Source organism: Sphingopyxis panaciterrulae (assembly GCF_014199295.1).
In the GTDB taxonomy this organism is placed as follows: Bacteria; Pseudomonadota; Alphaproteobacteria; order Sphingomonadales; family Sphingomonadaceae; genus Sphingopyxis; species Sphingopyxis panaciterrulae.
In genome coordinates this window covers 1-57671 of the sequence record NZ_JACIJH010000017.1, presented here as the reverse complement: position 1 = coordinate 57671, position 57671 = coordinate 1, and the positions used below count along the sequence as shown (strand labels likewise).

42 protein-coding genes, 1 tRNA gene and 1 pseudogene (1 of these 44 running past the window's edge) are annotated in these 57671 nt (G+C 66.0%); 29 read left to right on the top strand and 15 right to left on the bottom strand.

The window, feature by feature from the left end:
* The 7 genes in view from FHR21_RS18560 to FHR21_RS18530 are tightly spaced (at most 2 nt apart) and all read left to right on the top strand, a layout consistent with a single transcriptional unit that may run on beyond the window.
* Positions 1 to 384, top strand: partial view of a hypothetical protein gene (locus FHR21_RS18560; protein WP_184101066.1) — the 3' portion only. It extends 2799 nt beyond the left edge of the window; the window shows 384 of its 3183 coding nt (coding positions 2800–3183); the start codon falls outside the window, past its left edge; it ends in the stop codon at positions 382 to 384.
* Positions 381 to 1205, top strand: a complete 825-nt coding sequence (locus tag FHR21_RS18555) for a phosphoadenosine phosphosulfate reductase family protein (protein WP_184101064.1) — start codon at positions 381 to 383, stop codon at positions 1203 to 1205. The genes FHR21_RS18560 and FHR21_RS18555 overlap by 4 nt, the downstream gene beginning before the upstream one ends.
* Complete coding sequence (locus FHR21_RS18550; RefSeq protein WP_184101062.1) at positions 1202 to 3010, top strand: hypothetical protein; 1809 nt, start codon at positions 1202 to 1204, stop codon at positions 3008 to 3010. The genes FHR21_RS18555 and FHR21_RS18550 overlap by 4 nt, the downstream gene beginning before the upstream one ends.
* Positions 3011 to 3012: 2 nt before the next feature.
* A complete protein-coding gene (locus FHR21_RS18545) occupies positions 3013 to 4650 on the top strand; it encodes a methylation-associated defense system protein MAD7 family protein (RefSeq protein WP_184101060.1) in 1638 nt (545 codons plus the stop codon).
* Positions 4637 to 9961 carry an FtsK/SpoIIIE domain-containing protein gene (locus FHR21_RS18540; RefSeq protein WP_184101057.1) on the top strand — a complete coding sequence of 1775 codons (5325 nt, stop codon included), beginning with the start codon at positions 4637 to 4639 and terminating at the stop codon, positions 9959 to 9961. The genes FHR21_RS18545 and FHR21_RS18540 overlap by 14 nt, the downstream gene beginning before the upstream one ends.
* Before the next feature lie 2 nt (positions 9962 to 9963).
* Positions 9964 to 10428 carry a class I SAM-dependent methyltransferase gene (locus tag FHR21_RS18535; protein ID WP_184101055.1) on the top strand — a complete coding sequence of 155 codons (465 nt, stop codon included), beginning with the start codon at positions 9964 to 9966 and terminating at the stop codon, positions 10426 to 10428.
* Positions 10425 to 11834: a DNA phosphorothioation-associated putative methyltransferase gene (locus tag FHR21_RS18530; RefSeq protein WP_184101053.1), complete on the top strand. Its 1410-nt coding sequence runs from the start codon at positions 10425 to 10427 to the stop codon at positions 11832 to 11834. Before FHR21_RS18535 ends, FHR21_RS18530 begins: the two co-directional genes overlap by 4 nt.
* Before the next feature lie 42 nt (positions 11835 to 11876).
* Here the strand turns inward: FHR21_RS18530 and FHR21_RS18525 are convergent, their stop codons facing one another.
* Positions 11877 to 12212, bottom strand: coding sequence for a hypothetical protein (locus tag FHR21_RS18525; RefSeq protein ID WP_184101051.1), 336 nt, complete (start codon positions 12210 to 12212; stop codon positions 11877 to 11879).
* Between the two features lie 94 nt (positions 12213 to 12306).
* Between FHR21_RS18525 and FHR21_RS18520 the strand changes: the two genes are divergently transcribed.
* From FHR21_RS18520 to FHR21_RS18510, 3 genes are read left to right on the top strand one after another with little or no spacing between them, the layout of a single operon-like run.
* Positions 12307 to 12744 (top strand): hypothetical protein, encoded by a 438-nt coding sequence (locus tag FHR21_RS18520; RefSeq protein WP_184101049.1) that lies wholly within the window; start codon positions 12307 to 12309, stop codon positions 12742 to 12744.
* On the top strand, positions 12741 to 13355 hold the full coding sequence (locus tag FHR21_RS18515) for a class I SAM-dependent methyltransferase (RefSeq protein ID WP_184101047.1): 615 nt from the start codon (positions 12741 to 12743) through the stop codon (positions 13353 to 13355). Before FHR21_RS18520 ends, FHR21_RS18515 begins: the two co-directional genes overlap by 4 nt.
* A 41-nt stretch (positions 13356 to 13396) precedes the next feature.
* Positions 13397 to 15559, top strand: coding sequence for a CHAT domain-containing protein (locus FHR21_RS18510; protein WP_184101045.1), 2163 nt, complete (start codon positions 13397 to 13399; stop codon positions 15557 to 15559).
* Between the two features lie 580 nt (positions 15560 to 16139).
* Here the strand turns inward: FHR21_RS18510 and FHR21_RS18505 are convergent.
* Complete coding sequence (locus tag FHR21_RS18505; protein ID WP_184101043.1) at positions 16140 to 17330, bottom strand: IS91 family transposase; 1191 nt, start codon at positions 17328 to 17330, stop codon at positions 16140 to 16142.
* Positions 17331 to 17335: 5 nt separating this feature from the next.
* The gene (locus FHR21_RS18500; RefSeq protein WP_184101042.1) at positions 17336 to 18244 is read right to left on the bottom strand and encodes a tyrosine-type recombinase/integrase; all 909 of its coding nucleotides are present in this window, start codon (positions 18242 to 18244) and stop codon (positions 17336 to 17338) included.
* Positions 18245 to 18499: 255 nt separating this feature from the next.
* Between FHR21_RS18500 and FHR21_RS18495 the strand changes: the two genes are divergently transcribed.
* The 14 genes and pseudogenes from FHR21_RS18495 to FHR21_RS18430 all read left to right on the top strand — a co-directional run bounded on the left by FHR21_RS18495 (position 18500) and on the right by FHR21_RS18430 (position 31531).
* A complete protein-coding gene (locus FHR21_RS18495; RefSeq protein WP_184101040.1) occupies positions 18500 to 20536 on the top strand; it encodes a conjugal transfer protein TraG in 2037 nt (678 codons plus the stop codon).
* The gene (locus tag FHR21_RS18490; RefSeq protein WP_184101038.1) at positions 20533 to 20940 is read left to right on the top strand and encodes a CopG family transcriptional regulator; all 408 of its coding nucleotides are present in this window, start codon (positions 20533 to 20535) and stop codon (positions 20938 to 20940) included. Before FHR21_RS18495 ends, FHR21_RS18490 begins: the two co-directional genes overlap by 4 nt.
* A 32-nt stretch (positions 20941 to 20972) precedes the next feature.
* The gene (gene trbB / locus FHR21_RS18485) at positions 20973 to 21926 is read left to right on the top strand and encodes a P-type conjugative transfer ATPase TrbB (protein WP_246427330.1); all 954 of its coding nucleotides are present in this window, start codon (positions 20973 to 20975) and stop codon (positions 21924 to 21926) included.
* A 26-nt stretch (positions 21927 to 21952) separates the two neighbouring features.
* Complete coding sequence (locus FHR21_RS18480; protein ID WP_184101081.1) at positions 21953 to 22267, top strand: TrbC/VirB2 family type IV secretion system protein; 315 nt, start codon at positions 21953 to 21955, stop codon at positions 22265 to 22267.
* The gene (locus FHR21_RS18475; protein ID WP_184101034.1) at positions 22264 to 22524 is read left to right on the top strand and encodes a VirB3 family type IV secretion system protein; all 261 of its coding nucleotides are present in this window, start codon (positions 22264 to 22266) and stop codon (positions 22522 to 22524) included. The genes FHR21_RS18480 and FHR21_RS18475 overlap by 4 nt, the downstream gene beginning before the upstream one ends.
* Complete coding sequence (gene trbE, locus FHR21_RS18470; RefSeq protein ID WP_184101032.1) at positions 22518 to 24983, top strand: conjugal transfer protein TrbE; 2466 nt, start codon at positions 22518 to 22520, stop codon at positions 24981 to 24983. Before FHR21_RS18475 ends, trbE begins: the two co-directional genes overlap by 7 nt.
* Entirely contained in the window at positions 24980 to 25696 is a 717-nt protein-coding gene (gene trbJ / locus FHR21_RS18465; RefSeq protein WP_184101029.1) for a P-type conjugative transfer protein TrbJ, read from the top strand. The genes trbE and trbJ overlap by 4 nt, the downstream gene beginning before the upstream one ends.
* A 116-nt stretch (positions 25697 to 25812) precedes the next feature.
* Positions 25813 to 27135 carry a P-type conjugative transfer protein TrbL gene (gene trbL, locus FHR21_RS18460; protein ID WP_184101027.1) on the top strand — a complete coding sequence of 441 codons (1323 nt, stop codon included), beginning with the start codon at positions 25813 to 25815 and terminating at the stop codon, positions 27133 to 27135.
* 4 nt (positions 27136 to 27139) lie between these two features.
* A complete protein-coding gene (gene trbF, locus FHR21_RS18455) occupies positions 27140 to 27925 on the top strand; it encodes a conjugal transfer protein TrbF (RefSeq protein ID WP_184101025.1) in 786 nt (261 codons plus the stop codon).
* Positions 27922 to 28740, top strand: a complete 819-nt coding sequence (trbG, locus tag FHR21_RS18450; RefSeq protein ID WP_184101023.1) for a P-type conjugative transfer protein TrbG — start codon at positions 27922 to 27924, stop codon at positions 28738 to 28740. The genes trbF and trbG overlap by 4 nt, the downstream gene beginning before the upstream one ends.
* Positions 28737 to 29951, top strand: coding sequence for a TraB/TrbI/VirB10 family type IV secretion system protein (locus FHR21_RS18445; RefSeq protein ID WP_184101021.1), 1215 nt, complete (start codon positions 28737 to 28739; stop codon positions 29949 to 29951). Before trbG ends, FHR21_RS18445 begins: the two co-directional genes overlap by 4 nt.
* 1 nt (position 29952) lies before the next feature.
* Positions 29953 to 30168: a DUF2274 domain-containing protein gene (locus tag FHR21_RS18440; protein ID WP_184101019.1), complete on the top strand. Its 216-nt coding sequence runs from the start codon at positions 29953 to 29955 to the stop codon at positions 30166 to 30168.
* Positions 30165 to 30368: pseudogene (locus FHR21_RS21360) on the top strand (helix-turn-helix domain-containing protein); the annotation flags it as partial. The gene FHR21_RS18440 and the pseudogene FHR21_RS21360, both read left to right, overlap by 4 nt.
* Positions 30369 to 30433: 65 nt before the next feature.
* Positions 30434 to 31531, top strand: coding sequence for a tyrosine-type recombinase/integrase (locus FHR21_RS18430; protein WP_246427327.1), 1098 nt, complete (start codon positions 30434 to 30436; stop codon positions 31529 to 31531).
* 17 nt (positions 31532 to 31548) lie between these two features.
* Here the strand turns inward: FHR21_RS18430 and FHR21_RS18425 are convergent.
* Together FHR21_RS18425 and FHR21_RS18420 are read right to left on the bottom strand one after the other, a co-directional pair.
* Positions 31549 to 31624, bottom strand: a tRNA-Lys gene (locus FHR21_RS18425).
* Between the two features lie 211 nt (positions 31625 to 31835).
* Complete coding sequence (locus tag FHR21_RS18420) at positions 31836 to 32687, bottom strand: hypothetical protein (protein WP_184101013.1); 852 nt, start codon at positions 32685 to 32687, stop codon at positions 31836 to 31838.
* 219 nt (positions 32688 to 32906) lie between these two features.
* Here FHR21_RS18420 and FHR21_RS18415 point away from each other — a divergent pair, with 219 nt between their 5' ends.
* Positions 32907 to 34919 carry a M3 family metallopeptidase gene (locus tag FHR21_RS18415; protein WP_184101011.1) on the top strand — a complete coding sequence of 671 codons (2013 nt, stop codon included), beginning with the start codon at positions 32907 to 32909 and terminating at the stop codon, positions 34917 to 34919.
* Between the two features lie 36 nt (positions 34920 to 34955).
* On the opposite strand, the gene rodA is transcribed toward FHR21_RS18415, so the two are convergent.
* The 5 genes from rodA to FHR21_RS18390 are packed head-to-tail and all read right to left on the bottom strand — an operon-like array spanning position 34956 to position 40458.
* Entirely contained in the window at positions 34956 to 36062 is a 1107-nt protein-coding gene (rodA, locus tag FHR21_RS18410; protein WP_184101009.1) for a rod shape-determining protein RodA, read from the bottom strand.
* Positions 36059 to 37969 carry a penicillin-binding protein 2 gene (gene mrdA / locus FHR21_RS18405; RefSeq protein WP_184101007.1) on the bottom strand — a complete coding sequence of 637 codons (1911 nt, stop codon included), beginning with the start codon at positions 37967 to 37969 and terminating at the stop codon, positions 36059 to 36061. Before mrdA ends, rodA begins: the two co-directional genes overlap by 4 nt.
* A 10-nt stretch (positions 37970 to 37979) precedes the next feature.
* Positions 37980 to 38501, bottom strand: a complete 522-nt coding sequence (locus FHR21_RS18400) for a rod shape-determining protein MreD (protein ID WP_184101005.1) — start codon at positions 38499 to 38501, stop codon at positions 37980 to 37982.
* A complete protein-coding gene (mreC, locus tag FHR21_RS18395) occupies positions 38498 to 39391 on the bottom strand; it encodes a rod shape-determining protein MreC (RefSeq protein ID WP_184101003.1) in 894 nt (297 codons plus the stop codon). The genes FHR21_RS18400 and mreC overlap by 4 nt, the downstream gene beginning before the upstream one ends.
* Positions 39392 to 39411: 20 nt before the next feature.
* A complete protein-coding gene (locus FHR21_RS18390; protein ID WP_184101001.1) occupies positions 39412 to 40458 on the bottom strand; it encodes a rod shape-determining protein in 1047 nt (348 codons plus the stop codon).
* A gap of 195 nt (positions 40459 to 40653) precedes the next feature.
* On the opposite strand from FHR21_RS18390, the gene mutL reads away from it, so the two are divergent.
* On the top strand, positions 40654 to 42471 hold the full coding sequence (gene mutL / locus FHR21_RS18385; RefSeq protein ID WP_184100999.1) for a DNA mismatch repair endonuclease MutL: 1818 nt from the start codon (positions 40654 to 40656) through the stop codon (positions 42469 to 42471).
* A 118-nt stretch (positions 42472 to 42589) separates the two neighbouring features.
* On the opposite strand, the gene FHR21_RS18380 is transcribed toward mutL, so the two are convergent.
* Positions 42590 to 45928, bottom strand: coding sequence for a TonB-dependent receptor (locus FHR21_RS18380; RefSeq protein WP_338113212.1), 3339 nt, complete (start codon positions 45926 to 45928; stop codon positions 42590 to 42592).
* Positions 45929 to 46103: 175 nt separating this feature from the next.
* On the opposite strand from FHR21_RS18380, the gene FHR21_RS18375 reads away from it, so the two are divergent.
* From FHR21_RS18375 to FHR21_RS18365, 3 genes are read left to right on the top strand one after another with little or no spacing between them, the layout of a single operon-like run.
* Positions 46104 to 47642, top strand: a complete 1539-nt coding sequence (locus FHR21_RS18375; protein ID WP_184100997.1) for a tryptophan halogenase family protein — start codon at positions 46104 to 46106, stop codon at positions 47640 to 47642.
* On the top strand, positions 47639 to 49168 hold the full coding sequence (locus FHR21_RS18370; RefSeq protein ID WP_184100996.1) for a tryptophan 7-halogenase: 1530 nt from the start codon (positions 47639 to 47641) through the stop codon (positions 49166 to 49168). Before FHR21_RS18375 ends, FHR21_RS18370 begins: the two co-directional genes overlap by 4 nt.
* Positions 49165 to 50187, top strand: a complete 1023-nt coding sequence (locus tag FHR21_RS18365) for a cupin-like domain-containing protein (protein WP_338113211.1) — start codon at positions 49165 to 49167, stop codon at positions 50185 to 50187. The genes FHR21_RS18370 and FHR21_RS18365 overlap by 4 nt, the downstream gene beginning before the upstream one ends.
* A gap of 23 nt (positions 50188 to 50210) precedes the next feature.
* Here FHR21_RS18365 and FHR21_RS18360 read toward each other — a convergent pair whose 3' ends face one another.
* The 4 genes from FHR21_RS18360 to FHR21_RS18345 form a co-directional block, all read right to left on the bottom strand.
* Positions 50211 to 51671, bottom strand: a complete 1461-nt coding sequence (locus tag FHR21_RS18360; RefSeq protein WP_184100994.1) for a tryptophan 7-halogenase — start codon at positions 51669 to 51671, stop codon at positions 50211 to 50213.
* Complete coding sequence (locus FHR21_RS18355) at positions 51668 to 53185, bottom strand: tryptophan halogenase family protein (RefSeq protein WP_184100991.1); 1518 nt, start codon at positions 53183 to 53185, stop codon at positions 51668 to 51670. The genes FHR21_RS18360 and FHR21_RS18355 overlap by 4 nt, the downstream gene beginning before the upstream one ends.
* Before the next feature lie 10 nt (positions 53186 to 53195).
* Complete coding sequence (locus FHR21_RS18350) at positions 53196 to 54623, bottom strand: sugar porter family MFS transporter (RefSeq protein WP_184100989.1); 1428 nt, start codon at positions 54621 to 54623, stop codon at positions 53196 to 53198.
* A 258-nt stretch (positions 54624 to 54881) separates the two neighbouring features.
* On the bottom strand, positions 54882 to 56900 hold the full coding sequence (locus FHR21_RS18345; RefSeq protein ID WP_184100987.1) for a TonB-dependent receptor plug domain-containing protein: 2019 nt from the start codon (positions 56898 to 56900) through the stop codon (positions 54882 to 54884).
* Positions 56901 to 57671: the final 771 nt, after the last annotated feature.

Genomic DNA, 57671 nt, shown 5'->3' with positions numbered 1-57671 from the left:
TGGGCGAATTGCTTCGACATGTCCGCGATCGAGCGGCGCGGCGACCTGCGCATCATCGACAAGGCGGTGCTTCGGAAATCGGTCGAAGCCATCAACGGCCGCTTCTCGCCCAAGTCTTTGGCCAATAATTTGAGTTCGATCCTGCTCCAGCGCAGTCTCGACAAGTGGGACGACCGCACCGCGGCCGAGTTCCGTTTTGCGCTGCGCGACGCGCGCGACCGGATCGAATCGGCCGCGCTCGATACAGATCGTCCAGACGAGGCGCTGCGGCCGATCATCGAGGCGCGCCTCGCGGGGCTCGCCGCGATGTTGCAAAGGCTGGACGAGGAGGATGACGAGGCCGACCGCGAAGCGGGCCTCAGGGTCGCGGGGGGGAATATATGACGAGCGGTGCGGTTCATGTCGACGAAGCGGTCCGCGACGCGGAGGCGCGGCATATCGTGCCGGTGTCGGGCGGCAAGGACAGTTCGGCGCTCGCCGTCTATCTGAAGCAGCGCAATCCCGACGTCCGGTTCGAATATGTCTTCTCCGACACGGGCGTCGAGCTTCCCGAGACGATCGATTATCTCGACCGCCTCGAGAATGTTCTCGGCGAGACGATTCACCGGGTGTCGGCCATGGAAATGTTCGACGTGGCGGAAAAGCCGGGCCGTACGCCGTTCGACATCGCGCTGTACGAGCATTTTGCCGGTTTCCTGCCGAGCCCGCGGGCACGCTGGTGTACGCGGATCATGAAGATCGCGCCGTTCGAGCGCTTCGTGGGCAGCGGCCGCGCCTATTCCTATATCGGGCTGCGCGCCGATGAAAACCGCGCGGGCTATCTCGGAACGGGGACTTCGGGGGCCAAGCCCGTGGTGATCTCCGAGCGTCCCAATATCACACCGGTCTATCCCTATCGCGACGATGCGATCGACATTGCGGAGGTCGGGCGCATCCTCGATAGCGCGGGCCTCGGCCTTCCCGACTATTATGAATGGCGCAGCCGCTCGGGCTGCTATTTCTGTTTCTACCAGCAGATCGGGGAATGGCAGGGGCTGAAGGAACGGCATCCGGCCCTCTACGAGCGGGCGAAGGATTATGAGCGGATGAAGGGGGGACGCAAATATACCTGGGTCGATGGCCGGTCGCTCGATGACGTCGAGCGCATGCCGCGGCGCCAGATCAAGGCAAAGGCGGACGACGGCTGCGCGGTCTGCCACCTGTGAGCGCCTGCCACTCCAATCCGCTGGTCTCCTTTCTGAAGACCTACGGTCCTTCGCCCGAAGCCGACATGCTGAGCGACGAGAATGTGCGCGATGCGCTCGACCGGTTCGACGTCGCGCCGCTCGAAATTCCCGCGCCGCGGCTGGACGAGATGGTCGAGGCGCTTTGCGGCGATACGCCGCGCAACGTCATTCTCACCGGGACGGCGGGGGATGGAAAAACTTATCATATCCGGCAATTTCTGCTCGGAAAGCTCGCGCTCCCCCCTGAGCAGTGGCCCGGCCGCGATCCGGTTCTCGAGGTCGAACTGCCCAATGGCGCGCAGCTCCGGGTGATCCGCGATCTCAGCGAGCTCGAAGAGGAGGAAAAGGACGCCGAGCTTGCCGGCCTTATCGCCTGCCTCAAGGGCGAGCGCAGCGATATCCGCTATCTGGTGGCGGCCAATGATGGCCAGCTACTGCGCTACTTCCGTTCGAGCGACCTCGCGGGCGCGCCCGAGATCCAGGCCGAACTGGCGCGAATGCTGCGCTTTGACCGCGTCGAGGGACCGCTCGATCTGGCGCTGCTCAACCTGAGCCGCACCTGGAGCCGCGACACGGTCGAACGGATTTTCGGGCAGATCCTCGATCATCCGCAATGGGACGAGGGCTGTGAGGGGTGCCCGGGCACTGGGACCGACAACCCGTGTCCGATACGGCTCAACCGCGCGCTGCTGCGCGGAGATCTTGGGGTGGGCTCGATTTTCCGCGATCGCATTGAGGATGTGCTGCGGCTCGGCGCGGCGAACGACAGTCATGTACCGATCCGCTTTCTGATCATGCTTGGGGTCAATATCCTTCTCGGGGACCGCACGACGCCCGACGATCCGATGCTCGACTGTGCGCGGGCGCGGGTCCGAGCCAGCCGCGGCCAATATGCGGTCTGCAACCCTTATGAAAATGCGCTCGGTCTCAATGTGCCTTCCGCGCGCCGATCGGGTTATGTCGTTTTCCATCAGATGGCCGCGCTTGGCCTTGGCGAGGAAACGAACAATCTCCTCGACGACGCCTTGACCCGCGGCGTTCCCGAAGAGGTCGCGCGGCATTTGTTCGAGGCAGATCTTCTCTACGGCGAACAGCTCTTTGAGCCCGCGCGCCGCGCCTATTATGTGACCGCCGATCGCGACAAGGCCGACGAATTCCGGCGCGCGATCGCAACCCAGCGCCGCCGCGCCTTCTTTCGTCTTCCCGATGCGGGGGACGGTCCGGCCTCGCCCTGGCGGCTGACCATGTTCCATCATGCCGGCCTTTATCTCAAGGTGATGGAGGGGCTCGAAGGCGATGGCGACAAGACGCTGCTCGACCAGGTGACGCGACGCCTCGTGAAAGGCTTGAACCGCGCCTATCTCGGGATGATGGCCGAGGAGAGCGACAAGCTCTGGCTCGCGGGGACGATTGGGCGGACCGACGATACGGTCGGCCGTATCGCCACCGTCGATGCGATTTCGCGCGCGGCGAAATTCGAGAATATTCGCCTCGAGATGGGGGAAGGGGCTGGCCGCCCACGCTTGCGCATCACAAGCAAGTCGGCAAGCGGCGAAATCGATCCGCTCGATCTCCGCCCGCTGTTGTTCGAATATCTTCTACGGGTGGAGGAGGGCAGTCTTCCCTCGAGTTTCTCGCGCCAGTGCCAGCAGGAAATCCGCCAGTTCGCCCTGATTGCGGCGGCAGCGTTCGGCGAGGGCGACCAGGACGAGGAACTGAACGCGGTTCATGTGCTCTCGCTCGGATCTTCGGGCCAGATCGACGCCAAGATGCTCGAGGTCTGACGATGTCCGATAGCAAAATGTCGCCGCTTGTCGTCAACCAGGCGCTGACCCCGCCCGCGCGGTTGCAGCTCAACCAGATCACCTTGTGGTGCGAATATCCGATCTGGGGCCTTCTCCTGTACGACGACCAGTCGCCCTGGCTCTCGATCCTCGAGACCATCCACATTTGCTTTGCGCGCGAGCGCGACGCGAAGACGATATTTCCCGGGCCCGAGAGTGACGGGGCGGGAAATCCCGTGCACGAGTGGCTTCAATATAATGTCCCGCTGTCCGAATCGCTGCGGCATCTGCTCTTTTCCGACCAGTATCTCGATGACATCGCCGCCTCCGGAAACGACAATGCAACGATGTGGGCGACATGGGAGCGCGAGGCGGCCGCGTCGAACCAGCTCGACATCGCCTATCTGCGCAAGGCATTTCCGCATTTTCAGGATCTGGCGAACGCGGTCGCCTTGCTGCGCAGCAGCCAGATCGACGGCAACAACAACCGCCGCCCGACCTCGCGGCACCTTCTCCCGCTCGGCGACAATATGATCTTCTCCGATGTGAGCGAGGTGAAGCTGCAGCCCGACCGGCGCTGGCTCCGCCGATCGGGCGAGATCATCTACCTGATGCTCAACCGTTCGCCCGACCGCGCGCGGATCGAGGCCATTCTGCGCGAACGGCTGCTCAAGGCGCGCAGCCCGTGGAATCGGCTCACGCGCAAACTTCAGGGGCGCGAGGCGGAGGAAAACACGACGCGCTCGCTGACCACCGGCTATCTTCCGCTCCTGACACACCGCGCCTATGACCGGATCGCCGCCGACTGGCTGGCAATCCTGTCCTTGCGGCGATTGCCGCTGGCGACCTCGCTCGCTTCGCTGGCCCGGCTCAGCGGATTCGACCTCATGATCTACGTCGTCGAGCGCGGCATCGAGACGTCCGAGAGCGACAGCGACCATGTTCCGCCTTTCGTCATGGACATGGTAGGAACGTCGAGCGCGACCGGCCTGCGCAAGCTTTCCGATTCCATGTATCGTCGTCATCGCCGCCTGCCGCAGGAAGCGATGCGCAGCTTCGTCGAAAACTACCGGGCCAGCTCCGAATGGCAGGCGATCGAGACCAGTCCGAACAACAGCCTCACCGCGCGAAACCATCTCGCGGGACGCTTCCTGTGGTCGCGCGACATCGGGACCGATCCGCACGCAATGCCCAGTGCGCGTGAACAGATGGAAGAACTTCTGAACGACGTCCAGCGTTCGCGAAGCCATTCGGTCGGCGCCATGTATGTCGCGACCGGGCGCCAGACTGGCGCGGTCACCGCCCGTGCCGGGGTCGGGACATGGTATGCGCCGAATGACGAACTCATTGAGGCGCTCGTGCTCGCCAACGTCGGCGGTCCGGTCGAGCTCGACGCCTTTCTGGCCCGGCTCTATCGGCGCTATCACATCGTCATCGGTGCGCAGGAGGCGATGCAGGCCTTCGGCGGCGAACTTCCCGAAACTGAGGCGAGCTTTCGCGAAAATGAGCGCAGCTTCGAGGAACGGCTACGCATGCTCGGCTACCTCGAACGCAAGTCCGACGATTGCGCTTTCGTGACCAATCCGTTTCACGCCGATGGTGCGGCGCTGGCCAGCGAGGTGCGCGATGCAGTCGCTTGACATCATCGGGCGCGTCGCCGCGCGGCGGATCGCCGATACGCTGCAAGCGCCCGGGACGCGCGCGCTTTTCGGAATCATGGGGCTGCGACCCGACATCACGAGCGCGATGGCGCGCCATATTGCGGCGATTTCTCATATCGGCCCGATCGAGGTGTTCGTCCACCCGCTGCTTCGCGCTGGCGATCTCGGTGCGGCGAGCGTGTCAAGCCGCACCGCCACCTGGCACCGCAACCACCCGACGCCCGGCGTGCGCGCCACGATTTTTTCGGTCCCAGCCGCGCACATCCGGTCGGTCGAGCAGAGCATCGGGCATGTCACCCGGATCGACGAAGCCTGGCTCGTCGAACGCCCTTATGACTGGAGCGAGATTGCCCTCGCGCACAGTCTCGAAGAAACCCGCGAAGGTTTCGGTCATGTGATCGCTGGCCTACTCGCCAGCGACCTGATGGTTACGCCCGCACTGCTCGCGGAATTCTGCGCGCGCGTCGCGCAAACGATGCTGGCGGGCGCGATGCTCGACAATGCTGTTCGCGATGCGCTTCCCGCGTTGCGTCTGCCGCGCAGCGCTGGCGATGCCAAGACGAAGATATCGGCCGACGCGCCTGCGGCGCGCCAGTTCTTCCAGCAACTACGCGCCGACGCGCAGCCCTTCCTTTTCCGCCGCAACAAGGAAGGCGAAACCCTCGCCGCAGGGGAGCTTCTGCGCAAGCTCGGCGAGCTGAAAGAAGCGGGAACGCTCGGCGAATTGCATGCCGACCGGATCGCGGCGCTCTGCGACGATCGCAACGTTCGCGATGGCCTGTGGAGCCAAGCCCAGGCGGCCGCCGCCGAAATACCCTGGGATGAAATGTCTGCGGTTTTCGCGCAGGCCCGCAAGACCGAAAAACCGACCTTCGGACAGGACACGCGGAGGCTTTTTGATCAGGAGTTCCGGGCGACGCTCACGGACGCCGAGAAGGAGTTTCTCGACGGTCTCAAGACCGACGTCGCAACGCCCGGGCCGAAGATCGACGATTTTTTCGAGAGCCATCGCGAGCGGCTGAAACGCAACCCCGCGCTGTACCGCCGCTGGGAAAAGCTGATTTTCAAGAAGGCGATTGAAGTCGGCGACCTCTACGAAGGCCTGCTGCGGTTGATCGACCGGGTTTCGGCGGAAAGCGACGGCGACGGCGACATGCGCGTCTATATCTGGCTTCGCGGGTCGGACCAGGCCAGCTTCTGGGCGAACGAGAAGCTTAAACGCCAACTTGTGTACCTGCGTGACCGCTATCGCGGTCTCGACCAGTTGTTGGCGCCCGAGATCATCCTCGACTTCGGCCTGTGCTGGGAACGCGATTGGGAGAAGGAAGCGGCCGACGGCCCGTCGGGCACCAACTCGATCGAATTCGAAGCCTTTCTGGTGCCTGCCAGCGAAGCGGGCTCGGCGCGCGGCGGGAAAGTCCGCGATCCGCTCGCCCGCGCGCATATGAACTGGCGGCCGATCGCCAATGCGATCGGCTATTCGCTGCCAACCGACCTGCGTTTCATCCTGGCCGACGGCGCCAGCGACGCCTTCCTCCTCACCGGATCGGTTACCGAGAACCGGCGCTCGCGGGGCGGCGCATCGGGCATCGATCTCGAAGATGCGGCGTCGATGATCGACACCTTCGGCATGACGCTCGGCGTGCTCGCGAACTCCGAACGGGAAAGCAATCTCGTCTGCAAGCGCTTCCTTGCCTCGCTCGCCGAGCTTGAGGCCGACGCGATCGTCACGCGAGACGGCGCCGTCGCCATTCGTGGGGCCTTTGCGGGTTTCCGAGCCCGCTATTCGGCCGCGATCGCGGCGATGATCGCGGGCGACGGTCTCGCATCGGCCGACCTCATCGGGCAGCTAGAGGCGTTCGGCGATGTGTTCGCCGCACTGCGGAGCCATGCCGCGACCGAGGCAGGCCTTCGCGAACTCTTCGCACCCTTGCTCGCGATCGGTTCGATCGAGGCCGACAGCCGCCGCCCTGGTGCGATCGTCACGGCCTGGAATCCGCTGCGTCTCGCCGAAATCGGAGCGAAGGCGCGGCAGTTCAGCGCCGCCAGCAAGGCGCTTACCAGCTCCACCGCCACCCAGCGAACGGGGGCGTCCGAATTTCTCGAGAGCCGGGTGCGCATTCTCGCAAACAGCTATTATGGCGATATTGGGCGAAGCGGAGGGCATCTCCTCGCCGAAACCCAGCGCGTTCTCGACTGCAGCCTGCTCGAGGAGGCGCAAGGCGAGGGCGTGCGCAACATCGGCGAGGAAGGCGCGAAAGAGGCGGTCGAGGCGCTGCGGCGCATCACCACGGAATATCTCGAGCTGCGGCCGCACGAGCGGACCAATTTCTCGATCGCGATGCTCGGTACCGAATCCGACGATATCCCGGTCCTGCTGGCCAATAATCTCGCGCGGTTCGTCGACGAAAACCCAGATGTCCGCTGCGATCTCGTCATCACCCATGACGACCAGGCGCGCCTTCGCGACCTTTACGAGAGCCAAAACCGGCGGATCGCCGCCGAGATCGCCGCGCCGGCATCGAGTGATTTCTCGCGTGGTTTCCTGTCGCGTCTCCGCATCAGTCTCGTCGGGCCGGACCGTCTGGTCGCACCCGACGGCGGGAAAGGCAGCGATCTCATTCTGCTTCAGGACGTGATCGCGCGATCCGCCCAGGTGCGCTGGAAAGAGGGAGAGCCCGTCGCCGATCCCATGGATATTGCAGCGCACATGCCGACCGACCGGTCGAAGCGGCTACCCTTCCAGAAGCGAAGCGTGGAATCCGGGCTGTTCCTGACCGCGCCCATCCAGCCCGCGCCCGTCGCGGCCTGGACGCATGCTCTTTATGATGTGCTCCACCGGCAGGTCACCGCTCCCGCGGGACCCTGGCTGCCCCTCCGATGGGTCGAGTTTGTCGACACCGAGGTCGCCGACGTCCTCGCGCGGGCGCACGGGCTCGCCAACTGGGTCGTGACCTTCGACCGCATTGCCGACAAACGGCTGATCGTGCAGGATGGCCGCCGGATCATCCGCTATTTTTCGACACCCAATTCGGCCCATAATGTCATCGTCTCCGCCGAGGTTTCGAGCAGCGATATCGGCGATCGGCTCGGGGGAGACCTCGCACAGCTGCTACCCGATATGTCCGCAGAAGACCGCGGGCGGCTGCTGACGCGCATTCATGCGTCGGCCGCCCGCCTGTCGGGCGCGGTCGTCATGCGCGCCGCGCAGTGGCGCAACTATGCGCAAGAAATGCTGGGCCTCGTTCTTACCGAACGCCGCCTTGAGGGGCTGTTCGCCGCGCATGGCGACCATGCCGCCGCCTGGTTCTTTCTCGACGACAATCGCCGCTGGCTCGATCTCAAGGGCGAGATGGCCGATATCATGGGCATATGCTTTTCGGCGGACGGCGAAGGGCCGCTCGTCCGCGTCGTGATCGCCGAGGCGAAATATTGCACGGCGTCGACCCTCGCGCAGCATCGGGTGAAGTCATTGCGCCAGCTCGAGGCCAGCTACACCGAAATGGACCGGCGACTTCTGCTTGCCGAAAGCAATCTCGATCCCGCGATCTGGCGCAACCGGATTGCTGATATGCTGCTCGAACATATGGACCCCTTCGATACGGTTGGGGGCCTGACTCAGGCGGCCTGGCTCGAGGCCCTCCGCCAGCAGACGGTGCGCGTCGAAGTCAGTGGCCATTCGATGCTGTTCAGTTTCGATCTCGAAGGTGCGGACGGCAACAAACCGATGCTGCCCGATGAGGATCTCCCGCCCGAAGAGCGTCGCCCGATCGCCCAATGGGTCCACGGTCGCGGCGACGTTGTCGCTCTTCTCCGTTCGCTCGGCGACGATCTGCCGCCGCCGCCGCTCCCTTTGCCGCCGGACTGGCCGCACGGCGGACCGCCGCCAGCGCCCGAGCGCGGTCCGCTCCCGTCTGGTGGTGGTGTTGCAGAACAAGGCGCGGATACGGAACCTCTCGCCAGCGCCTATCCGGACATGGAGAGCAACGCCGTGGCGGACATCGTTCCCGAGCCGGCAGAGAAACACGCGGCGGCCGATAGCGACGGAGAGGCTGCGCCAGCGTCCGCTACGGCCACGCCCTTTGCCGCGGGTGGTGAAGGCTGGGCGCCGCCGATCCGCGCCGCCCTCCTGAGTATGAGCCATGCCGAGGACCAGGCAATTGGCGAACTCTGGCTCCAGGAAAAAGTGCGCGACCTCCAGAATGCCCTGCAGGCGGAGGGAATGGATGCGCCCATCATCGAGAGCCGGCTGACGCCCAATAGTGCGCTTGTTTATGTGGGCGCGCGCACGCTGACCGTCGGCTGGCTCGAACGGCGCCAGACCGATCTGCTTACGAAGCATCGTATCGATATCGTGCGCATCAGCCCAATGCCCGGACATATAGCGGTCGCGATCCGTCGCCCCGAACGCGCCATCCTCCATCTCGCCGACGCCTGGCTTCGCCGCTCGCCGAGCCCCGGGGCGTCGCCCGCCGAAAGCTGCGCGCCGCTCGTCGGGGAAAAGGAAGATGACGGCGCGCTGCTCTACCTGCCTCTGGCAGGCGATTTCGGGGGGCAGGAGCGCGCTGCGCCGCATAGTCTGGTGTCGGGGAATACCGGTAGCGGCAAAGGGATTCTCGCGACCAATCTGATGCTCGATCTTTGTGCGCTCAATGCACCCGAGGATATCGAACTTCATCTGATCGACCCCAAACGTGGCGTCGATTATGCTTGGGCGCGACGTCTGCCGCATCTGCGCGGCGGGATCGTAGCGGATCAGGACGAGGCGGTGGCGCTGCTCGAGCGGCTCGTGAACCAGATGGAGGAGCGCTACGATCTTATTTCGGAGCGCGGTTACCGCAATATCGATCAATATAATCGACGCGTCGCGGCCGAGGAGAGGTTGCCCCGCGTGTTCATATTTTTCGACGAGGTGGCGAACTGGATGCAGGACGACGACTTCAAGAAAACGGTCGACAGCCTGCTCAATAAGATCGCGACCAAGGCGCGGGCCGCGGGATTGCATCTTTTCATGGTTTATCAGCGCGCCGACGTGCAGGTCATGACGATGCAATTGCGCACCAATCTTGGCAACCGGCTGATCCTGCGCCTGCCCGATGAAGGCAGCTCGAAGATCGCGCTCGGCGAAAAGGGCGCCGATCGCCTGCTCGGCAAGGGGCATCTCATCGCCAAGCTCGATAGCGACGAGAAAATTTACGCACAGGTCCCCTTCATCGGTGACGATGAGGTCGAGGATCTCGTCGATGCCATCGTTGCAGCTTGGCGCCAGCGCGGTGCACCGGCAAGCTGACCATGGGCGCGGGCGTCGGAAAACGGGTCCGCGGTGACCTCTATATCCATCGAAGCGCGCTGAAGGCTCTCGATCCTGGGCAGCGCAAGATCATCGAGGAGGCGGATGCACGCGCGGGGTGTCCCCCCTGGAACGTCGCGCGCCTTGGCAAGGAAGCGGTCGGCTTGCTCTACTATGCCGATTTCGAGCGCGATGCTTTTCCGAGGCTCGTCGCCGCGACACGCGTCGATCATGCGACATCCAAGATAGGGCGGATCGCTTATGAAGGTTCGCTCAACCCGTTCATCCTGCACCGCAAGGAGCTTCTGCTGCTGCGCGACGATCCCCGCCGGCCCGCCTGGACGGAACTGACGGAGAAGCTCGATCGGCTCGGCCTGTTCGAAGATCGCAACCGGATCGGCCGCTTGTCGGCATGGCGAGCGATTTTGGCTGCGGCAGGCCTCGACGGGCAGGGGCAGCCGCTATGACCGTCGCGGGTGCACCCGTCATGCGGCACCGCACGGCCATCGTTCGCCACAGCCTCTCGCAGCCGATGTCGCTGCTCGTTCAGCACGGGGTTCTCGCACCGGGCGTCGCGGTCTTCGATTACGGGTGCGGACAGGGCGATGATCTGCGGGCGCTCGCCGCTGCGGGTATCGAGGCGAGCGGTTGGGATCCGCATTTCGCCCCGGACATTGCCAGGCAGGAGGCTGATGTCGTCAACCTTGGGTTCGTGCTCAATGTCATCGAGGATGCCCGAGAACGCCGCGAGGCGCTTCGCGACGCCTGGCAGCTCGCGCGCGGCGTGCTCGCTGTCTCTACGATGATCGCGGGGCAGGTGTCGACCGAAGGCTTGCGGCCGTATCGCGACGGTTTTCTGACCAGCCGCGGCACGTTCCAGAAATATTTCGGACATGCCGAACTGGGCGAACTCGTCGCCGATGTCACGGGGACGCAGCCCGTGGCGGCCGCGCCCGGCATATTTTTCGCGTGCCGCCGCGCCGACGATCTCGAAGAATTTCTCCTCCGCCGCCGTATGGGGCGGCGATCGAGCACGGCGGCCTATCGCGCGCCGCGCGAACGGCGCGCGGCCTCGGCCCGACCGCTACTTGCCGACCGGATCGCGCCCGCGCTGAACGAACTCGCCGAACTTGCCCAGATGCGCGGACGAATGCCGGTGGCGGAGGAGGTTCCGCTGGCGGTGATGGCGCTTCTCTCGCAACATCATGTCGCACTCCCGCGGGCGCTCGATCTCATGGCGTCGCTCCACCTCGATCCTGCGACGATGGAGCAGGCCGCGACGGCCATGCGCGAGGATCTTCTCGTTCATTTCGCGCTGGCTCGGCTCAACCAGCGCCAGGGCGCGGACCGGCTCGGCGGTGCGATCGTGCGGGATATTCGCACACATTTCGGGAGTCAGAAGGAGCTGTTGGCCGAGTCCGGCGCCTATCTGATGGGTCTCGCCGACGTCGCCGCCGTCGATGCCGCAATCGCGCAGGCAGCGGCGGGGGGTATCGGTGCGCTCGACCCGCGTGGCCGCCTGTTTGTCGATGCGCGCCGGCGCGAGGATCTGCCCGGCGTTTTGCGTGTCTATCTCGGATGCGCGGCCTATCTGGCGGGCGAGCCGGGCGACAATTCGCTCGTACGCATCGACAGTCAGCGGAAAATCGTCGCTTACATTCCGCTCGACGATCCGAAGTCCGCCGCACCTTTTGCAACGTCGATTATCAAGATCGATCTCAAGCGGCAGGCTGCAGTGTCGCAGCCGACGAGGCGGCGGCTGATCGCTAAAAGCAGAATATCCGGTCGGGCGACACGCGGTCAGCTCCACGCCGAGGCCGCTTTGCGAAAAGAAATCGGCGTGGGAGGAGATGTACTGATCGTCCGGTTGTGAGGAGGATTGCCGATGATTTGAGCTCCGACAAAAGGCGCTCGCTCAGGGGCCGGCGAACAGGGGGAGGCGCCTTCGAATGCCGGCGTAGCAAGCCCGGCGCTTCTGGGCGCGAAGCGCGTCTATGATCGGCGGGTCAACGACATCTATATTGAGACGAAGATTACGATCAATTCGCTGGTGGCGCGCCATGCCGAGCTCGCCGCTTCGGGCGAGAAGCGCTATTTGCATTTCATTGTTCCCTCGGGCGGCGAGCACCGCGAAGCGCGCATTCTGCGAGATGCCCTGGGGATGGACGACATATTTTAGCGGATCATCGAACAGGACAAGCGGTCCGGGGAGGGGCTTTGGATGGATATTGTACCGGGCGTTGATTGTCACCACATCCAAATTCTGACGATTTGATATTACATCGAGGCGGTCCGCTGGCAAACTGGGTAGTTTACGCACAGGAATGATGGTGAAGGGGGAGCGAATGTCACAGGATCCGGGATCAGGGCGCGATGAGGCACTCGTCTATCAGCAGCGGTGCGAGGATTTCCGCTCGCTGAACGGCTTTCTATGGCAGTCGCCGCTGCTTATCATGACGTTGTCGGGCGGCTTGTGGTTCGCGGTCGCCAGCTTCGAACTCACCGATCAGGGGCGTTCCTATCTTCTCAACTTCGCAGGCCTCGCCAATCTGCTGATGATCGGCGCGCTCATACGGCTCCGCTGGGTGATGCAGCGTGTTCTTGGCGATATCCGCAAATATGATGGGAAAACCGTGACCGGAAGCAATTTCATCATAGTCGGTATTTTCTCGACACTGCTGCTGCTTGCCGCTGGGGGCTCCTTCATGGCCGCGAGAACTCCATCCGACTATTTCTGCAAAGTCCCTGAAGGAGCCGTGACGAAGACAGCGTGCCCGATATGACTGTCGCCGACGGCGTCTCCTATTATGACGACAAAGCTCGCGGACTGTCCAAGCACTACGATCGGGTCACATTCGAGGCGGTCCACCACCCCGTGGTCTCATTTCTGCCGAAAAAAGGTAGCGCGCTCGACGTGGGCGCTGGGAGCGGGCGGGACGCGCGTGCACTTGCAGACCGCGGCTTGGTCGTCACCGCAGCAGAGCCATCTTCATCCTTTAGAGCCCTTGCTGCCAACCGCGATCCGCGCATCCGCTGGGTCGACGATAGGCTGCCGCGCCTACCCCGGCTCGTCGATGAGGCGCTCCGCTACGATTTCATCCTTTGCTCTGGCGTACTCATGCTCGTCGAGCCGCGCGATATCCCGCAGAGTTTCGAGACAATGCGCGCGCTTCTCGCTGCGGCGGGATATTTGTGGGTGAATGTCCGCGCACCCGTTGAAGGCGAACCAACTGGGGTCTTTTATCCCCATAGCGATGCGAACCTGCTGGCCGCTGCTTCTGGTGCAGGTCTGGAATGCATTGAGCACGTCGAATCGCCCGACGCGCTAGGTCGTGATCAGCACCGGTGGAGAAGTTTCCTGTTCGTGCACCATGTGGACGGGCACGAGCGTTGAGTGCTTCCGCATCTTTCGGCGAGGGTCCGCCACCGCGAGTGATGCGGCCCGAAATAGACTATTTCGTTGTTATTCCCGAGGACGACCCTTGGAAAGCCAGTCCCTTCCAAGGCTTTTCCTTCGGGATCACCGAAGCGTGGAACCTCGTTCGTGCGGTTGCCTCGCTCCCGGCAGATGTGCTTGAGCCCGCGCTTCCGATTCAGGCCCAGGCCGGGCGAAGGACAAATGGCGTTGCCGCATGGCGATGGAATCCTGCCGCGGCCTATGCAATCGACGGCCTAGCGATATCAGCGTTCCGCCCCTTCTGGGTAATGATGACCTGCGATCGTTCGACCGCGCGAAAAGTCGATCGCTGGATCGCGTCGCAGGCTATTCCCCCGCTCCATATCAGCGAGATTGATGGTCGCGGACGGATCCGGCTTCGCGATATTGAAGCCCGGCACCTTCTCGACCATTTTCGGGAGACGTTCGAACTTGCCATGCAAGCCGACCCCACACTGGATTCGAGACTTGTTCGCGAAGGTCTAGAGAAATGGGCACCGCGCCCGACCTTTCCGTTCGGCCGTCCGGTGCCGGGGCATAATGTGGTCATTCCCAATCTTATGTCTCTGGAGGGAGTGGGCTACGCCTTCATCGAGTCTGAGAAGTTGTTGCAGGAGGATCCCGCCGATTATCGTCGCGAAATCGCGGAGCTCGCCGACTTTGTTCTGAACGCCAGGTCACTGACCTACTCTTCGCTTGCTTATCGGACAACGCCGCCTCAGCCGGACATCTATATCACTGCGCCGTCGCTCTACTCGCACATTTACAAGGAAGGCTTGGGAGTGCCGTCCGGCAAGCGCGGGCACGCCGCACGTGCACTGGTCCGGATGATGCAGCGCCAGACGGGCTATCGCCTACTGGGTCACGGGAAGGTGTGGCGGGATATTCTGGACGACGAAATCGCCATGGGGTTGCTGGATATTCGTCGACGCGAAGTGTCGTTCCAGACCGTCGCGGCGGGCCTCGCGGCCGCCGGGACCTTATCGGCAACCGTTCGCCTGCCATCGGCAGTCAACCGTGCCAACGGCTCGGTACGCCAGATGTCGAGCCATGCTCGTTCCGATCAGATGAGATCGCCCCGCAAACTCGCCAAGACTTTCGGAGAAGTCCAATTCCGGCTCGCCGAAGCGGTCGGACCTGAACTCCTCCGGGTAATTGCCAGCTCGCAGACGGGAGTGAAGCTGGTCGCCGATGCGCCACTTGAGTGGCTGCCCATAAACGGCCTTCCACTCGGCTTGTGCAAGACGGTCTCGCGTATAACGACGACGCCGGGCAACCTGCAGATCGGCCTTCTCGCCCGCACCGGTCTCATACACCTTTCGCCCGACGCATTCAGGAACATTTTGATCATCTCCGCCTTGGCCCCGGAGGATCCGATTTCCGCTATCCTGCTTGACATGATCGAGGAGTGGCAACCTATTTACGGCAACCAAGTCAGATTGCGGATCGTGAAGGTGGCGACGCGAGGCGAGTTCATCGCGGCTCTCAATGCCTTTCAGGGTGCGGTCATGATATTTGACGGGCACGGTGGCCACGATGGGGCAGACGGGGTGGCGACACTTCGCGTCGGTCGCGATGAAATTTCGATCTGGGATCTCAAAACGGAGATCAGAATCCCACCGATCGTCATCCTGAGCGCCTGCGACACTCAGGCTGCGGACCGGTCGCATGCAACGACGGCGAACGCCTTTCTGGCGGGCGGCGCCGTCACCGTGCTGGGAAGCTTGCTGCCAGTCGATGCTCGCGACGCCGCCATGCTTGTCGCGCGTTTGATATGGCGTCTGGCGGAATTCCTTCCCGCCGTTACAGGCAAGGACGGACGTGCCCATCTCTGGAGCGAGGTGGTGGCTGGGATGTTGAGATTGCACCTCATCCTCGATCTGATTAGCCCTCTTCTGAAAGCGGGCTCCATCACTTCGGCGAACTATCATGACATCAACGTCCGCGCGATCACTGCAACAACGAACCGTGAGGATAACTGGTGGGACGATGCACTGCATTCGGTCGCGGCAATACTTGGTTTGGAACCCGAAAGGGCGGCTGAAATGGGGCGCGAAGTCATTGCGGCGTCCGACGCCATTCGATACATCCAGCTGGGGAATCCCGAATTGATCGTCATCAAATCGAAAGCGCTGTTGAGGGACGAGGGGTACGATATTTGAGGCTCACGGTGCGCTCCGGCATCGCCGCTGCGTTCAGATCAGGCGCGCGCCTTCGTTGGGAAATCGACCGTCGGCCGAAATGCTACGCCGCCCCTACGTCGCTTCGATCACTTTCAAATGCGGTCGCTCGGTGAGTTTCAGGTCACTTTGCTGATATAGGCCTTTTCGGCATACGTGCCCACATTTCTCGGTCAATCGGTTGGGGATTTCGGGAACAACGACATTGCGCGCGCTACGTCAGCTTTGGTTATTTCTGAACCTGTAAGCCGTCAGTCAGCAATCGTTGAGGGTTTCAGACGCCGCCAGGCGTCAGAAAGTCTTCGGTGCCCGAACCGCGGTGGTCATGAGCCGAGCTATGGGGAAAGCTGTTTTGCGCTGATGCTGGGGTAGCCAGATGCCGTCCAAAAGCAGACGCATCTGAGAACGGACCGTCGGGATATGGATCGCGAAAGCGGACGCTGAAAGTCGGACCGTCCGATTTTGGGCGTGCGATGTCCGCTTATGGGCAGGGTCGGCGCGAGCGGGTCCGCTTCCAGGCGCGGGTCTGCGCTGGATCGTGTTGGTGCCAGGCCGTGCCGGGTCACGGCGCAGGTGTCCCGGATGCGAGGGATGGCGGTGGCGGCGCGCGAGGCTGATAGCGGCGTTCGAACACCTCGATGATGATCATCGTGCCGCCGCAGCAGGGGCAGGTCGGCCGGACCTCGGGTTCTTCAGGTGGTTCCTCGGTCGGTGGAGGTGCGACATCGAGCAGGCGGCGTGCGCGTTCGAGATGAGCCTTGCGCCTGGCGCTGGCGAGCAGGCCATAGTGACGGATCCGGTGAAATCCGCGCGGCAGGGCGTGGAGGAGGAAACGGCGGATGAACTCGTCGGCGGCCAGGGTCATGACCTGCTGCCGTGTGGCGCCGGCCTTGCGATAATCCTTGTAGCGGAAGGTGACCCCGGCTTCGTCGAAGCGGAGGAGGCGGCTGTTCGATATGGCGACCCGGTGGGTGTAGCGTGACAGATAGGCGAGCACGGCCTCGGGCCCGGCGAACGGCGGCTTGGCGTAGACGACCCAGCGCTTCTTCCTGACGGGTGACAGGTGGCGAAGGAACGCGCGCCGCTCGGCAAGTTGGGACATGGTGCCGAAGAATGCGAGCCTGCCGGCATCGTGCAGCGCGCGCAGTCGGGTGAGGAACAGGCGACGAAACAGCGCGCCGAGCACGCGAACCGGGAGCAGGAAGGCGGGGCGTGCCGATATCCAGCGCGTTCCATCGCGCGAGATGCCGCCGCCGGGCACGATCATATGGATGTGCGGATGATGGGTGAGCGCCGAGCCCCAGGTATGGAGGACGGCGGTGATACCGATCCGGGCGCCGAGGTGCTTCGGGTCGGCGGCGATGGTCAGCATCGTATCGGCCGCCGCCTTGAACAGCAGATCATAGACCAGCGCCTTGTTGTAATAGGCGATCGCGGCGACCTCGGCAGGCAGCGTAAAGACGACGTGGAAATAGCCGACCGGGAGCAGGTCGGCCTCGCGCGCTTCGAGCCAGCTGCGCGCGGCGGCGCCCTGGCACCTGGGGCAGTGCCGGTTGCGGCAGCTGTTATAGGCGATCCGCCAGTGCCCGCAGTCGGTACAGGCCTCGACATGACCGCCGAGCGCGGCGGTGCGGCAATGTTCGATCGCCGACATGATCCTCAGCTGATGCAGGCTCAGATGCCCGGCATGGGCCGTGCGATAGGTTGGCCCCGCGGCACGGAAGATGTCGGCGACCTCGAGCGAGGCGCGCACGAACCCTAACCGTCAGGCGCCTCCTCGCTCGGCGATGCGAGCGCGAGCCTGTCGAGAGGACTGACGATCGAGCGAACGGTCTTGGTGGCAACCTGCGTATAGAAGGCGGTGGTGTTTAGCTTGGCGTGGCCGAGCAGCGCCTGGATGACGCGGATATCGACGCCATCCTCGAGCAGATGGGTGGCGAAGCTGTGGCGCAGGGTATGCGGTCCGACGCGCTTGTCGATATCGGCGGCCTCGGCGGCTTCGACGACGACGCGGTAGAGCTGGCGCGTGCTGATCGGCGCTGCGGCGCTCTGTCCGGGGAAGAGCCAGCCGCCGGGAACGAGGATGCCCTGCTGACGTCCGGCGCGCCACCAGTCGCGCAGCAACAGGAGCAGGCCTTCGGGCAGCATGGCGTTGCGGTAGCGGCCGCCCTTGCCGCGCTCGATCCGTAGCAGCATCCGCTTGCTGTCGATATCGGTGACCTTCAGCGCCGACACCTCGGCGACGCGCAAGCCCGCGCCATAGGCGACCGACAGCGCGGCCTGGTGCTTGAGGCTGCGGGTCGCATCGAGCAGGCGCTTCACCTCGGCCATCGTCAGCACCACCGGGATCTTGCGAACCTGCTTGGTGCGGACGAGCTTGCGCGCGAGGTCGGGGCGGTCGAGCGTGTGCGTGAAGAAGAATCTCAGCGCGCCAACGATGCTGTTCATCGTCGGCGCGGGGACGCCCGCCTGTTGCTGCTCGATCTGGAACTGCCGGATATCCTCGGCGCTCGCGGTGTGCGGCGAGCGCCCGAGCCAGGTCGCGAACCGTCCGACGTCGCGCAGATAATTACGCTGCGTCTCCTTCGAGAAGCGGCGCATGGTCATGTCGTCGATCAGCCGCTGGCGCAGCGGGCTGATCGGGCCAATCTGGATAAGCTCGTTCATCGTTCGACTCCTCAGTTGAAGGAGTCGAAAGGGTCTGCCTCTGGCCGCGGACGTTCAATCAGGCGCGGCGCTCGCTGGGCCGCTTTACATCGACAATAGCACCAATCCGCGCAGCGGTTCGTGCATCGGCCATTGTGGTTCGAAATGCGTCGGAGACGTACCTCGGTGCGTCGGAGACGTACTGTAAGTTTGGCCGCCTAGCGCGGATTTTATGGGCTCGGGTCCGGACAAGGCTGTCCGGACGGGAGCCTCATCATGACCCCGACCAAATTACTCATCGGCCAGATCCTGATCGTCTTCGCGATCGTGATTCTCGGCGTCTGGGCCGCTACGCAATGGGCAGCCGCCATGCTCGGCTATCAGCCCGAGCTTGGCACGCCGTGGCTCCACCTCGGGGGAGTGCCGGTCTATCGGCCGTGGGACCTCTTTCCGTGGTGGTATCAGTATGAGGCCTATGCGCCGCACGTCTTCGACAAGGCGGGTTCGCTTGCGGCGGCGAGCGGTTTCATCGGTTGCGGCGCGGCGATCGGCGGCTCGCTCTGGCGCGCGCGCCAGAAAGGACAGGTCACCACCTATGGCTCGGCGCGCTGGGCGAAGGAGCGCGAGATCGATGCCGCCGGGCTGCGCGGCGATGCCGGTGTGTTTCTCGGGCGCCTGTCGGGCCGCTATCTGCGCCACGCCGGTCCCGAGCATGTCATGGCGTTCGCGCCGACGCGAAGCGGGAAGGGTGTCGGGCTCGTCGTTCCGACCTTGCTCAGCTGGACCGGCTCGGCCGTGGTCCACGACATCAAGGGCGAGAATTGGCAGCTGACCGCGGCGTGGCGTTCGCGTTTCTCGCATTGCCTCTACTTCGACCCAACCGACGTGCGCTCGGCACGCTACAATCCGCTGCTCGAGGTGCGCAAGGGCGCCTGCGAAGTCCGCGACGTCCAGAATATCGCCGATATTCTCGTCGACCCGGAAGGCGCGCTCGAGCGGCGAAATCACTGGGAAAAAACGTCGCATTCGCTGCTCGTCGGCGCGATCCTCCACATCCTTTACGCCGAGGAGGAAAAGACGCTCGCGCGCGTCGCGACCTTTCTCTCCGATCCTTCGCGCAGCTTCGCCGCGACGCTCGTCGCGATGATGCGCACCAACCATCTCGGGACGGCGGAGGAACCTCGGGTCCATCCGGTCGTCGCCTCGGCGGCGCGCGAACTCCTCAACAAGAGCGAGAATGAGCGCTCGGGCGTGCTTTCGACCGCCATGTCGTTCCTCGGGCTTTATCGCGATCCCACCGTCGCCGCGGTGACGTCGGGCTGCGACTGGCGGATCGCCGATCTCGTCGCCGCCGAGCGGCCGCTCTCGCTCTATCTCGTCATTCCGCCGTCGGATATTTCGCGGACCAAGCCGCTGGTCCGCCTGATCCTCAACCAGATCGGTCGCCGCCTCACCGAGAAGCTGGACGACCGGCGCTCGACCGCACGCCGCCACGACCTCCTGCTGATGCTCGACGAGTTTCCGGCGCTTGGGAGGCTCGACTTCTTCGAGACCGCGCTCGCGTTCATGGCCGGCTACGGCATCCGGGCTTTCCTGATCGCGCAGTCGCTCAACCAGATTTCCAAGGCCTATGGCGAGAACAACGCCATCCTCGACAATTGTCATGTCCGCGTCGCCTTCGCGACCAACGACGAGCGCACCGCGAAGCGCATCTCGGACGCGCTCGGCACCGCGACCGAACAGCGCGCGATGCGCAACTATGCCGGGCACCGCCTCGCGCCCTGGCTCGCCCACGTCATGGTCAGCCGGCAGGAAACCGCGCGCGCACTGCTCACGCCCGGCGAGGTCATGCAGCTGCCGGCGACCGACGAGCTGGTGCTCGTCGCCGGGCTGGCGCCGATCCGCGCGAAGAAGCTGCGCTATTTCGAGGACGCCAACTTCAAGGCGCGCCTCGGCGCCGCGCCCGAACTCGCCCATGGCGGCTATGCCGATCGACCGGCAACACGCGGCGACGATTGGAGCGGCTGCGTCGCAGAGCCGGTCGCTGCCGACATCGATGTGTATGGCGCCGACGACAAGCTGGTCGAGGACGGCGGCGCGCAGCAGGCGAAGGAGCCCGAACTCGCCGAACAGCCGGAGCAGCGCGTCGAGACCGCGCGCCCGACCAATCCGCTCGGCATCGACGACGACGCCGATCCCGCGATCGACAAGAAACTCATGGACCGGATCCGTCCGCTCGCGCCGGTGCTGATCGGTCATGCGATGGACGAGGCGGTGTCGCACGGCGGCGAGCAGCTGGGGCTCGGGCTGTGAGCGCGCGCGGCAGCCAGGTGCGGCACCAGCTCTTTCTCGAGCGCGGCCTCAGCGACCGCCTCGCGCTGCTCGCGCGAAAGCCCGGCGTGACCAAATCGACGATCCTCGCAGAGGCGCTCGAGACCTGGCTCACGCGTCAGGGCGTCAATGAACTGCAGCAACGCTTCGGTCCGCGCCTCGATGGGCTCGCTCGCGTGCTCGCGCGGATCGAGCGCAACAGCCAGATCGAGATCGAGATCCTCGCGCTTCTCGTGCGCTACCTGCTCGCGTCGGTGCCGCCCGTCGCCGAGGGCGACGACGTTGCGCGCGCGCAGGGCCGCGAGCGCTTCGAATGGTTCACGGCGAAGGTTGTCGAGGCCTTCCGCGAGGGCCGCGGCAGTTTCGGTTCGGGAACGGGCTCGTGAGCGCGCAGATCGCGGCCGAACGGCGTCGCACGATGCTGCGCAGCGCGATGGGCCCCGCGATCGAGGCGGCGCTGTCGAACGCGCATGTCGTCGAGGTGATGGTCAATCCCGACGGGGCGCTGCGCGTCGATGTCCTCGGGGAAGGCCGCGTCGATACCGGCGTGCGAATGGCGCCCGAGCAGGTTGAGCGGATCGTCCGGCTCGTCGCGAGCCATGCGCGGACCGAGGTGCATGCGGCGTCGCCGATCGTCAGCGCCGAGCTGCCGCCGCACGGCGAGGGGGCAGGGGAGCGTTTCGAAGGCTTGCTGCCGCCCGTCAGCCTCGCGCCCTGCTTCTCGATCCGCAAGCCTGCGGCGCGGGTTTACACGCTGATGGATTATGTCGGTGCCGGCATCGCGACACCCGAGGCGGCGCGCCTCCTGTCGCTGGCGGTGGTGGAGCGGCTCAATATCCTCGTCGCTGGCGGTACCAGCTCAGGCAAGACGACGCTCGCCAACGCGCTGCTCGCCGAAATGGCGAGCCTCGATGAGCGCGTGATCCTGATCGAGGACACGCGCGAACTCCAGTGCCCCGCGCCAGACCGTGTCGAACTGCGCACGCGCGCGGGGGCGGTGTCGATGGGCGATCTCGTCCGCTCGACGCTGCGGCTCCGCCCCGACCGCATCATCGTCGGCGAGGTGCGCGGCGCCGAGGCGCTCGACATGCTCAAGGCCTGGAACACCGGACATCCCGGCGGGATCGCGACGGTCCACGCCAATAGCGCGGCATCGGCGCTGACCCGGATCGAGCAGCTGGTCCAGGAAAGTGTCGTCACCGTACCGCGGCGCCTGATCGCCGAGGCGATCGATCTCATCGTCTTCATCGCCGGGCGCGGTGCCGCGCGCCGCATCTCGGGCGTAGCGCGCGTCGAGGGCGTCGGCCCGACCGGCGACTACGCGCTCACCGACCTTTCCATCGAGCCTGAAGGAGAAATGTCATGTCCCTGATTCCCCTTGCGATGTCGCGCGCTGCCATGGGCACGCACGCCGAGCGCCCGCTTCTTGCCGCCGGCCTGGCGCTCGGCCTTGCCGCAACGGCGCTCGCCGCGGGGTCGGGTATGCCGTGGGAAGAACCCCTCCAGCAGGTGTTGGAATCGGTGCAGGGGCCGGTCGCCAAGATCATCGCGGTGATCATCATCATCACCACCGGGCTGACGCTGGCATTCGGCGAGACCTCCGGCGGCTTCCGGCGGCTGATCCAGATCGTGTTCGGCCTTTCGATCGCCTTCGCGGCCTCGAGCTTTTTCCTCTCCTTCTTCAGCTTCGGCGGCGGGGCGCTCGTCGCATGAGCCACATTGCAGGCTATGAAGCGCCGATCCATCGGTCGCTCGCCGAGCCGATCCTGCTTGGCGGCGCACCGCGCGGGCTCGCGATCGTCAACGGCACCATCGCCGCGGCGATGGGGCTCGGGCTCCAGCAATGGGTCGCGGGCCTCATCCTCTGGGCGCTCGGACACACGCTGATGGTGTTCGCGGCGAAACGCGATCCCGAGTTCGCGCCGGTGCTCGCGCGGCATCTTCGACAGAAAGGCGAGCTTACATGCTGAATCTCGCCGAATATCGCCCGCGCGCCGACCGGCTCGCCGATCATCTGCCGTGGGCGGCGCTCGTCGCGCCGGGTGTCGTCCTCAACAAGGACGGCAGCTTCCAGCGCAGCATCGCCTTTCGCGGTCCCGACCTCGACAGCGCGACCGAGGCCGAGCTGGTCGCCGCCTGCGCCCGCGCGAACAATATGCTGCGGCGCTTCGGCTCGGGCTGGGCGCTCTTCTTCGAGGCCGAGCGCGTCGCCGTGGCGGGCTATCCCGAGAGCGACTTCCCCGACGCGGCCTCGTGGCTCGTCGATGCCGAACGGCGCGCCGCGTTCGACGACAAGGAGCGGCAGCATTTCGAGAGCCATTTCCATCTCACGCTCGTCTGGATGCCGCCCGCCGACCAGGCCGACAGCGCCGGGCGCGCACTCATCGAACGTCCGGGCGCCGCTACCGGCGCGCGCGACTGGTGCGAGGCGCTCGCGCGCTTCGAGGCCGAGAGCCTGCGCGCGATCGACCTGATGGCTTCTTTCATGCCCGAGGTCCGCGCGCTCGATGACAGCGAGACTCTGACCTATCTCCACCGCGCGATCTCGCCGCACCGCCATCGTATCCGCGTTCCCGCGACGCCGATGTATCTCGACGCACTGCTCGCCGACACGCCGCTGACGGGCGGGCTCGAGCCGATGCTCGGCGACGAGTATCTGCGGTCGCTGACGATCCTCGGCTTTCCCTCGATCAGCCGCCCCGGCATCTTCGACGCGCTCAACGGACAGGGTTTCGCGTACCGCTGGACGACGCGCTTCATCGCGCTCGACAAGCAGGAGGCGACCGCTGCGCTGACCAAGCTCCGGCGGCAATGGTTCAACAAGCGCAAGTCGCTCTCGGCGCTGCTGCGCGAGGTGATGTATAACCAGCCCGCGCAACTGCTCGACAGCGACGCCGACAACAAGGTCGTCGACGCCGATGCCGCGCTTCAGGCGCTCGGCGGCGATCATGTGTCGTTCGGCTATCTGACGACGACGATCACGGTATCGGATCGCAATCGCGCGCGCGCCGAAGAAAAATTGCGCGCCGCCGAGCGCATCGTCCATAGCTTGGGCTTCACCGCGATCCGCGAGAGCGTCAATGCGGTCGAGGCCTGGCTCTCGAGCCTGCCGGGGCAGACCTATGCCAATGTCCGCCAGCCGCTCGTCCACAGCCTCAATCTCGCGCACCTGATGCCGCTATCGTCGGTGTGGGCCGGGCCCGGCTGGAACACCCATCTCGGCGGCCCGCCGCTGCTTATGGCCGAGACCGGCGGATCGACGCCGTTCCGCCTCTCGACGCACATCGGCGACGTCGGCCATATGATGATCGCCGGGCCGACGGGGGCAGGGAAGTCGGTGCTGCTCGCGCTCATCGCATTGCAGTTCCGCCGTTACGCGGACGCGCAGCTCTACATTTTTGACAAGGGCAATTCGGCGCGCGCCGCGGTGCTGGCGATGGGCGGGCGGCACCATCCGCTCGGTGAGGGTGAGGATATGCTCGCTTTCCAGCCGCTGCGCGGGATCGACCGCGCGGAGGAGCGCAGCTGGGCCGCCGACTGGATCGCCTCGCTCGTCGCGCACGAGGGCGTCGCGGTGACCCCCGACACCAAGGACGCGATCTGGTCGGCGCTGACCAGCCTCGCGAGCGCCCCCGCCTCGGAACGCACGCTCACCGGTCTGTCGCTGCTCCTCCAGTCGAATGCGCTGAAAGCGGCGCTCCAGCCCTTCACGCTCGAAGGTCCGCACGGACGCCTGCTCGACGCCGCCGAGGAAGGGCTGGCGCTCGGATCAGTCGAATGTTTCGAGACCGAGGCGCTGATGGGGCAGGCGAGTGTGGTCGAGCCCGTCCTCTCCTATCTCTTCCACCGGCTCGACGCGCGCTTCGACGGACGGCCGACTTTGCTCATCCTCGACGAGGCCTGGATCTTTCTCGACAATCCGCTCTTCGCGGCGCGCATCCGCGAATGGCTGAAAGTGCTGCGCAAGAAGAATGTCGCGGTGATCTTCGCGACGCAGAGCCTCGCCGATATCTCGAACAACAGCATCGCGCCCGCGATCATCGAAAGCTGTCCGCAGCGCATCCTGCTGCCGAACGATCGCGCCATCGAGCCGCAGAGCCGCGCCGCCTACGCTGCCTTCGGGCTCAACGAAGCGCAGATCGAGCTGGTCGCGCACGCGACGCCGAAGCGTCAATATTATCTCCAGTCGGCACGCGGCAACCGCCTCTTCGAGCTTGGTCTCGGACCCGTCGCGCTGGCGCTCTGCGGCGCGTCCGATCCGGCGACGCAAGCGCGGATCGACGCCATCCTCGCCGAGCATGGCGAAGCCGATTTCGCGTCGCATTTTCTTCGCGATGCCGGCCTCGACTGGGCCGCCGACTTGCTCGCCGGCTTTCCCGGCCTCCCCACGACCGATCAACCTGCCCCCCAAGAAGGAGACATGCCATGAAGACGCTTGCCCATATGCTGCTTGCCGCTGCCGCCATTCCGGCGTTGCTGCTTGCCGTGCCACCCGCCGCTGCGATGCCGGTGTTCGATCAGGCCAATTACTCGCAGAACCTGCTCACCGCCGCGCGTACGCTCAAGCAGATCGACCAGCAAATCAGGCAGTTGCAAAACGAGGCGCAGATGCTCTCCAATATGGACAAGCATTTGAAGCGCGTCGATTTCCCCGAGCTAGCGAAGCTCAAGGACAATCTCGCGCGCGTCGAGGCGCTGATGGAGAAGGCCGAAGGCGTCGATTTCGGCGTCGACCAGCTCGACGCGCGCATGGCGGCGCTCTTCCCGAAGGACTTCTCCGGGCTGACCCGGTCGGCCAGCGTCGCGCAGGCGAAGGCGCGGCTCGAGGCTGCCATGGCGTCGTACCGCCGCACACTCGCCGTCCAGTCCAGGATCGCCGCCGACGTCAAGGAGGATGCCGCGGTGCTCGCCGAGGTCGCGGCGCGGAGTTCGAGTGCGGAGGGTAGCCTGCAGGCGCAACAGGCGACCAACCAGCTTCTCGCGCTCGCCGCCAAGCAGCAGATGCAGCTCCAGCAGATGATGGCGGCCGCCTATGAGGCCGACATGCTCGACCGCGCCCGCGCGGCGCAGAGCGCGGCCGAAGCGCGCGAGCGCATGCGCCGCTTCCTCGGGGACGGCAAGGCCTACACCCCGATCCGCTGACCAGCGACACGAACGGCGCGAGGCTGCCCCTCTCCTGGCCCGCCGTTCGCCGCGGGGTCTTGCATGCTCCCCTGCGAGGCCCCGCGGACCCTTCATCCCCTTCGAAAGCCCGCCCGATGGACGACCTCAATGTCATCGACCGCTTCATGGAAGCCTTTATCCGCTACATCGACAGCGGGTTCGGGCTGCTCGGCGGCGATGTCGCGTTCCTCACCAGCATATTGATCGGCATCGACATCACGCTCGCGGGGCTCTTCTGGGCGATGGGCGGCGAAAATGACGTCATCGCAAAGCTTCTGAAGAAAATCCTCTATGTCGGTGTTTTCGCTTTCATCATTGGTAACTTCGGGGCGCTTTCGGATATCATCTTCCGCTCCTTCGCCGGGCTCGGCATCACCGCCGGCGGCGGCACGATCTCGGCCGATGACCTTCTGAAGCCCGGACGGCTTGCCGGTGCGGGGTTCGAGGCGGCGCATCCGCTGATCGACCAGATCAAGGACCTGCTCGGGCCGATCGATTTCTTCACTAACTTCCTCGAGATCGTGGTGCTGTTAATTGCCTGGGTCCTGACGATCCTCGCCTTCTTCATCCTCGCGATCCAGCTCTTCATCACGCTGATCGAATTCAAGCTAACCAGCCTCGCGGGCTTCGCCCTGATGCCGTTCGCGCTCTGGAACCGGACGGCCTTCCTCGCCGAACGCGTCCTCGGCAGCATCATATCGTCGGGCGTCAAGGTGATGGTGCTCGGCGTGATCGTCGGCATCGGCTCGGGCTTCTTTCCCGATTTTCTGACGACGATGGCGGGCTCCGAGCCCGACGTCGAGGAAGCCATGTCGCTGGCACTCGGTGCGTTGGCTCTGCTCGGGCTCGGCATCTACGGCCCCGGCATTGCATCGGGTCTTGTAGCGGGCGCGCCGCAGCTTGGAGCAGGTGCCGCTGTCGGAACCGTCGCTGCTGCCGCGGGAACGATGATCGTTGCCGGCGGCGCCGGCATGGCGGCCGCGCGCGCCGGCGGCGGCGCCGCGCTCGGCGCCGTCCGCGCCGGGACGTCGATGGGGGCCGCGGCATCGACCTCCTACAGGCTCGGACAGGAAACATCGGGATCGCAGACGATCGGCGCCGGCCTCTCGGGCGTCGCGACCGCGACCAAAGGCGCGGCGGCCAACGCCGCGCGCCGCGCCGGTAGCTCGCTCGGGATCGGCGAAGCCGCGGCTGCCGGGCGCAACGCCGCCTGGAATGCCGGAAACCAGAGCAAGAGCCCGGCTTCGCCGCCGTCGAACGAACATGCCGCTCCGTCGGCCGCACCGCCCGCATGGGCGACCGACCTCAAGGCCGACCAGCGCCGCCGCTCGGCGCGGCAAACCGCCGCCCATGTGATTTCCGACGGGAGCCGCGGCGGCAGCGGCGCGAGCCCCGACATCGCCGAAAAGGAGGATTGATCCGATGAAGTTCAAACGACCCATTCAACGCTACGGGCTGACTCCCGAGCCTGTCACGCCCTATCAGCGCGCCAGCCAGGCGTGGGACGACCGGATCGGCGCCGCGCGCGTCCAGGCGCGAAACTGGCGGATCATGGCCTTCGGCGGCCTGCTGCTCTCGACCGGGCTCGCTACTGGGCTCGTCTGGCAGTCGGTGCAAAGCCGCGTTACGCCCTATGTGGTCGAGGTCGACCGTCTCGGCGAGGCGCGCAGCGTCGCGCCCGCGACCGCCGACTATAATCCTACCGACCCGCAGATCGCCTGGGCGCTCGGCCGTTTTATCGCGAACGTCCGCGGCATATCGCTCGACCCGGTGCTGATGCGCGAGAATTGGCTCGCCGCCTATGATTTCGCAGGCGAACGCGGCGCCCTGTTCCTCAACGAATTTGCCCGCAGCAGCGATCCCTTCGCGCAGGTCGGCACGCGCTCGGTCTCGGTCGAGATCACCAGCGTCGTGCGCGCCTCGCCGCGATCGTGGCAGGTGAAGTGGAAGGAGAGCGCCTATGAGCGCGGCAGCCTCGCCGCGACTTCGCGCTGGACCGCAATGCTGACCGTTGCCGTCAAACCGCCGCGTTCCGCCGATGTCCTCCGCAGGAACCCGCTCGGTCTCTACGTCGAGGCCATCGACTGGAGCCGCGAATATGAGCGCGAGGAGCGGGCGCCTGCGGCCAGGAGCGTTCCGCCGCCGGCGGACGAACTGCTCGTCGATATCCCTCCCGTTCCCGCAACCGCCGAAGGAGCCCTGCCATGATCTGCTTTCGCCCGATCCTTGCCGCCGCCGGTGCGGCAGTCCTGAGCTCATCCGCCAGCGCCGGACCCGGACCGGTCGAGCGTGTCCGTGCGGCGGCGGCCGCAGCAGTCAAGGAGCCGCGTACGCAGGACTACCGCGGCGCGATCCAGACCTATGCTTATGTCGAAGGCGGGGTCTACCGCCTCGTCACCGCGCCCGAGCATGTTACCGACATCGCGCTTCAGCCGGGCGAAGCGCTCGTCGCGGTCGCGGCGGGCGATACCGCGCGCTGGACGGTCGGCGATACGACGAGCGGGGCGGGGGATGAGCGCCGCGTCCATATTATGATCAAGCCCCTCGCGCCCGGCCTCGCCACCAATCTCATCATCACCACCGACCGGCGCGTCTATCATCTCGCGCTGGCGAGTACGGCGCGCACGGCGATGGCGGCGGTGTCCTGGACCTATCCGCACGACAGTCTTCTCGCGATCGAACGAGCCGCGATCGCGACGCGCGCGGCGGTCGAGGCGCGTACCACGATCGACCCGGTGCGTCTCGATTTCGGCTACGCGATCCGCGGCGACAAGCCTGCATGGCGACCGCTCCGCGCGTTCGATGACGGCCGTCAGACCTTCATCGAATTTCCGCCGAGCCTTGCGCAGGGCGAGGCGCCGCCGCTGTTCGTGAGCGGGGAGGGCGGTGAGCCCGAACTCGTCAATTACCGGGTCTCGGGCCGCTTCTACATCGTCGACCGCCTATTCGCCCGTGCCGAGCTGCGCCACGGGGCGAAGCGCCAGATGGTTGTCCGGATCGTCCGTACGGGAGATACAAGGTGAGCGCGCCGGAGAGCGTCGCGCCGCACGACGGCGGAGAGGCGGCAACCGGCGACCGTCCCATCGAGCGGCCAATCGCCAAGGTCGACCCGGAAACCCTGGTCTTGCGCGGCACGCCGCGCCGCGTCGCGCGCTTCCGCCGCGAAATCATCATCGGCGTCGCTGCTACCGGCGCACTGGCGATCGCCATCGTAACATGGGTCGCGCTGGAACCGGCGTCGTTCCGGCTTGCGGCAAATGGCGGAGAGATGTTCGAGAAAGGGCCGGGCAAGGCACCCGAAGCGCTCGCGGGAGCGCCGGGCCGCTACGACGAGATTCCGAAGCTCGGACCGCCGCTTCCCGGCGATCTCGGTAGACCCATCCTCGAACATCGGCGCAAGCTGGATGGCCAATATCCTTCCCCGGACGCGAAGGGCGATGCCGCCGCAGCTGCCGAGGCCGAACGCGAGCGACGCATTGCCGAAGTGGCAGCCGCTCGCCAGTCCGCCGTGATGATGTCGCTAGGATCGACGCGTCCGACGACGCCCGCCGCGGTCGAGGCTCGCGCCGTGGCGGCGGGTCCCGAGGAAGCTGCATCGGCGTTGCCGTCGCGAGCTTCCGGCACCGCGGGAAGCGCCAACGTCAGTCCCCATCGCATCGAAGCGGCGGCCTCTCCGTGGCTGGTCACCAGCGGCAGCGTCATCGCCGCCAGCCTTGTCACCGGCCTCAACAGCGAATTGCCGGGGATCGTGATCGCGCAGGTCAGCGAGAATGTCTTCGACAGCGTGACGGGGCGGACGCTGCTTATTCCGCAGGGCGCGCGTCTGATTGGCCGTTACGAGAGCAATACGAGCTACAGCCAACAGCGCGCGTTCGTCATCTGGCAACGCATCATTTGGCCGGACGGCTCATCGCTGACGCTTGAGGATGCGCCTGCGAGCGATCCTTCAGGCTATGCCGGCATTCGCGACCGCATCGATGCGCATGGCTGGCAGCTGATCAAGGGTGTCGCGCTTTCGACGCTTCTCGGCGTCGGGACCGAGCTTGGCACCGGCAATGGTGAAAGCGAGCTGGTTCGCGCCATGCGCGAAGCGGCGCAGCAGAGCGGCGCGAGAGCAGGCGATCGGCTCGTCGAGCGAGGTCTCGAAATCCGTCCGACCATGGTCGTTCGGCCAGGCTGGCCGGTGCGCGTTCTCGTCCATCGGGACCTCGTTCTCGCGCCGTGGAGGGGCTGACATGGCCGAAATCAAGCTCCGCAAGCTCCCCGAACGCACGCCGGTCAAGATGACCCTCCAGCTTCTGCCTGAGCTCGCCGAAGCGCTTCAGGAATATGCCGCGGCCTATGAGGCTAGCTATGGAAGGGCCGAGCCGGTGGCCGAGTTGATCCCCGCGATGCTGGCGTCATTCCTCGAAAGCGACCGCGAGTTTCAGAAAACCCGTCGGCCAAGATGACCGGGGCGGCGAAGGAGACGGGTGCAGCGCAGCTTGCGGGTGACGGCGGCGAAGAGCCGATCGTCCTCGATCTGCAGGCTGCGGCCGATCTCCTTCACGTCCATCCCAATACGCTTCGCTCCTACGCGGTCTCCGGGCTCGTCCCGGGCGCAAAGATTGGTCGGTTCTGGCGCTTTCTCGCGTGCGATCTTGTCGCTGCGCTGCGCAGCCGATATCCTGTGCGCGCACGAATGCAGCCAGGTGCCTCAACCAAGGAGGCTAGCTTATGGCACTCTGGAAACGTGCAAAAACATATCATGTCGACATCGCAAGCCCGGACGGAAGCCGAGTTAGACACACGACTGGGACGACCGACCGAGCGAAAGCGAAGGAATACCACGACAAGCTGAAGGCAGAGTTGTGGGACTTGAGCAGACTGAAGCAGAAGCCGAAGCGTTCTTGGGACGAAGCGGCGCTGCGGTGGCTGAAGGAGAAGGAGCACAAGAAATCCCTCAGGGACGATGTGCAACGGATCCGCTGGTTCACCGGTCATCTGCGGGGGAAGACCCTCGACCAGATCGACCGGAGTCTCGTCGACCGGCTTATCACGACGCATGTCCATGCGACGGATCGAACGAAGGATCTCTACGTGGCGCTCATTCGCGCCATTTTCCGGATGGCGATGCGCGAATGGGAATGGATCGATACGATGCCGGCGTTCAAGACCTACGAGAAGGGCAAGAAGGTTCGCGTTCGCTGGATCACCCACGAACAGGCCAAGGCGCTGCTGCTCGAACTGCCCGAACATCAGCGCGACGTGGTCGTGTTTGCCCTTGCCACTGGCCTGCGCCAGGGGAATGTTCTCGGCCTGACCTGGGACCGCGTCTTCATGGACCGGCGCCAGGCGACGATCGAGCATGGCGATACCAAGAACGAGGACGCCCTCGGCGTCGCGCTCAACGATATCGCGGTGGCCGTGCTCATGCGGCAGCGGGGCAAGCACAAGACGGCGGTGTTCACCTATCGGGGCGAAAGGCTCCGGTCGGCGAACACAAGGGCATGGCGAAAAGCGCTCGTGCGCGCGGGGATCACCAATTTCCGCTGGCACGATCTTCGCCACACCTGGGCAAGCTGGCTGAGGCAGGCGGGTGTCCCCACCTGGGTGCTTCAGGAACTCGGCGGCTGGAAATCGGAATCGATGGTGCGGCGTTATGCGCACATGTCGGTCGACCATTTGCAGCCTTACGCCGACCGGCTTGGTTTCGAGCCCGATCTGGAAACCGAACGGGTTCGAGGGTCCGAGGGAGCCTACGTCACAAAATCACCTACAAAACTCGCCGGAGGCGGGCTTCGTTTGGTGGCTTCGAACGGCGTAAGTGTTTGAATGATAAGAGAAAGAAATGGTGGACGCACTAGGGCTCGAACCTAGGACCCGCTGATTAAGAGTCAGCTGCTCTACCAACTGAGCTATGCGTCCACTTGCCATTTTCGGCATCGCCGGCAGCTGGACAAGGCCCTCTTGGCTGCGAAGCGAGCGGCCAGCTATCACGCAATTTCGAGCATTGCAACGGCTTTTCCGAAAAAAGATCGCACACTCTTTTCGGTCGGCAGACAAGCCCGGGTCGGGCTTCTCGAATGAGATATGGTCCTGCCGTTTCTCGCCCTAAATCACGCCATTCGGGGCCGGATCAAGTCAAACCCCGTTGCTTTCTGGCCGCCGCGCCCGTCAGATCGTGGTTGGACATGCCCTCGGCGATGAAACGGTCCAGGCTTTCGAGCAGGCGGGGTTGCAGGGTGATCCGCCGCCTCGCCTGATCGATGACGACAAGCTCCTGCGTTTCGGCGGCGGCCAGAAGCTGGCGGACGTGCGTGCGCGATACCGCAAAGCGGCGGCCGAGCCGGGCCAGCGAGAGGTCAACGGTCGGCGTCCCACGGTCCGCCATCTCCTTGGCAAGTTCGACCAGCACGAGGATGCCGGCATCGCGCGCGAGGAACAGCATGATGTCGGGATTGCGGAGCAGGACCATCGCCGACGGCACGAAGAAGCCCGTAGCGACCTGCCGCTGCGCGCGCTGGAACGCCTTGTCCCCGCGAAGAGGCAGGGCGTAATCGGCCTCGCCGAACAGGACGGCCAACGGGGCGTAACTGGTCATCAGCCAATCCTGGTCATGCTCCATCATTCTGGCCGTCGGGATCAGCAGGCGCGCGCGCCGATCCCGGGCGGAAACCCGGCTTTCGAGAAAGCCGGTCTGCATCAGCCGCCCCGCGAGTTGCTCGATCCGTCTCGGACTGGCGAGGCCGAACAGCGCCAGCACCTTTTTGAGGTTGCCGATCGTCGGCCATGTTTCCCGGTCATCCTCCCGATAACCGGCCTCCATGCAGATGATGACAACGAAGATGACGGTGCGTGCGGCCTCCATCAGCAATTTGTTGAGGAATATGTCATCGCCATAGAGCGCGAGCACCCGATCGAGATAGACTCGCCGCGCCTCGGGAAAGTCGGGATGACTGAGGATCGTCTCCGCGGGCCAATAATCCACCCCGAAATGCAGATCGTGCGCTTTGGCAATGCCGCCTCTGTGCCGGCCTTCACTTGCTGCCGAACCGGTCCTTTGTTTCATGAGATGAGTCCGTAAAATCCATCGCCCGAAAATATACGCAGAAAGTTCCAGTGCCTGCCTTCGTCCACTTCCGCTAGCATAATGTTTCGGGGAACCTGCTCTGGCGAGGCAGGGCCGTATTTTGGGGGAAAGACTGTCATGCAGACTCTGTGTTCGTTCGCGCTCGCGCTATGCCTCGTCGGAACGGCGGCGCCCGCGCTCGGTGCGGATTATGTGCCCGTGTCGGATGCCGCCATCGGCGCGATCCGGTTGGTGCCGGAGAACGCCGCGGAGGTTACCGCGCCATGCGACAGCCGCCTTGCGGCGCTCACGAGCCTGCGCGCGCGCGTCGAGGCCATGGCACTGTCGACCGAGCCCCTGACGCTGCTCGCCGCCTATGACGATCTCTACAATCTCGCGAACACCACCTCTTTGGAGGCGGCGACCATCAAGGATACGCATCCGGATGCAGCGATCCGCGCAAGTGCCGAAGGATGCATGCAGCGTGCGAACGCGGCGCTGGTCGAGATGTCGATGTCCCGGCCGCTTTACGAACGTCTTATGGCGGTCCGGAAGGCTCAGATCCCGCCCGCCTTGCGCTATATGCTGAATCGCCAGCTCGGCGCCTATCGCCGCGCGGGCGTCGACAAGGACGAGACGACCAGGAAGCGGATCGCCGAGCTGCAGAATCGCATCAACGACGGAATCAGCAGCTTCGACAGGAATATCGCCGAGGATGCCCGCAGCGTCGCCGCGACCCCTGCGGAACTCAAGGGGATGCCGCAGGACTGGCTGGCGGCACACCCCGCCGGCGCCGACGGGCTGGTCCGGATCAGCATGGCCTATCCGGATGCCCGTCCCGTCTTCAGCTATGCCGATAGTGCGGAACTGCGAAAACGCATGGCCTTTGCGTTCGGGAACCGCGCCTATCCGGCCAACGATTCCGTCTTGCGGCAATTGGTCGACGACCGTGCCCGGTTTGCCGCGCTGGCCGGCTACCCCAGCTACGCGGCCTATGATTTTGGCAACCGCATGGCCGGGACGCCCGAGCGGGTGAAGGCCTTCCTCGACGATATCGACCGGGTCGTGCGGCCGATCGGCGAAGCCGATGCGGCGTGCATGTTGGCGCGGCTGCGTCAGGACGATCCCTCGCTGGGTGCGCTCAATAGCTGGAGCACATCCTATGCCTCGCGTCTTGTCCGCAAGGAGGATTACGACGTCGATCCCGAGCAGGTTCGCCAGTATTTCGCGTTCGACAAGGTGCAGGCCGGCATGCTCGATCTGGCCCAGCATCTGTTCGGGGTCGAGATCCGCCCTTGGGCGACCGAAGTCTGGGCACCCGACGTCAGCGCCTATGAAATGGTCCGGAACGGGGCGGTGATCGGCCGCTTCTACTTCGACATGCACCCGCGCGAGGGCAAGTATACGCATGCCGCGATGGCGCCGCTGCGGATCGGGATCAAGGGCCGCGAATTGCCGGTTGCGGTGCTGATGACGAATTTTCCCAAAGGCCTGATGGAGCATGGCGACGTCGTCACCTTCCTTCATGAATTCGGGCATCTGATGCACTGGATATTCGCCGGTCAGCAGGGCTATGCCGCCCAGAATCCGATGGAGCTGGAGAATGACGTCATCGAGGCGCCTTCGCAGCTTCTCGAGGAGTGGGTGTGGGACTATGACACGTTGAAGCGCTTCGCGACCAATGCGGCGGGCGAGCCGATCCCCGCCGCCCTGGTCGAAAAGATGAATAGCAGCCGTCGTTTCGCCGAGGCGTTCGGGACGATGACCCAGCTCGGCTATGCCAATGCCTCGCTCGCTTTCTATTCCGGCGTGCCCGAAGGCCGCGATCTGGCCCAGGTCTATGATGCGGCCTATGGCCGTTACGCGGCCGTGCCCAACCCCGAGGGCACGCATACCTATGCCGCCTTCACCCACCTCGGCGGCTACGGCGCCTCCGTCTACACCTATCAATGGTCGAAGGCGCTTTCGAGCGACCTGCTGAGCGAATTCCGCAAACACGGTCTGCGTGACCAGGCGACGGCGCAGCGCTATCGCGACCTTGTTCTGGCTCCCGGCGGATCAGCCTCCATGAACGCGCTCGCGAAGCACTTCCTCGGACGCGACTGGACGGTCGATGCGTATCGGGCGGAACTGCAACTGGGCGACCAGTAGCGGATAGCCAACGTCTTCGGGGGTTTTTTCGATCGATCAGTGAAAGCGGCGGGTGCCGGTCCTGCTGTCGTTCTCGATCGCCAGGATCATCCCGACGCAGGTCATCACCGTCAGCATCGACGAGCCGCCATAGGAGAAGAGCGGCAGCGGGATGCCGACCACCGGCGCGAGGCCCATCACCATCATCAGGTTGATCGCGACATAGAAGAAGATGGTCATCGTCAGCCCCGCCGCGGCGAGCTGGCCAAAGCGGGTGCGCGCGTTCAGCGCGACGCGGGTCGACCAGCGCAGCAGCAGGAAGAAGCCGAACAACAGGGCAAGGCCGCCGATCAGCCCCCATTCCTCGGCCATCGTCGCGAAGATGAAGTCGGTATGTCCCTCGGGCAGATAGTCGAGGTGACTCTGCGATCCGTTGAGAAATCCCTTGCCGCCGATGCCGCCCGATCCGATCGCGATCTTCGACTGACTGATATGATAGCCGGCGCCGAGCGGGTCGCTTTCGGGATCGAGGAAGATCAGCACGCGCTTCTGCTGATAATCGTGGAGCATCGAGAAAAGGATGGGGAGCGCCGCGGCGCCGGCGAGCGCCGCGCTGCCGAACCACCACAGCGGCAGGCCGGACAGGAACATGACGACCGCGCCGCCTGCGCAGATGGCAAGCGCGGTGCCGAGGTCGGGCTGAAGCATCACCAGTCCGGCGGGGACGCCGATCATGACCAGCGCCGGCCACAGGGCGGTCCAGGTGCGCGTATTGCCCGGCGGCAACTGCGCATAGAAGCGCGCGAGTGCGAGGACGATCGCGATCTTCATCAGCTCCGACGGCTGGAGATTGACAATGCCGAGGTCGAGCCAGCGCTGGCTGCCGCCGCCGACGAAGCCCAGCAACTCGACCCCGATCAGCAACACGACGACGCCGATATAGGCAAGATAGGCAAAATCCTCGAACAGCTTGATCGGAAAGCGCGCCAGGATCAGCGCGCCGACCAGAAAGGCGAGGAAGCGGAGGCCCTGCTGCAGGGCCCAGGGGTTCATGCTGCCGCCCGCCGCCGAATAGAGGACAAGCAGGCCGAAGCCGGTGATCGCACTGAGCAGCGCGATCAGTTTCCACGGGATGCGCTGGATCGCGGGCGGGACGGGGATCATGCCGCCCCCTCTGGCGGGGGACGGTTGGCGCCCGCCTTCCACGCCGCGAAGTCGCGCGCCATGCGCTCCTCGATCGTGCCGCCCCAGCCGGCCTCGAAGCCTTCGAGAGCCGCCATCGCCTTTTCGCGGTCGAACAGGAAAGTCATCACGTCGCGCGCGATCGGATAGGCGGCGCCCGACCCGCCGCCATGCTCGATCACCACCGCGGCGGCATAGCGCGGCGCGTCGAAGGGCGCGAAGGCGATGAACAGGCCGTGGTCGCGATATTTCCACAGGCCGCCCTTGCCGCTGCCCTTGCTGAGACTGACGACCTGCGCGGTGCCGGTCTTGCCCGCCATCTTGACGTCCTCGACCGGCAGCCGGGCGCGTCCGGCGGTGCCCAGCCCGTTGACGACCTGGTTCATCGCCTCGCGCACCACGCCGATATGGTCGGGGGCGAAGCCCAGGCTCTGCACCGGCGCGCGGTTGGCGTCCTGCGTCAGGTGCGGCATCACGATATTGCCGGTCGCGAGCCGCGCCGCCATCACCGCGAGCTGGGTTGGGTTGACCAGCATATAGCCCTGGCCGATCGTCGCGTTGACCGTGTCGGCGACAGCCCAGGGGCGGCCGTATTTCTCCTGCTTCCACGCCGGGCTGGGCACGGTGCCATAGCTCTGGCTGGGGACGGGCAGGGGGAATTTCTGGCCGAGGCCGAGCCGCTTGCCCATCGCCGCGATGACGTCCATCCCCATCTGCTGCGCGAAATGATAGAAATAGACGTCGCAGCTCTGATAGATGCCCTTCGCCATGTCGACCTGGCCGTGGCCGCGCCGCTGCCAGCAGTGGAAGACGCGGTTGCCGACGCGCAGGCCGCCGCCGCAGAAGGTCGATGCGCTGGCGGGCAATCCGGCCTCGAGGAAGCTCATCGCCACCATCGGCTTGATCGTCGAGCCCGGCGGATAGAGGCCGCTCAGCGTCTTGTTGCGTAGCGGCACATGGTCGTTCTGGCTCAGCCACTTATATTCGGCGACGCCGATCCCGCTCGAAAAGCTGTTGGGGTCGAAGCTCGGCATCGATGCCATCGCCAGCACGTCGCCGGTCAGACAGTCGATTACGACGACCGACCCCGATTCCGGCCCGATCCGCCGCGCGGCATAATACTGGAGCTCGGCATCGATGGTCAGGTGGACCGTCTTGCCCTGCACGTCGGACTGGGTTGACAGGTCGCGCACCACCTTGCCGCGCGCGGTCACCTCGACCCGGCGCGCGCCTGGCTTGCCGCGCAGTACCGGCTCGAAATATTTCTCCAGCGCCTGTTTGCCGATCTTGAAGCCGGGGGTGATGTAGAGGGGGTCCTTCGCCTCCTGATATTCCTCGGCATTGGGCGCGCCGACATAGCCGATCAGGTGGCCGACCGCTGCTCCGGTCGGATAATAACGCGCGAAGCCGCGCGCCGGGGCGATACCGGGCAAGTCGGGCAGGCGGACCAGGACCGAGGCATATTCGGCCTCGCTGATATCCTCCTTGACCGCGACCGGCTGGAATCCCGAGGCGGCATTGAGGTCGCGGTTGATGCGTTCCATCGCGTCGCCGTCGAGCTTCAGCAGCGTCTTGAGCTGTCCCAGCACCAGTTCCTTGTTGTGCAGCCGGTCGGGGATGATGTCGATGCGCAGCGAGACGCGGTTGTTCGCCATGGCCTTGCCGTGGCGATCGACGATCCAGCCGCGGCGCGGCGGGATCAGCGTCAGGTTGACGCGATTACTTTCGGATTCAAGGGCATAGCGGTCATTCTCGACAACCGATATATAGGCCATTCGCGCGGCGAGCGCGACGCCCAGCGTCGCCTGGGTGCCGCCGACGACGAGCGCGCGGCGAGTGAAGGTGATGCCCCTCGAGGCTTCGGTAATGGGCGGCTTTCTGCGCGGCATCGGTTGGGAACTATCGGCGTTTCAGGCGGAAATTGTCAAACTGTCCGGTCAGACGCAAGAACAGCGGAACGAGCAGCATCGAAATGACGATCTGCGGCGCGACGAGGCCGAGCAGGCGTCCGGGCGGCGAGCCCGGGTGCGCGATCAGCGCCGCCGCGGCCTGCACTGCCGCGACCAGCAGCGCCGCGATCCCCCAGTCGTGAAAGAAGCCGCGCCAATAGATGCGCTGCGAGATATAATGGATCGCGATGCTCGCCGCGGTCCACAGCGCGACCGCGCTGCCGATCGGCGCGCCGCTGAACAGATCGTCCCACAGGCCCAGCGGCAGGCCGATCCACACCGGCCACATTTCAGTGCGCAGAAGCTGCCAGCACAGGAAAAAGAGCAGACCGAGCGGGGGCAGCGCCGGCGAGCTCGCGACGATCGGCAGCATCAGCGGCAGCGCCGATGCGACCATCACGCTGGCGATCGGGACGATCCGCATCCGCCAGAGCGACGCCGGTTCGCCGAGGCGAGGGGCCGCACGGTTCATGGCGCCGCGTCGGGATTGGGGGCGAGGGTCGCCTGCGCCTCGATATTGTCGGGCGTATAGGGGCGCAGCACCGCGACCGCATCGACCCGCCCCGGATCGGCGAGCGGCCGGGCCAGCGCGCCGTCGTCCTGCCGGCTGACGACGATCGCGACCGGGATGTTGGGCGGATAGAGGCCGCCGGTGCCCGAAGTCACCAGGATGTCGCCGGGCTTGAACGGATTGTTCGCGATGTTGAGCGTGCGCACGTCGAGGAAGCCATTGCCGCGCCCGGACGACAGCGCGGGCAGGCCGTCGCGGGCGCGGCGGACCGGCACGATGTTATCGACGTCGGTCAGCAGCAGCACCTGCGACACCGACGGCCCGGCGGACAGCACGCGCCCGATCAGCCCGTCGGCGCCGCGCACCGGCTGGCCCGATGCGACGCCGAGGTTGCGCCCGATGCTGAGCAGCGCGATGCGCCGGCTGCTGGTCGAGGTCGAGGTCAGGAGATAGCCGTGCGCGAGCGCCGCCTTGTCGGTCTGCTGCAACTTGAGCAGGCTCTTGAGCTGGCGGTTCTCTTCCTGCAGCGCGCTAGTCGCGACGAGTTTACGGCGCGCGTCGGCGAGTTCGTTGCGTAGCCGCCGGTTCTGCGTCCCTGCCTTCACATAGGCTGAAATGTTGTCGTCGACGCCAGAGATCGAGCCGGTGATCGAACGGGTGACGCGCGCGACCGGGGCCGCAACCTCCTGGCTGACGACGCGGAGCTGGGCGAAGCCGACGGGATCGACGACCGAGAGTAGCGCAAGCAACAGCCCGGCGATCGCCCCCGTCACCGCGATGACGTATGCGACGAACAGGCTGTACTGCGCCTTTCGGGATTGTCCCGGACGACGATGTGCCGGGCGGACCATGACGAGGCGCTACCGCTCGATCAGGCCTGCTGGAGCACGCCGCGGAAGGCGGGGTCCTCCATCGCGCGGCCGGTGCCGATAGCGACGCAGGTCAGCGGGTCTTCCGCGACGGTGACCGGCAGGCCGGTGGCGTCGCGCAGCAGTTCGTCGAGCTCGCGGATCAACGCGCCGCCGCCGGTGAGCACGATGCCCTGGTCGACGATATCCGCTGCCAGCTCGGGCGCGGTATTCTCCAGCGCGATGCGGACGCCCTCGACGATCGTCCCGATCGGCTCGGACAGAGCCTCGGCGATCTGCGCTTGGTTGATCGAGATTTCCTTGGGCACGCCGTTGACGAGGTCGCGGCCCTTGATGTGGATGGTCAGGCCGGTGCCGTCGGCGGGGACGCGCGCGATGCCGAAATCCTTCTTGATCCGCTCGGCGGTCGCTTCGCCGATCAGCAGATTATGGTGTCGGCGGACATAGGAGACGATCGCCTCGTCCATCTTGTCGCCGCCGGCGCGCACCGAGGTGGTATAGGCGAGGCCGCGGAGCGAGAGCACCGCGACTTCGGTCGTACCGCCGCCGATGTCGACGACCATCGATCCGATCGGCTCCGTTACCGGCATGTCGGCGCCGATCGCCGCGGCCATCGGTTCCTCGATCAGCCACACTTCGCTCGCCCCGGCGTTCGAGGCGGCGTCGCGGATCGCGCGGCGTTCGACGCTGGTTGACCCCGACGGCACGCAGATCACGATCTCCGGGCTGCGGAATGCGTTGGGCTTGCCGCCGTGGACCTTGGTGATGAAATGCTTGATCATCTGTTCTGCGACGTCGATGTCGGCGATGACGCCGTCGCGTAGCGGGCGGATCGCTTCGATCGTGTCGGGGGTCTTGCCCATCATCAGCTTGGCGTCGTCACCGACGGCCTTGACCCGCTTGATGCCGTTCAGCGTTTCGACCGCGACCACCGAGGGTTCGTTGAGCACGATGCCCTTGCCGCGGACATAGACCACCGTGTTCGCGGTCCCGAGATCGATTGCCATGTCCTGGGAATTGAATTTGAACCAGCGGGAAAAGAAGGACATCGATACTGCTTCCTGTCATCGAAGCCGCCCCCCGGATGGAGGACGCCCCTGTCGTTGTCGTTGCCGCTTGCCTCTCCGGCGACAGGACCAAATCTGGGGGAGATTCCGGCTCGTCCGCGGGCGGCTGGCTGGACAGGGCGATCAGGCTGTGCGGGTGGGTCGCGATTTGCGTCCGACTGCGCTAGGAGAGCGTTTATGTCAATACGCCGCCTGCCGGAAAAGCTCGTAAATCGGATCGCAGCCGGTGAAGTGGTCGAAAGACCCGCCGCAGCGCTCAAGGAACTGGTTGAAAACGCGATCGATGCGGGTGCGACTCGCATCGCGGTACGAATCGCCGAAGGCGGAACCCTGCGGCTTGAGGTCGAGGACGACGGCTGCGGCATGACGCGGGACGAGATGGCGCTGGCGCTCGAACGCCATGCGACGTCGAAACTGCCCGACGACGCGATCGAATCGGTGACGACCCTGGGCTTTCGCGGCGAGGCGCTGCCGTCGATCGCCAGCGTTGCACGGCTGACGCTCGACAGTCGGACGGTGGGCGGCGATGGCTGGCGGCGCGTTGTCGACAATGGCGCGCTGATTGCTGAAGGGCCAGCGGCGCTGGCACGGGGGACGCGCGTGCTGGTCGAGGACCTGTTCGCGCGCGTGCCGGCGCGGCGCAAGTTTCTGCGCAGCGCGAAGAGCGAATATGCCGCCTGCCTCGACGTCGTGCGGCGGCTCGCCATGGCGCGCCCCGACATCGGCTTCGCGGTCGAGCATGACGGACGCCGCGTGCTCGACGTTCAGGGCGGGCAGGACCGGCTGGCGCGCGTCGCGGCGTTGACCAGCCGTGAACTGGCGGCGAACGGCATCGGCGTCGACCTCGACCGCGGCGAGGTGCATCTGGGCGGTGTCATCAGCCTGCCGACCTTCAACCGCGGCATCGCCGATCATCAATATTTGTTCGTCAACGGGCGGCCGGTGAAGGACCGGCTGCTGGTCGGTGCGTTGCGCGGTGCCTATGCCGATTTGCTCGCGCGCGATCGCCACCCGGTCGTCGCGCTCTTCCTCGATCTGCCGACCGGCGAGGTCGACGTCAACGTCCACCCGGCGAAGACCGAGGTGCGTTTCCGCGATCCGCAACTCGTGCGCGGGATGATCGTCGGCGGGCTGCGCCGCGCGCTCGACGAACATGGCTTCCGCAGCGTCCAGCGCCCCGCCGAGGCGGCGCTCGCCGCGTGGCAGCAGGAGCCCGTCGTGCCGGCCCCGGCGACCGGCTTCCTTTTCGGCCAGTCCGCGCCGCTGGCGCCCGCCGCGCACCTATTCGGTGCTGGGCAGGCGCCGGTGCCGGACGAGGCGACCGCGCGTGTCTACGACCGCATGACGCCCTTCGCGCCCGCTCCGCTCGCCGGCCGCGCCGAAGTGGCGGAGGCACCGCCGCCGCAGGCCGAGGCGCACCCGCTCGGCATTGCGCGCGGGCAGATCGCGAAAACCTATATCGTTGCCGAGGCCGAGGACGGGCTCGTCATCGTCGACCAACACGCGGCGCACGAGCGGCTGGTGCTCGAAACGCTCAAGCACGGTATGGCGGGCCAAGCGGTGCCCTCGCAGGGCCTGCTGCTGCCCGAGGTCGTTGAGCTCGACGAGCCCGCCTGCGACCGGCTCGAGGCCGCGGCGGACCAACTCGCGGCGCTCGGCGTCGAGCTCGAACGCTTCGGCCCCGCCGCGGTGATGGTGCGCGCGACCCCGGCGATGCTCGGCGCGATCGACTGCCGGAAGCTCGTCACCGATATCGCCGACGACCTGACGGGTTACGACGCCGCGCTCGGCCTTTCCGAAAAGCTCGAACTGGTCGCCGCGACCATGGCCTGTCACGGCTCGGTCCGCGCCGGGCGCACCCTGAACGTCGCCGAGATGAACGCGCTGCTCCGCCAGATGGAGGTCACCCCGCACTCGGGCCAGTGCAACCATGGCCGCCCGACCTGGGTGAAGCTGGCGATGGACGATGTGGAGAAGCTGTTCGGACGGAAATGAGGGGGTGTTATTGTAATGTTCTCTTCCCTTCGAGGAAGAAGGCTTTGATCATCCTCCAAAAGAAAAGAGCCGCCGCTCTCGCGAGCGGCGGCACAGGGAAGCGGCGCTTCGGATAGGGTCAGAAGTTGCCGCGGAGAATGAAGGAGAAGCGCCGGTCGTTCATGAAATAGGACCGCGGCGCCAGAAGTTTCGGATCACTCGTATAGGCCTGCAGCGTCCTGGTGACCTCGTTGGTCAGATTCACCCCCTGCACCCCGATCTTCAGATTCTTGGTGATGTTGAAGAAGATCGAGGCGTCGAGCTGTCCCGTCGCGTCGTTGAAGATCGACGTATAGGGAAAGATCACGTCCGCCGCGGTGAGCAGGAAGCGCGACCGCCAGTTATAGGCGACGCGAAGCGACACCGGACCCTTTTCGTAAAAGGCCGTCGCATTGACATTATGCTTCGACAATCCCTCCAGCGGCAGGCTTCCGGTCGGCGTCGTCGACGTGTTGACCGGGCTGCCCGTGTTGAGGAAGGTGTTCGGCAGGCCCGAGCTCTTGATATAGCTGTAATTGCCGCTGACGCCGAAGCCGTTCAAAAGTCCCGGCAGGAAATCGAATGTCTGCTGATAGGCGAGTTCGAACCCCTTGATCTTTCCATGCCCGTCGTAATTGGCCGGCCCGCGCGTCGCGAAGGGGAAGGTGACGCCGTTGTTGGTGATCGGCAGGTCGACCGTCGACTGGTAGAAGAAATTCTTCACATCCTTGACGAAGATGTTCGCGGTGATCGACCCGACGCGCGAGAAATAATATTCGGCGGTCGCATCGAACTGCCACGCCGTCGCCGGCTTCAGATAGGGATTGCCGACCGAGGCGGTGAGCTGGCCGTTGCCGTCGACGCCGGTGGTCAGATAGGGCCGGACATAGGCGGTGTCGGGCCGCGTCATCACCCGCGATATGGCAAGGCGGAAGAGCAGGTCGTCGGTCACCCCAAAACGGATGTTCAGGCTGGGCAGCAGATAGCGATAGTCGTTCTTCGCCGCATTGGGGATGACCGTACCGATCGGCCCCGCGAACTGCTGCAGCAGCGCGTAATTCTCGGCGCCGCCGTTGCACACGCCGCCCGGACGGCGTGCCGGCGTGCCCGGCGGGGCGCCCGCCGGAATGCTGGGCGCGCAGCGCACGTCATAGGGATCGGTGATGCCGAGATCGCCCTGTGACGGCACCAGCGTCGCGCCCTGCGTGCGCAGACTGGTCTGGACGAAGCGCACCCCGATATTGCCCGCGGCGCGCAGGCCGCTGTCCTCGGGCGTCTCGTAATTCAGCATCACATAGGCGTTGAAATCGCGCTGCTTCACGCGCTGGATCTCGCTCGGCAGATAATGCGATCCGTTCACCGCGAACGGGCGGTCCTGCGCGCGCTCCCAGTCGTTGGCGCCGCCGGCGCCGTTCGTGTTGTGCCAGATGTCGCTGATGCCGTTCAGGAAGGCGGCGGCATCGTCATAGCCGTCGATCAGGTCGCCGCCATAATAATATCCACCGATCGGGCCAGGGGTCTGGCCGCGGAAGAAGTCGGGGAAGGTATAAAATTCGGTCTGGTCGCCCCCCGCCTGATCCAGCGAAACGGGCGCGTTGCCCGACCAGACTTCGCTCAGCGCGCCCCAATTATAGGTGGTGTAGCGGATCGTCTGGTCGCGGTCGGCATAGCGCGCGCCGGTCTTGATCTTGCGGATGAAGCTGTCGTCGTCGAAATGATAGGTCAGGTCGCCACGGAAGGCGAATTCCTGCCCGTCGCTCTCCTCGAAATGGTCCATCGCGGCGCGCCAGAACTGGACGCGCTGGTCGGCGAAATATTGCTCGTCGGTCGCGCCGACGAGATCGGGGTTCGGCGCCGCCCAGTCGGCGGCGAGCGTCGTCGGCTTGTGCGAGATCAGCACCGGCAGCTTGCCTGTAATGTCGAGCTCCTGGTCGGCAAAGGTCGACCCAAAGACGCTCATGTCGTCGACATCATGGCTCGAATCGGTCCAGTTGGCATCGAGGTTCATCTCGACGCGGTCGCTGAACTTGTGCTGTAGATTCAGGCCGTAATCGGCGATCGTGTTGCGTTCATAGACTTGGCGCCGCGACAGGCTCTGCTGCATGCCGCCGGTCGGCACGAAGCTGTCGGCGGCGCCGCTTCCCGCAGTGCGCCAGCCGGTGCCGGGCAGGGTGATATAGCCGCTCTCGAAAAGCCCGTTCTCGTCATATTGGTAATTGGTGAAGCTGCCGACCGGGCACTCGGCGCGCGTCGTGCCGTTGCCGTTGTAGAGCGGGCCGTTGCCGTTCTGCCGGCACCCGACCGGATAGGTGTTGTATTCGGACAGGTCCGGCGCGGTCTCGAACGTGTGCTCGCCCCAGGCGTTGGTCGAGTGCGAGCGCAGGAACTGCGCGGTCAGCCTGGTGTCGCCGTCCAGCGATTCCCACTGCGCGGCGAGCGCGATGCCGTTGCGCTTGCGGTCGAAATCCTGGGTGCGGTACTGGCCGCCGAGCGGTGCATAGGCAACGCCCAGCGGATCGGCGAGACCGTCGGCGCCCGCCGCCTCGGCGGTGCCGCAGGGCGCGCCGGCAGGGGGCGCCGTCGTCGTGTCGCCGTCGCCGGGCAGCGGGTTGCGGCAGACGAGCACGCCGTTGCCACTCTGATAGCGGACCTGCGCATTGTCGCGGGTCTGGAAATTGGTGACCTGGATGCCGTCGGCGCGGCTCTTGATCCGCGAATAGGAGACGCTGCCGAGCAGGCCAATGGTGCCGATGCCCGTGTCCCAGGTGTTGCTGATCAGCAGCGACGCGGTCGGCGTCCATTTCTTGCGGAAGTCGCCGTAATTGCCTTCGGCTGCGAAGGCGACATGGAAGCCGCGATTGTCGAAGGGCTTGCGGGTGTTGAGGTTGACCGTACCGGCCAGGCCGCCCTCGATCAGGTCGGCGGTCGCATTCTTGTAGACCTCGACCGATCCCAGCAGTTCGGAGGGGACGTCGGCGAAGTTCAGCGCCTGCCCGCCGACGCCCGCCGAAAAGGCGTCGCGGCCGTTGAATTCGGAGCGGACGAAGTTGAGGCCGCGGATGACGACGCCAGATCCCTCGACCGAGAAATGATCAGGGTCGTTGGTGCCGGCGAAGCGGTTGATCGCGATGCCGGGAACGCGTTGCAGCGCCTCGGTCACCGACCGGTCGGGCAGGGCGCCGATGTCCTGCGCGGTGATCGCGTCGACGACGGTGTCGGCGTTGCGCTTGATCTCCTGCGCATTGGCGAGGCTGGCGCGGATGCCGGTGACGACGATATCGTCGGTCGGCGTCGCGCTCTCGTCGGCGGGGGCGTCCTGGGCGAAGGCCGGCGCAGCCGCGGCGAGCAGCGCGCCGACCGCGATGCAGGATGCCCCGGCGCGCATCGCGGCGCGACGCCGCGAGTGGACAAGCCCGGTCTCGGCAGAAAATTTCCTCACACTCCCCTCCCATGGTAGCGCTATCACAATGTAACGAGAATCTTTGCGCTCTCGCTGCGATCAGTCATATATGGCCGATCCGCCATTGGCAAGTGGGCTTGGTGCGGTCATAAGGAAAGTGCGCTTACGGCCGGAAAATAGCTGGTCGGGGCTTTGGGGAGGGGCGGAAACGGCGATGAAGGATAGCGTTACCGAAATCAACGATGTGGTCATTGTCGGCGGCGGCACCGCAGGGTGGTTGGCGGCGGCGGCCTGCTCGCGCTTCCTCGCCAACGGCCGACGGCGAATCACCCTGATCGAATCGGATGCGATCGGCACCGTCGGGGTGGGGGAGGCGACGATCCCGCCGATCCTCAATTTCAACCGCATGCTCGACATCGACGAAAACGAGTTTCTCCGCGCGACGCGCGGCACCTTCAAGCTGGGGGTGGAATTCGTGAACTGGGGGCGGGTCGGCGGCCGCTATCTCCATCCCTTCGGCAGCTATGGCCACGACCTCCACGGCATTCCCTTTCACCAGCTCTGGCTGCGCGAGCGCACGCACGGCGATCCCGGCGATATCGCCGGCTATTCGATGAGCGCGGTCGCGGCGGCGCTTGGCCGCTTCGGCCGTCCGGGGCGCGGGGCAAAGCCGCCGCTGTCGGAGCTCTTCTATGCCTTTCATTTCGACGCCAGCCTCTACGCCCGCTTCCTCCGCACCCTCGCCGAGCGGCAGGGGACGATCCGCCGGGAAGGGCGGATCACCGGCGTCGAGCGCGACGGGGCGAGCGGCGACGTCGCCGCGGTCCGGCTCGAAAGCGGTGAGCGGATCGCCGGCGACCTGTTTCTCGACTGCTCGGGCTTCCGCGGCCTGCTGATCGAGCAGGAACTCGGGGCGGGGTTCGAGGACTGGTCGCACTGGCTGCCGGTCGATCGCGCGATCGCCGTGCCGACCGCCACGATCGGCGCGCCCGCGCCCTTTACCCGCTCGACCGCGCGCGATGCCGGCTGGCAATGGCGCATCCCGCTCCAGCATCGCACCGGCAACGGCCACGTCTTCGCAAGCGCCTTCATGGACGAGGAGGAGGCGCGGCGCATCCTGCTCGCCAACCTCGAAAGCGAGCCGCTCGCCGACGGACGCGTCATCCCGTTCCGCACCGGCCGCCGCAAGCTGAGCTGGTCGCACAATGTCGTCGCCCTCGGCCTGTCGTCGGGCTTTCTGGAACCGCTCGAATCGACGAGCATCCACTTCATCCAGAACGGCATCCAGCGCCTGCTCGCGCTCTTCCCCGATAAGCCGATCAGCCCGCTCGAGCGCGACGAATATAATCGCGGCATGCGCGACCTTTATGAGGATGTCCGCGACTTCATCATCCTTCACTACAAGGCAACCCAGCGCGACGACACGCCCTTCTGGCGCCATGTCGCGGCGATGGACATCCCCGACAGCCTCGCGCGCCGGATCGAGCTGTGGCGCCTCCACGGCCGCATCTTCCGCGAGAATGCCGAACTGTTCGGCGCGACAAGCTGGATCGCCGTGATGCTGGGGCAGAATATCTGGCCCGACCGCTACGATCCCGTCGCCGACACGCTCGACGAGGCGAAGGTCGCCGCCGCGATGGCGGAGATGCGCGCCGCCTATCGCCGCGCCGCCGAGCGCCTGCCCCCACAGGACGAGTTCCTGCGTCTCGCCGGCGCCTGGACCGCCGACGCCGCCGCGGAAGTGGCGGCGTGATCGGCGATCCCGTCCGCCGCATCGTCATCGTCGGCGGGGGCACGGCGGGCTGGATGGCGGCCGCCGCGATCTCGCGCATCATGGGCGCCTTTCCCGGCCTGGAAATCGAGTTGATCGAGAGCGAGGCGATCGGCACCGTCGGGGTCGGCGAGGCGACGATTCCGCAGATCTGCCTGTTCAACGCGCTGCTCGGCATCGACGAGGACGAGTTCGTCCGCGAAACCCACGCGACCTACAAGCTCGGGATCGAATTCGTCGACTGGGTCCGTCCCGGCCATCGCTATATCCATCCCTTCGGCTTCCACGGCCTCGACATGCTCGGGATCGAGTTTCACCACCATTGGCTCAAGGGGCAGGCACTCGGCGACGCCAGCCGGCTCGACGATTATGCGATCGCCGCGGTCGCCGCCAGGGCGAACCGCTTCCTGCGACCGCGCCCCGACCAGCCGAAATCGCCGCTGTCGAAGCTCGGCTATGCCTTTCAGTTCGACGCTGGCCGCTACGCGCGCTACCTGCGCGGCCGCGCCGAGAGGCAGGGGGTGACCCGCACCGAAGGCCGTATCGTCACGGTCGAGCAGCACGGCGAAACCGGCTTCGTCACCGGCGTCACGCTCGAAAACGGCGCGCGGGTGGAGGGCGATTTCTTCGTCGACTGCTCGGGCTTCCGCTCGCTGCTCCTCGGGCAGACGCTCGGCATCGGTTATACCGACTGGACCGCCTGGCTGCCCTGCGACCGTGCGGTCGCAATTCCCTGCACGCTGGGGGGCGATCGCCAGCCGCTCACCCGCTCGACCGCGCGCCCGGCGGGCTGGCAATGGCGCATCCCGCTCCAGCATCGCCTGGGCAACGGCCATGTCTATTCGTCGCGCCACATGAGCGACGACGAGGCGGTGGCGCTGCTGCTCGCCAATCTCGACGGCGAACCGCTCGCCGAACCGAACATGCTGCGCTTCTCCGGCGGACACCGTGACCGCGCGTGGGAGAAGAATGTCGTCGCGCTGGGGCTTGCCGGTGGTTTTCTCGAGCCACTCGAATCGACCGCGATCCATCTCGTCCAGTCGGGCATCGCGCGGCTGATGACGCTGTTCCCGACCCGCGCCTTCGGCGACTCCGAGCGCGACCGCTATAATCGCGAGACGCTGCGCGAATATGTCGACATCCGCGATTTCCTCGTCCTCCACTACAAGGCGACCGAACGCGCCGACACGCCCTTCTGGGACGCCTGCCGCGCGCTCGACCCGCCCGAGGGGCTGAAGGAAAAGCTCGCCATCTTCCGCTCGTCGGGCCGCGTCTTCCGCGAGCATAACGAGCTGTTCACCGAAACGAGCTGGCTCGCCGCGCTGGTCGGGCAGGGGATCGAACCCGGCGGCTATCACCCCGCCGCCGACCTGCTTCCCGACGAGGAAACGCTGCGCCGCCTCGCGCATATCCGCCGGATCGTCGCCGAAACGGTCGAGGCGATGCCGACGCAGGAGCAGTTCCTGCGCGAGCATGGCAGCGCGATGGCCGCAGAGGCGGTCATGTGAGCACATTTGGTCCGCTGCCGGTGGTGCCGGAGGTCGACGCCGCCGACCCCGCATCCTTCGCCGCGCTGCGCGCCGGGCGCCGCCCGGCGGTGCTGCGCGGCCTCGTCGCCGGCTGGCCCGCGGTCGCGGCGGCGAAGCGCGGCGACGCCGCCATCGTCGACTATCTGATCGGCTGCGCGCCGACCCGTCCGGTTTCGGGCCTGATGGCGCCGGCGGAGGCTCGGGGCCGCTTCTTCTACAATGACGAGGTCACGGGCTTCAACTTCCGCCGCCTGAACGGCCGGCTCGAGGATTTCCTGCGCGAACTGCTGCGCATCGGCGATGCCGAGGCGCCGCCCGCGATGGCGGTGCAGTCGGAGGCGATTGCCGAGCTGCTTCCCGCCTTCGCCGCGGCGAACCGCCTGGCTCTGCTCCCCGGCGTCGCGCCGCGCATCTGGATCGGCAACCGCATCCGCGTCGCGCCGCATTACGACCTGATGGAGAATGTCGCCTGTTGCGTCGCCGGCCGCCGCCGCTTCACCCTGTTCCCGCCCGATCAGCTCGCCAACCTCTATCCCGGCCCGTTCGAGCTGACGCCGGCCGGCACTCCGGTCAGCATGGTCGACCCGTTCGCGCCCGACCTCGACCGCTACCCGCGCTTCGCCGAGGCGTGGAGCCACGCGAGCGAAGCGACGCTCGAACCCGGCGATGCGCTTTATCTGCCCTATATGTGGTGGCACGGCGTCGAATCGCTCGAACCGGTCAGCATCCTCGTCAACTATTGGTGGACCGACCACGACCCGGCGCTTGGCGTCCCCTATGACGCGCTGCTCCACAATCTGCTCGCTTTCCGTCACCTGCCGCCGGCGGATCGCGCCATCTGGCGCGCCATGCTCGACCATTATGTGTTCGAGGCGAACGGCGACCCCGCGGCCCATCTGCCGCGCCGTGCGCAAGGCATATTGGGACCGGCCTCGCCCCAACGCCTTGCCGCGATGCGGGCGATGCTGCGGCGGATTTTCGAGGGCGGAGGCAAATAGCTCGCATTTCCCCTGCGCAGCGATCACCCCTCGCGCAACATATGCCCGATCCAGGCGTCATAGGGCGGCGCGGCGTCGAGCGCCGTCGCCACCTTGCGCTCCAGCAGCGCCGCCGCTCGCCGGCCCGGCCCATCGCCCTCGGCCATCGACAGCGCGCTGCGTGCCCCCTGAACGCCGAGCGCGTGGAGCAACCCGGCCCATTCGCCCGTCGCGACCGGCGCTTCCTCGACGATCGGTACGCGCTGATGCCGTTGGAACTGGTCGAGCAGGCGGGCAAGCGCCTCCGATGCCTCTATCGGCGCGAACCGGCGCCTCGCTTCCGGCGCTGCATAATGCGACGCGATCCAGTCGCGCGCCGCATCGGCCATCAGCGCGAAGCGGCGATTATATTCGGCACGCTCGCGCGGGTCGATGCCGCGGCCGGGAAGCAGGTCGAGCAGCAGGTCGATCTGTCGATGCGCGAGGTCGAGCGCGATGCCGCCCAGCGGCTCGAACCGCGCGGCCGCATCGCCGATCGCGACGACGTTGCCGATCCAGCCCTCGGCCTGTCGCCCCGCCTCGATCGCGAAGCGATCGGCCGGCGCGCCGCCCAGTGCTGCCACGACGGCGGCCTCTGACACGCCGTCCGGCACGGCCAAAAAGCGCGTCACCCCGTCGCGTCCGACCTGTTCCCAGCACCAGCCGGCGTCGGTCAGCGCGATCGTGTCGGTCAGATCGAGCCGCGGCGCCGTCGCCGCCCCGACGGCAAGACCGCGCGCGGGCAGTGCGCCGCGCCAGTCGACCCAGCGCCGGCCGGGCTGCCCCGTCGCCAGCAGCGCCGCGGTTCCCGACGCGTCGAGGAACAGGTCGGCAGCGAGGGCGCCCGCGCCCACCAGCTCGACCGCCGCGATCCCGCCCTTGTCGTCGGCCTGCACCGCCGCGATCGGTCCCGGATGATGGCGCACGCCCAGCCCGGCCGCGATGCCGATCAGCAGATCGCGATAGGCCGGTGCGTTCCAGCGCAGCGCATAATCGACCTCGGCGAGCGGTGAGGGCGCATCGCCCTTCGGCGGCATGAAGCGCCCCGCCGTGGCGAGCGCCGCGCCGACCGATCCTGCCGGCCCGCCGCTGCCCGCGCCGCGCGGTCCGCCGCCCCATTCGCGCGCGAAGGCGCTGTTCAGCTTCGGATCGCTTGCCGCGCCATAGGCGGCGAGCGCGGCGTTCCCTATGCCCGCCCAATCCGCATAGCGCACCGCCAGCCGGTGGCTCGCCCCCGCGCGGCGTACCAAGGCCTCCTCGTCGATCCCCAGCCGGTCGTGCAGCCGGTTGGTGAAGGGCAGGGCGGTGCCGATATGCTCGGCGAAGGCGGCGGGGTCGAGCGGCGTGGCGACCACCAGCACCTCGGTCGCGGGCGAGGCGCGCTTGACGGCGATCGCCGCGAGCACGCCGACCTGTCCGGCGCCCGCGACGATCACGCGGCGCAGCGGTTCGCGCGCGACGCTCACGGTGCCGCCGCCAGGCGTTCGGCGCGTCCGGTCAGATAGGCGCGGTGCCCCGGCATCGCCGCGACCTCGTCGGCGATGGCGCCCCGCAGCGACCGCATCGCCGCCTGCACCCGCGCCGGGTCGGGGATTGCGGCGCGCGGGTCGTGCCGCTCGGGCAGGAAGCCCTGGCCCATATAGACCGCGATCCAGCTTGCGTCGTAGAACAGTCCTTCCGAATAGCGCTCGATCCGCCCCGTTTCGCGCCACAATTCCATCTTGGCCGCCAGCGTATCGGGCACCGTCATCGTGCGGACATGGTTCCAGAAGGGCGCATCGTCGCGCACCGTCGCGTGATAATGAAGGATCAGGAAGTCGCGGATGCGGTCATATTCCATATCGACGAGCCGGTTGAATTCGTCACGGTCGCGCGCGTCGATGCGCCCGTCCTGCGGGAACAGCTCGATCAGATAGGTGATCGCCATCTGCGTCAGATAGAGCGAGGTCGATTCGAGCGGTTCCAGGAAGCCGCTCGCGAGCCCGACCCCGACGACGTTGCGGCTCCACGATCGCGTCCGCCGGCCGGGGCGGAAGCGCAGCAGGCGGGGCTCGGCGATCCGTTCGCCGACCGCGGCGGCGCGGATCGCCTCGCACGCTTCGTCCTCCGACAGGAAACTGCTGGCAAAGACATAGCCGTTGCCGATCCGGTGCTGCAGCGGGATGCGCCAGCGCCAGCCGCCGGGCATCGCGATCACGCTGGTATAGGGTTGGATTTCCGCCTCGACATGCGCGGTCGGCATCGCCGCGGCGCGGTCGCACGGCAGCCAGTGCGACCAGTCCTCCCAATCCTCGCCCAACGCCTGCCCCAGCATCAGCGAGCGAAAGCCCGAACAGTCGACGAAGATGTCGCCCGCGACCTCGCGTCCATCGGCCAGCTTCAGCGCCGTCACGTCGCCGCTTTCGCCGTCCCGCAGCACCTCCGTCACCAGCCCCTCGACGCGCGTCACGCCGAGGGGGAGGGCGAAATCGCGCAGCCAGGGCGCGAACAGCGTCGCATCGAACTGATAGGCATAGCCATAGGTCGAGCGCAGGCTGTCGTCTTCGGCGGGCGGGGCGAAGCGGTTCGCCTTCGCCGCCGCGACTGCGAGCGAATAGTCGCCGATCGGCCCCGCCATGCCGCGTGCCGCAAGCTCGAGCCAATAATGATGGAAGGGGACGCCCGCGACCTTTTCGCCGAAGGTACCGAACGGATGGACATAGCGTTCGCCGATGCGCCCGAAATCGTGGAAATCGATGCCCAGCTTATAGGTCGCGTGCGTGGCGCGCATGAAGGCGGCCTCGTCGATACCGAGCCGCTCGACGAAGCCGCGGATGTGCGGCAGGGTCGCCTCGCCGACCCCGACGATGCCGATATCCTCGCTTTCGATCAGCGTGACCGAAACCAGCGGCCCGAGCAGCTTCGCAAGCGCGCTCGCGCTCATCCATCCCGCCGTGCCGCCCCCCAGCACGACGATGCGGATTGTCCCCCTGCCGCTCATCGCGCGCCGCTCAGCCGGCGCGCGTCGTCGGCGCGGTCCAGCCTTCCATCTCTTCCAGTTCCTTGCCCTTCGTCTCCTTGATGAAGCTTCTGACCAGGAAGAAGCTGATTGCGGCGCTCAGCGTATAGAGCAGATAGGTGCCCGACAGGCCGAGCCCGCTCGCCATCAGCGGGAAGGTCTGCACGACCAGGAAATTGGCGCCCCATTGCGCGAGCCCCGCGACCGCGAGCGCCGAGCCGCGGATCTGGTTGGGGAACATCTCGCCCAGCATCACCCACATCACCGGACCCCAACTCACGTTGAAGAAGATGACATAAAGGTTCGCGGCGACGAGCGCGACCCAGCCCGCGCCGGGCGCGAGGGCGAGATTGCCGGCGGCATCCTCCGCCGCGCCCGAAAAGGCCCAGCTCATCGCGCCGAGCGTCACCGCCATGCCGACCGACCCGATCAGCAGCAGCGGCTTGCGCCCGATCTTGTCGATCACCAGGATCGTCACGAAACAGGCGGCGATCGATACGACGCCCGACAGGATGTTGCGTTCGAGCGCCACCGCCTCCGACACCCCGGCAAGCTTCCACAGCGTCTCGCCATAATAGAAGATCACATTGATCCCGACGAACTGCTGAAAGGTCGCGAGCAGCAACCCGGCCCAGACGATCGGGCGGAAAAGCGTGCCCGGCGCGGTCACGTCGGACAGGCGCGGGCGGTGGTCGCCCGAAAAGCTCGCGCGGATCTCGCCGATCTTGCGCTCGGCCTCGTCGGGCCCGAACAGGCGGGTCAGCACCGCGCGCGCCTGCTCCTCGCGGCCGCTGCCGACCAGGTGGCGCGGGCTTTCGGGGATGAAGACCAGCGCGATCAGAAAGACGAGCGCCGGCACCGCCTGCGCCAGATACATCCAGCGCCAGGCCGCGCGCCCGCCCACATCGCCCAGCGAGCTTCCCGCCGATTGGGCGAGCAGATAATTGACGACGAAGGCCGCGGTCAGCCCGGTGATGATCATCACCTGCTGTACCGTGGTCAGCCGCCCGCGGATGTTCGCGGGTGCGACTTCGGAGATATAGAGCGGCGACAGCACGCTCGCCGCGCCGACCGCCATGCCGCCCGCGAAGCGCGCCGCGACGAAGAGGGCATGGACCGAGGTCAGCCCCTGGATCAGCGCGCCGACGACGAACAGCGCCGCCGCGATCAGCATCACGTTGCGCCGCCCCATCAGGTCGGCGAGCCGCCCGGCGAAGAACGCACCCGCTGCGCAGCCGATCAGGAGCGAACCGACCGTGAAGCCGAGCGCGGCATCGTCGAGCGCGAAGGCGGTCTTCAGCCCCTCCTGCGTCCCGTTGACCGCACCGCTATCGTACCCAAAGAGCAGCCCGCCGATCGTCGCCACCGCCACGATTGCGGAAATCAGCGCCATATTGACGCTCGTACGTGTCGCTTCCATCCGTCCTCCCCCGGCCCCAGCGGCCGTTCTACCCGTGGTTCCGGGTTTTCATGTTAGCGCTAACTATATCGGCCACCGCGCGGGCGGCAAGCGGAAATTTGATAGCAGGGAGGGAGGCAAAAGGACGTGAGCTTGAATCGTCATGGCGAGCGCAGCGATGCAATCTCCTGCCTTCGTTTATCCGTGACGATGGCTGGAGATTGCTTCGTCGCTCCGCTCCTCGCAATGACGGCGGGGATCGAAGCCACTTTCCTTGGCCTAATATCCGACCCGCAACCCGACCCACAAAGTCCGCGGCGTCCCCAGGTCGATCGACCCGTCCTGGTTGCGCGTGACGATCCGCGTCCCCGCCACATTCTCGCCGCGCAGGACAAGCCCGAACCTGCCTGCGAGCGGCATTGCCGCATAGAGGTCCAGCACCGTCGCGGCGGGCAGCGCGTCGCTTTCCAGATCGTCCTCATATTGCCGGCCGACGTGGCGCAGCGTTCCCGCCAGCGTCCAGCCCGCCGCCGGCGCCAGGCTCAGCGTCGCGCTCGCCGCCCAACGCGGCGTCTGCGCCGGGCGCATGCCGTCGAGCGCCGCCGCGGCGCCGCTGCCGCGCGCGACCGCGTCGGTATAGGCGGCCGACCCCTCGAAGCGGACGATCCCACGCCGGATGCCGGCCGACAGCTCCACGCCGCGCGCCTCGATCGCGTCGATATTCTGCCGCTGGCGCAGCGTCGGGGTCAGGGTGACATTGGCGACCGCATCCTCGACCCGGTTGTCGAACAGGGTCAGCGCCAGGTCGACGCCGCGCGCCGGGGTCAGGTCGACCCCCGTTTCATAACCCTTCAGCCGCTCGTTGCGCAGCGCGGCATTGGCCTCTGTGGTCACCGGAAAAACGACGAAGGGGCGGTAAAGCTCGTTCAGCGTCGGCAGCCGCAGCCCGCTATAGGCCGCGGCGCGCAGGCGCAGCGCCGGCGTCACGCGCCACACCGCGCCGCCGCGCAGCGAACCTTCCCAGCCGGATCGGTTCGCGAAATTCTCGTCCACCAGCGGCAGGTTCGCCCCGTCGCGCGCGCTGTAGAAGCCGTCGGCGATGCTGTAGCGGTCGGCGCGCGCGCCCGCGGTCAGCGTCAGCGCCCCCAGCGTCCAATCGTCCTCGACGAACAGCCCCAGGTCGCTGTTGGTGCCCCCGGCGTTGCGCCGCTCGGTGACGGCGCCGGTCATGCCATTGAGCGCGGTTTCGAACAATTCGCCGTCCGACCGCCGATAATCGGCGCCGAGCCGCAGCACATGCGCGCCGCCGACCGGCGGACGCAGCTCGAACTTGCCGCCGATCCCGGTCGAGGGCGTATTGCGCTGGTCGAGCACCGGGCGGAAGCTGCTCGAACTGAGGACGATATTGGTGAAATTGCGCGCCTGCACATAACCGAGCAGGTCGAAGGCCCAGTCGCCGCGCCCGACCAGCCGCAGGCTCGCCTCCTGCCCCTCGCTCGTCGAATCGGCGCCCGCGAAGCGCAGCGTCCGGCGGTCGTCGAACGCCAGACCCCGCGCCTGCAACTCGACCGTGTCGGTCAGCGGGGCGACGAGGCGGACCTGCGCCGACCAGCTTTCATAGGCGGCGCGCGCGGTCGCCGGGCCGCGCTGGTCGGCGGGCGTCGTGTAAAAGCCCCGGCCGCGGTCCCAGCGCCCCGACACCACCGCGAAGCCGCCGCCGAGCGGGGCGGCGAGCGTCGCGCCCGCTTCGGTCTCGCCGCGGTCGTCGATCAGCAACTGGCCGCTCACGGGGCCGAGCGTCGCCGCGTCGGCGCTGATCAGTTCGATCGTCCCGGCGAGCGCCCCGGCGCCGAACGGCCCCGACCCGCCGCCGCGCGTGACCCGGATGCCGGCAAGCCGTTCGGGGGCGAGCGCCGAGAGCGGGATATAGCCGAAGAAGGGATCGGCGACCGGCACGCCGTCGAGCAGCATCAGCGCGCGGCTCGTCGCATTGCCGCCCAGCGCGCGCAGCGTGATTCCCTGCGCCGACGGGTTCGACGCGCGGCTGTCGGTGCGGCGGAACTGCTGGAACCCCGCGACCGAGGCGAGCGCATCCTCGATCCGTCCCGACGCCGTGGCGGTCAGTCGCTCGCGGTCGATGATCTGACTGTCATAGGCCGGTGTCGCGGGAGTGTCGGGAAGCCCGGTGCCGGTGACGATGATCGGCTGTTCCTCCGCCGCCGCGCCCGTCGGCAAAGTGCCCAGCAGCAACCCGCCGAAACCGGCCCAGCGAAATGCGCGTGTCGCGGCGTCGCTCAAATCTGCTCCCCCTCGACCACGCGCCGTGCCTCTACGCTGGGAAATGGCGGAGCGGATGAAAACGAATGGAAGCGACTAACCGCCGAAAATATGTCGTTTTTCAATTCGATTCTTCGCCAAGGCCCATTCGAAGCCATGCCAGGGTGATTCCGCCCCCAATGACCCATTGCTCCTCGCCAAACGCGGCGTCGCATGGGAATCCTAGCTGGCCCGGCGGGCTGGTTCAAGCCTGCTGCGGAACGACCAAGGCGGGTCGGATTTTGCGGCGCTTTCCCTCAAACCCATTCTTCGCTGCGGCCGAGCTGTTTGCATCGCTGATAAAGGTGGCGACGAAACCGCTCCGCCCGACATTACGGTCTGCAACCCAATTTCTCATACCGGATAAACGGATGGGAGCGGGCTGCCAACTCGCCTCTCGGACAAGCGGAGCGCATGATTGGAATGATCGATCCTTAGGGCGCGTCGGGACTTTTTCATGCTGCGGAGACGGATTTGCCGGTAGAGAATCTCGCCGCCTCGCGGATCGGGGAGAGTTGGCCTGCGATCGATCCGGCTGAAGTGGACAGGCTGCTTTGCGGCCCTGGCGCGCCGTTTGAGGTTACAGTATCCCAGCTATTCGACCAGCCGACCCGGACATGGAAAAATGCGGTTCCAAACCTTGCCGCTCTGGCCGAGATTGAGGATCAGCGTGCAATAGGCACCCCCTTCGTGGGGTGATCGGCGTGCAAAAAGGACCCCTTCATCCCGGGGATTTAGTCGGCCGACTGGTTT

Coding starts and splice junctions, on each gene's coding strand:
- FHR21_RS18555 (WP_184101064.1), top strand. CDS start 381: ATGACGAGCGGTGCGGTTCATGTCGACGAAGCGGTCCGCGACGCGGAG.
- FHR21_RS18545 (WP_184101060.1), top strand. CDS start 3,013: ATGTCCGATAGCAAAATGTCGCCGCTTGTCGTCAACCAGGCGCTGACC.
- FHR21_RS18540 (WP_184101057.1), top strand. CDS start 4,637: ATGCAGTCGCTTGACATCATCGGGCGCGTCGCCGCGCGGCGGATCGCC.
- FHR21_RS18535 (WP_184101055.1), top strand. CDS start 9,964: ATGGGCGCGGGCGTCGGAAAACGGGTCCGCGGTGACCTCTATATCCAT.
- FHR21_RS18530 (WP_184101053.1), top strand. CDS start 10,425: ATGACCGTCGCGGGTGCACCCGTCATGCGGCACCGCACGGCCATCGTT.
- FHR21_RS18520 (WP_184101049.1), top strand. CDS start 12,307: ATGTCACAGGATCCGGGATCAGGGCGCGATGAGGCACTCGTCTATCAG.
- FHR21_RS18515 (WP_184101047.1), top strand. CDS start 12,741: ATGACTGTCGCCGACGGCGTCTCCTATTATGACGACAAAGCTCGCGGA.
- FHR21_RS18510 (WP_184101045.1), top strand. CDS start 13,397: ATGCGGCCCGAAATAGACTATTTCGTTGTTATTCCCGAGGACGACCCT.
- FHR21_RS18500 (WP_184101042.1), bottom strand. CDS start 18,244: ATGAACGAGCTTATCCAGATTGGCCCGATCAGCCCGCTGCGCCAGCGG.
- FHR21_RS18495 (WP_184101040.1), top strand. CDS start 18,500: ATGACCCCGACCAAATTACTCATCGGCCAGATCCTGATCGTCTTCGCG.
- trbB (WP_246427330.1), top strand. CDS start 20,973: ATGCTGCGCAGCGCGATGGGCCCCGCGATCGAGGCGGCGCTGTCGAAC.
- FHR21_RS18480 (WP_184101081.1), top strand. CDS start 21,953: ATGGGCACGCACGCCGAGCGCCCGCTTCTTGCCGCCGGCCTGGCGCTC.
- FHR21_RS18475 (WP_184101034.1), top strand. CDS start 22,264: ATGAGCCACATTGCAGGCTATGAAGCGCCGATCCATCGGTCGCTCGCC.
- trbE (WP_184101032.1), top strand. CDS start 22,518: ATGCTGAATCTCGCCGAATATCGCCCGCGCGCCGACCGGCTCGCCGAT.
- trbJ (WP_184101029.1), top strand. CDS start 24,980: ATGAAGACGCTTGCCCATATGCTGCTTGCCGCTGCCGCCATTCCGGCG.
- trbL (WP_184101027.1), top strand. CDS start 25,813: ATGGACGACCTCAATGTCATCGACCGCTTCATGGAAGCCTTTATCCGC.
- trbF (WP_184101025.1), top strand. CDS start 27,140: ATGAAGTTCAAACGACCCATTCAACGCTACGGGCTGACTCCCGAGCCT.
- trbG (WP_184101023.1), top strand. CDS start 27,922: ATGATCTGCTTTCGCCCGATCCTTGCCGCCGCCGGTGCGGCAGTCCTG.
- FHR21_RS18440 (WP_184101019.1), top strand. CDS start 29,953: ATGGCCGAAATCAAGCTCCGCAAGCTCCCCGAACGCACGCCGGTCAAG.
- FHR21_RS18430 (WP_246427327.1), top strand. CDS start 30,434: ATGGCACTCTGGAAACGTGCAAAAACATATCATGTCGACATCGCAAGC.
- FHR21_RS18415 (WP_184101011.1), top strand. CDS start 32,907: ATGCAGACTCTGTGTTCGTTCGCGCTCGCGCTATGCCTCGTCGGAACG.
- rodA (WP_184101009.1), bottom strand. CDS start 36,062: ATGATCCCCGTCCCGCCCGCGATCCAGCGCATCCCGTGGAAACTGATC.
- mrdA (WP_184101007.1), bottom strand. CDS start 37,969: ATGCCGCGCAGAAAGCCGCCCATTACCGAAGCCTCGAGGGGCATCACC.
- FHR21_RS18400 (WP_184101005.1), bottom strand. CDS start 38,501: ATGAACCGTGCGGCCCCTCGCCTCGGCGAACCGGCGTCGCTCTGGCGG.
- mreC (WP_184101003.1), bottom strand. CDS start 39,391: ATGGTCCGCCCGGCACATCGTCGTCCGGGACAATCCCGAAAGGCGCAG.
- FHR21_RS18390 (WP_184101001.1), bottom strand. CDS start 40,458: ATGTCCTTCTTTTCCCGCTGGTTCAAATTCAATTCCCAGGACATGGCA.
- mutL (WP_184100999.1), top strand. CDS start 40,654: ATGTCAATACGCCGCCTGCCGGAAAAGCTCGTAAATCGGATCGCAGCC.
- FHR21_RS18375 (WP_184100997.1), top strand. CDS start 46,104: ATGAAGGATAGCGTTACCGAAATCAACGATGTGGTCATTGTCGGCGGC.
- FHR21_RS18355 (WP_184100991.1), bottom strand. CDS start 53,185: ATGAGCGGCAGGGGGACAATCCGCATCGTCGTGCTGGGGGGCGGCACG.
- FHR21_RS18350 (WP_184100989.1), bottom strand. CDS start 54,623: ATGGAAGCGACACGTACGAGCGTCAATATGGCGCTGATTTCCGCAATC.